49 protein-coding genes and 2 pseudogenes are annotated in these 50479 nt (G+C 41.4%); 26 read left to right on the forward strand and 25 right to left on the reverse strand.

Going from position 1 to position 50479, the window contains the following annotated elements:
• Positions 1 to 129: 129 nt before the first annotated feature.
• The 3 genes from MN869_RS09160 to MN869_RS09170 are packed head-to-tail and all read right to left on the reverse strand — an operon-like array spanning position 130 to position 3033.
• Entirely contained in the window at positions 130 to 858 is a 729-nt protein-coding gene (locus MN869_RS09160; RefSeq protein WP_241304855.1) for a hypothetical protein, read from the reverse strand.
• 2 nt (positions 859 to 860) lie between these two features.
• Positions 861 to 1742, reverse strand: coding sequence for a DUF6502 family protein (locus tag MN869_RS09165; protein ID WP_241304856.1), 882 nt, complete (start codon positions 1740 to 1742; stop codon positions 861 to 863).
• A 49-nt stretch (positions 1743 to 1791) separates the two neighbouring features.
• Positions 1792 to 3033: a cupin-like domain-containing protein gene (locus MN869_RS09170; protein ID WP_243307241.1), complete on the reverse strand. Its 1242-nt coding sequence runs from the start codon at positions 3031 to 3033 to the stop codon at positions 1792 to 1794.
• Positions 3034 to 3168: 135 nt separating this feature from the next.
• Here MN869_RS09170 and MN869_RS09175 point away from each other — a divergent pair, with 135 nt between their 5' ends.
• Positions 3169 to 4740, forward strand: coding sequence for a PT dipeptide repeat lipoprotein (locus MN869_RS09175; protein WP_241304858.1), 1572 nt, complete (start codon positions 3169 to 3171; stop codon positions 4738 to 4740).
• Positions 4741 to 4799: 59 nt separating this feature from the next.
• On the opposite strand, the gene MN869_RS09180 is transcribed toward MN869_RS09175, so the two are convergent.
• The 3 genes from MN869_RS09180 to MN869_RS09190 form a co-directional block, all read right to left on the reverse strand.
• Positions 4800 to 5735, reverse strand: a complete 936-nt coding sequence (locus MN869_RS09180) for a lauroyl acyltransferase (protein WP_241304860.1) — start codon at positions 5733 to 5735, stop codon at positions 4800 to 4802.
• A gap of 186 nt (positions 5736 to 5921) precedes the next feature.
• The gene (locus MN869_RS09185) at positions 5922 to 6806 is read right to left on the reverse strand and encodes a LysR family transcriptional regulator (protein WP_004802518.1); all 885 of its coding nucleotides are present in this window, start codon (positions 6804 to 6806) and stop codon (positions 5922 to 5924) included.
• 186 nt (positions 6807 to 6992) lie between these two features.
• On the reverse strand, positions 6993 to 8168 hold the full coding sequence (locus MN869_RS09190) for a hypothetical protein (RefSeq protein WP_241304862.1): 1176 nt from the start codon (positions 8166 to 8168) through the stop codon (positions 6993 to 6995).
• Between the two features lie 228 nt (positions 8169 to 8396).
• Here MN869_RS09190 and fae point away from each other — a divergent pair, with 228 nt between their 5' ends.
• The 4 genes from fae to MN869_RS09210 all read left to right on the forward strand — a co-directional run bounded on the left by fae (position 8397) and on the right by MN869_RS09210 (position 12883).
• Complete coding sequence (gene fae / locus MN869_RS09195; protein WP_241287009.1) at positions 8397 to 8912, forward strand: formaldehyde-activating enzyme; 516 nt, start codon at positions 8397 to 8399, stop codon at positions 8910 to 8912.
• Positions 8913 to 8923: 11 nt separating this feature from the next.
• A complete protein-coding gene (locus MN869_RS09200; protein ID WP_005200296.1) occupies positions 8924 to 9952 on the forward strand; it encodes an aldo/keto reductase in 1029 nt (342 codons plus the stop codon).
• 4 nt (positions 9953 to 9956) lie between these two features.
• On the forward strand, positions 9957 to 11396 hold the full coding sequence (locus MN869_RS09205; protein ID WP_241287010.1) for an NAD-dependent succinate-semialdehyde dehydrogenase: 1440 nt from the start codon (positions 9957 to 9959) through the stop codon (positions 11394 to 11396).
• A gap of 125 nt (positions 11397 to 11521) precedes the next feature.
• Entirely contained in the window at positions 11522 to 12883 is a 1362-nt protein-coding gene (locus MN869_RS09210; protein WP_171550451.1) for an MFS transporter, read from the forward strand.
• A gap of 96 nt (positions 12884 to 12979) precedes the next feature.
• On the opposite strand, the gene MN869_RS09215 is transcribed toward MN869_RS09210, so the two are convergent.
• Positions 12980 to 14872, reverse strand: coding sequence for an ATP-binding cassette domain-containing protein (locus MN869_RS09215; RefSeq protein WP_241304865.1), 1893 nt, complete (start codon positions 14870 to 14872; stop codon positions 12980 to 12982).
• 32 nt (positions 14873 to 14904) lie between these two features.
• Here MN869_RS09215 and MN869_RS09220 point away from each other — a divergent pair, with 32 nt between their 5' ends.
• A complete protein-coding gene (locus MN869_RS09220) occupies positions 14905 to 15150 on the forward strand; it encodes a SlyX family protein (protein WP_004656007.1) in 246 nt (81 codons plus the stop codon).
• A 58-nt stretch (positions 15151 to 15208) separates the two neighbouring features.
• On the opposite strand, the gene MN869_RS09225 is transcribed toward MN869_RS09220, so the two are convergent.
• Positions 15209 to 16219 carry a zinc-binding alcohol dehydrogenase family protein gene (locus tag MN869_RS09225; protein ID WP_241304866.1) on the reverse strand — a complete coding sequence of 337 codons (1011 nt, stop codon included), beginning with the start codon at positions 16217 to 16219 and terminating at the stop codon, positions 15209 to 15211.
• 99 nt (positions 16220 to 16318) lie between these two features.
• Between MN869_RS09225 and MN869_RS09230 the strand changes: the two genes are divergently transcribed.
• The 8 genes and pseudogenes from MN869_RS09230 (at position 16319) to MN869_RS09265 (ending at position 24337) form a co-directional block, all read left to right on the forward strand.
• Positions 16319 to 16681 carry a helix-turn-helix domain-containing protein gene (locus MN869_RS09230; RefSeq protein WP_005315203.1) on the forward strand — a complete coding sequence of 121 codons (363 nt, stop codon included), beginning with the start codon at positions 16319 to 16321 and terminating at the stop codon, positions 16679 to 16681.
• Positions 16682 to 16840: 159 nt separating this feature from the next.
• Positions 16841 to 17290, forward strand: coding sequence for a hypothetical protein (locus MN869_RS09235; protein WP_004802536.1), 450 nt, complete (start codon positions 16841 to 16843; stop codon positions 17288 to 17290).
• Between the two features lie 33 nt (positions 17291 to 17323).
• Entirely contained in the window at positions 17324 to 19963 is a 2640-nt protein-coding gene (gene topA / locus MN869_RS09240; RefSeq protein ID WP_241287013.1) for a type I DNA topoisomerase, read from the forward strand.
• A gap of 89 nt (positions 19964 to 20052) precedes the next feature.
• Positions 20053 to 20811: a hypothetical protein gene (locus tag MN869_RS09245; RefSeq protein WP_241287014.1), complete on the forward strand. Its 759-nt coding sequence runs from the start codon at positions 20053 to 20055 to the stop codon at positions 20809 to 20811.
• A gap of 179 nt (positions 20812 to 20990) precedes the next feature.
• Positions 20991 to 21563, forward strand: a complete 573-nt coding sequence (locus MN869_RS09250) for a DUF308 domain-containing protein (RefSeq protein WP_032864881.1) — start codon at positions 20991 to 20993, stop codon at positions 21561 to 21563.
• Between the two features lie 118 nt (positions 21564 to 21681).
• Positions 21682 to 23661 carry an ATP-dependent helicase gene (locus MN869_RS09255; RefSeq protein ID WP_241304867.1) on the forward strand — a complete coding sequence of 660 codons (1980 nt, stop codon included), beginning with the start codon at positions 21682 to 21684 and terminating at the stop codon, positions 23659 to 23661.
• A 64-nt stretch (positions 23662 to 23725) separates the two neighbouring features.
• A complete protein-coding gene (locus tag MN869_RS09260; RefSeq protein WP_004802550.1) occupies positions 23726 to 23971 on the forward strand; it encodes an RNA-binding protein in 246 nt (81 codons plus the stop codon).
• A gap of 6 nt (positions 23972 to 23977) precedes the next feature.
• Positions 23978 to 24337: pseudogene (locus tag MN869_RS09265) on the forward strand (ASCH domain-containing protein).
• Positions 24338 to 24348: 11 nt separating this feature from the next.
• Here the strand turns inward: MN869_RS09265 and MN869_RS09270 are convergent.
• Positions 24349 to 24693: an EF-hand domain-containing protein gene (locus MN869_RS09270; RefSeq protein WP_241287016.1), complete on the reverse strand. Its 345-nt coding sequence runs from the start codon at positions 24691 to 24693 to the stop codon at positions 24349 to 24351.
• A 182-nt stretch (positions 24694 to 24875) separates the two neighbouring features.
• On the opposite strand from MN869_RS09270, the gene MN869_RS09275 reads away from it, so the two are divergent.
• Together MN869_RS09275 and MN869_RS09280 are read left to right on the forward strand one after the other, a co-directional pair.
• Entirely contained in the window at positions 24876 to 25379 is a 504-nt protein-coding gene (locus tag MN869_RS09275) for a DUF6586 family protein (protein WP_005192240.1), read from the forward strand.
• 103 nt (positions 25380 to 25482) lie between these two features.
• Positions 25483 to 25761, forward strand: coding sequence for a hypothetical protein (locus tag MN869_RS09280; protein WP_004802556.1), 279 nt, complete (start codon positions 25483 to 25485; stop codon positions 25759 to 25761).
• Between the two features lie 53 nt (positions 25762 to 25814).
• Here MN869_RS09280 and MN869_RS09285 read toward each other — a convergent pair whose 3' ends face one another.
• From MN869_RS09285 to MN869_RS09300, 4 genes are all read right to left on the reverse strand, one after another.
• Complete coding sequence (locus MN869_RS09285) at positions 25815 to 27530, reverse strand: cation:proton antiporter (RefSeq protein WP_033133273.1); 1716 nt, start codon at positions 27528 to 27530, stop codon at positions 25815 to 25817.
• Between the two features lie 225 nt (positions 27531 to 27755).
• Positions 27756 to 27911 (reverse strand): 50S ribosomal protein L33, encoded by a 156-nt coding sequence (gene rpmG / locus MN869_RS09290; RefSeq protein ID WP_003654787.1) that lies wholly within the window; start codon positions 27909 to 27911, stop codon positions 27756 to 27758.
• 12 nt (positions 27912 to 27923) lie between these two features.
• Positions 27924 to 28160, reverse strand: a complete 237-nt coding sequence (gene rpmB, locus MN869_RS09295) for a 50S ribosomal protein L28 (protein WP_004649871.1) — start codon at positions 28158 to 28160, stop codon at positions 27924 to 27926.
• Positions 28161 to 28328: 168 nt separating this feature from the next.
• On the reverse strand, positions 28329 to 29783 hold the full coding sequence (locus MN869_RS09300) for a coniferyl aldehyde dehydrogenase (protein ID WP_004802561.1): 1455 nt from the start codon (positions 29781 to 29783) through the stop codon (positions 28329 to 28331).
• 121 nt (positions 29784 to 29904) lie between these two features.
• Between MN869_RS09300 and MN869_RS09305 the strand changes: the two genes are divergently transcribed.
• The 5 genes from MN869_RS09305 to MN869_RS09325 all read left to right on the forward strand — a co-directional run bounded on the left by MN869_RS09305 (position 29905) and on the right by MN869_RS09325 (position 33582).
• Positions 29905 to 30603 carry a TetR/AcrR family transcriptional regulator gene (locus tag MN869_RS09305; RefSeq protein WP_004655980.1) on the forward strand — a complete coding sequence of 233 codons (699 nt, stop codon included), beginning with the start codon at positions 29905 to 29907 and terminating at the stop codon, positions 30601 to 30603.
• A gap of 88 nt (positions 30604 to 30691) precedes the next feature.
• Positions 30692 to 31555, forward strand: a complete 864-nt coding sequence (gene purU / locus MN869_RS09310; RefSeq protein ID WP_004802565.1) for a formyltetrahydrofolate deformylase — start codon at positions 30692 to 30694, stop codon at positions 31553 to 31555.
• Between the two features lie 208 nt (positions 31556 to 31763).
• Complete coding sequence (locus tag MN869_RS09315) at positions 31764 to 32513, forward strand: energy transducer TonB (protein ID WP_241304869.1); 750 nt, start codon at positions 31764 to 31766, stop codon at positions 32511 to 32513.
• A 42-nt stretch (positions 32514 to 32555) separates the two neighbouring features.
• Complete coding sequence (locus MN869_RS09320) at positions 32556 to 33176, forward strand: MotA/TolQ/ExbB proton channel family protein (protein WP_004655971.1); 621 nt, start codon at positions 32556 to 32558, stop codon at positions 33174 to 33176.
• 1 nt (position 33177) lies between these two features.
• Positions 33178 to 33582 (forward strand): biopolymer transporter ExbD, encoded by a 405-nt coding sequence (locus MN869_RS09325; RefSeq protein ID WP_004802569.1) that lies wholly within the window; start codon positions 33178 to 33180, stop codon positions 33580 to 33582.
• A gap of 53 nt (positions 33583 to 33635) precedes the next feature.
• On the opposite strand, the gene msrA is transcribed toward MN869_RS09325, so the two are convergent.
• From msrA to thyA, 5 genes are all read right to left on the reverse strand, one after another.
• On the reverse strand, positions 33636 to 34160 hold the full coding sequence (gene msrA, locus MN869_RS09330) for a peptide-methionine (S)-S-oxide reductase MsrA (protein WP_241287017.1): 525 nt from the start codon (positions 34158 to 34160) through the stop codon (positions 33636 to 33638).
• Positions 34161 to 34266: 106 nt separating this feature from the next.
• On the reverse strand, positions 34267 to 34743 hold the full coding sequence (locus tag MN869_RS09335) for an META domain-containing protein (protein WP_241287018.1): 477 nt from the start codon (positions 34741 to 34743) through the stop codon (positions 34267 to 34269).
• Between the two features lie 125 nt (positions 34744 to 34868).
• Positions 34869 to 35924 carry a DUF4105 domain-containing protein gene (locus MN869_RS09340; protein ID WP_241287019.1) on the reverse strand — a complete coding sequence of 352 codons (1056 nt, stop codon included), beginning with the start codon at positions 35922 to 35924 and terminating at the stop codon, positions 34869 to 34871.
• 18 nt (positions 35925 to 35942) lie between these two features.
• Positions 35943 to 36452 (reverse strand): dihydrofolate reductase, encoded by a 510-nt coding sequence (locus MN869_RS09345; RefSeq protein ID WP_005200258.1) that lies wholly within the window; start codon positions 36450 to 36452, stop codon positions 35943 to 35945.
• A gap of 25 nt (positions 36453 to 36477) precedes the next feature.
• The gene (gene thyA / locus MN869_RS09350; protein WP_241304871.1) at positions 36478 to 37320 is read right to left on the reverse strand and encodes a thymidylate synthase; all 843 of its coding nucleotides are present in this window, start codon (positions 37318 to 37320) and stop codon (positions 36478 to 36480) included.
• Between the two features lie 172 nt (positions 37321 to 37492).
• On the opposite strand from thyA, the gene MN869_RS09355 reads away from it, so the two are divergent.
• Entirely contained in the window at positions 37493 to 38317 is an 825-nt protein-coding gene (locus MN869_RS09355; protein ID WP_241287022.1) for a DUF1963 domain-containing protein, read from the forward strand.
• 50 nt (positions 38318 to 38367) lie between these two features.
• Here MN869_RS09355 and MN869_RS09360 read toward each other — a convergent pair whose 3' ends face one another.
• The 3 genes from MN869_RS09360 to MN869_RS09370 all read right to left on the reverse strand — a co-directional run bounded on the left by MN869_RS09360 (position 38368) and on the right by MN869_RS09370 (position 40613).
• A complete protein-coding gene (locus MN869_RS09360) occupies positions 38368 to 38943 on the reverse strand; it encodes a xanthine phosphoribosyltransferase (RefSeq protein ID WP_004655958.1) in 576 nt (191 codons plus the stop codon).
• 88 nt (positions 38944 to 39031) lie between these two features.
• Positions 39032 to 39736, reverse strand: coding sequence for a DUF3108 domain-containing protein (locus MN869_RS09365; RefSeq protein WP_004802577.1), 705 nt, complete (start codon positions 39734 to 39736; stop codon positions 39032 to 39034).
• 196 nt (positions 39737 to 39932) lie between these two features.
• Positions 39933 to 40613 (reverse strand): hypothetical protein, encoded by a 681-nt coding sequence (locus tag MN869_RS09370; protein ID WP_004802578.1) that lies wholly within the window; start codon positions 40611 to 40613, stop codon positions 39933 to 39935.
• Positions 40614 to 40854: 241 nt separating this feature from the next.
• Here MN869_RS09370 and MN869_RS09375 point away from each other — a divergent pair, with 241 nt between their 5' ends.
• Positions 40855 to 41742: a TonB family protein gene (locus MN869_RS09375; RefSeq protein ID WP_004802579.1), complete on the forward strand. Its 888-nt coding sequence runs from the start codon at positions 40855 to 40857 to the stop codon at positions 41740 to 41742.
• A gap of 287 nt (positions 41743 to 42029) precedes the next feature.
• Positions 42030 to 44180 carry a TonB-dependent siderophore receptor gene (locus MN869_RS09380; protein WP_241304872.1) on the forward strand — a complete coding sequence of 717 codons (2151 nt, stop codon included), beginning with the start codon at positions 42030 to 42032 and terminating at the stop codon, positions 44178 to 44180.
• 71 nt (positions 44181 to 44251) lie between these two features.
• Here MN869_RS09380 and MN869_RS09385 read toward each other — a convergent pair whose 3' ends face one another.
• The 4 genes from MN869_RS09385 to miaB all read right to left on the reverse strand — a co-directional run bounded on the left by MN869_RS09385 (position 44252) and on the right by miaB (position 47683).
• The gene (locus MN869_RS09385; protein ID WP_005200249.1) at positions 44252 to 44551 is read right to left on the reverse strand and encodes an antibiotic biosynthesis monooxygenase; all 300 of its coding nucleotides are present in this window, start codon (positions 44549 to 44551) and stop codon (positions 44252 to 44254) included.
• Between the two features lie 11 nt (positions 44552 to 44562).
• Positions 44563 to 45048: an rRNA maturation RNase YbeY gene (ybeY, locus tag MN869_RS09390; protein ID WP_241304873.1), complete on the reverse strand. Its 486-nt coding sequence runs from the start codon at positions 45046 to 45048 to the stop codon at positions 44563 to 44565.
• Between the two features lie 67 nt (positions 45049 to 45115).
• A complete protein-coding gene (locus tag MN869_RS09395) occupies positions 45116 to 46192 on the reverse strand; it encodes a PhoH family protein (RefSeq protein WP_004655946.1) in 1077 nt (358 codons plus the stop codon).
• Positions 46193 to 46231: 39 nt separating this feature from the next.
• The gene (gene miaB, locus MN869_RS09400) at positions 46232 to 47683 is read right to left on the reverse strand and encodes a tRNA (N6-isopentenyl adenosine(37)-C2)-methylthiotransferase MiaB (RefSeq protein WP_004802583.1); all 1452 of its coding nucleotides are present in this window, start codon (positions 47681 to 47683) and stop codon (positions 46232 to 46234) included.
• Between the two features lie 300 nt (positions 47684 to 47983).
• Between miaB and MN869_RS09405 the strand changes: the two genes are divergently transcribed.
• Positions 47984 to 49891, forward strand: coding sequence for a lytic transglycosylase domain-containing protein (locus MN869_RS09405; RefSeq protein ID WP_171061094.1), 1908 nt, complete (start codon positions 47984 to 47986; stop codon positions 49889 to 49891).
• A gap of 45 nt (positions 49892 to 49936) precedes the next feature.
• Positions 49937 to 50395: pseudogene (locus MN869_RS09410) on the forward strand (ribonuclease I); the annotation flags it as partial.
• Positions 50396 to 50479 lie beyond the last annotated feature (84 nt).

Here is a 50479-nt window from a genome sequence, read left to right on the forward strand (position 1 = left end):
GTCATCATGGATATGATGCATGCGATGGACGCAGGATAATAAAAGTAGTTTGAAAGCACAACCTCATTTGCCCGAGTTTTGCAGGATGCAGAACTCGGGTTTTAATTTTTTAGCCCGATTGTATACAGCTTATTGTTGTGGCTTTCTGCCAGAGGGTGGTTCGCTTTGTTCTGGTTTTGATGGTGGTAATTTTTCGCCCGATTTAGGGATCAGCTGTTGGGTGACTGGAAGATGAATGTCTAAGGTTGGGCAACTGCTCCAATGGGTTTGGGCATCGGGAAAATTAGATGTGTATTGGGTTGGGTAACGAACTAATAAAATGTCATCACCTTGTGGAATTTTAAAGTCAAACTCATAGGTTTTAACTTCATAAGGTTGTAAAACCTGCACAGTATATTGCTCTGCCGAACATCTTAAATATTGATCGGGAAGGAAATGTAATTTCCCTGACATTGCCCAAAATTCTACTTGATGACATTGAGGAATTTTTTCAAATATATAATTCGGCGTTGTATTTTTAATATTGATTTGAACGGTTTGTGAAGGACTACTTTGCTGAGCTCCAGCTATCTGAGGATACTTAGTCCCAGCATCAATGAAATATATACTACGTTGTATTCCAGTACATTCATCATTTACGGCATCAGGGAAGGTAACAAAATAATCATATTGATCTTCCTCCTCATCATCTTTACCTTTATCGCCAGTGACAGGTGGATTTCCTCCACCAGGTAATGGTTTTTGTGTACCAGAGCCACTGCCACCTAGACTCACATTGGCAACAGAAAAGTTTTCTCCACAGGCGGTTAAGACAACCACTGAAATGAAAGAAACTGTCGCGAGCAATAAGCTTCTCATTGTTATTTATCCTTAAAAATATAAGGCACTTGTAGTTTTATCTGAGTATCGTACTGGTAGACACCAAAGCGAAATTGATAATGAGCATCATCTTTTTCTTGGTCTTGATCACAATGCTGAATCGCGGCATTTAAAAGTTGTTTTGCCATGTCTTGCCAAAGTGTAATACTCAACTGTCGAAGTGCCTCAACAGATTGTGCTGTTAATTTTTCGGCATGTACAGCTTGTTCAAGATGGGTAAAGGGTTTCTCACTGATAAAGTTATCAATCCCTGCAGCCAAATGGTCACTGAGATTGGCAGAAAACAGGGCTTTACTTTCCTGCATTTGGTTATCTGGGGTAAAGCTATGTTGTTGTAATACGACCTCTTGATCGATTTGCACAACTACACCTAAACGCTGTAATTCAAACAAAATCGAGCGCGGATGTTTTTCTGTTGAAATATGTTTAACCAAGGCTTCAAAACTATTTTCCTCACCAGAAACAGGAATTTGATGGGGGAGATCAAGGGCAATCCAGCGGGCAATGACGCGGGCAGGAACACTAATGGCAAAATTAGGAGCCTCATTGGTGACTTGATTGGCTTGCTGTCGAAAAGCGCTGACATCTTTACGATGCAGTCCCGATAATAAACTGACTGCTGAATCGGTTTTATTCTGTTTGATTCGTTCTAATTCAACCAAGGCTTGTTCATAAAAAATGGGTTTTAGCGCAGCCACGAAATCGGTATAGCCAACACCTGAATGGATTAACCAACGTGCGATATGCTGCATCATGGGGTAAATGCTATCCAACGTGGTTTCTGCATCTTGCGGAATCACGCCTTGTACATTCAATTCAGATGACGCTGTGTTGATGATGACTTGGTCTGTTGGTTTTACCATTAGAACACCTTAAGAACGGATTCGGTTAAGTCATTGGCTGACACAATTTTTAATGCCCGCTTAGTGAAGGAAAGGATTCAGCGCCTGCATTGTCGATATTGAAATGAGTAAAGGAAACACTCATAGAAATGTCTAAACTTTCGACACAATGCCACCAGCCTAGCGGAATGAATAAGGCCTCGCCCTCATTCAGGATACATTCGATTTTGCTGCTATGAGCAAAATCTGGAAATGATTTCACTATATCAGGACGATGGGGATCGGCAATTTTACTAAATACGGCGACATCATTATAGAGATGTGGCGTTTGCATTGCAGGAATCAGGGTGACTTTTTTCCGCCCATAAATTTGTACTAAAAAGTTATTGGTCAAATCATGATGTAAGGGAGTAAAGGCACCTTTAGGACCAAACCAGATGAAGCTACGATCATACACTTGGGCGTGATCCGTATAGCCATGAAAATGATCAATATCTTGAAACAATGCAGCCAGACTGGATTGGCTAGCTTTGGCATTGTTCGCTGTCATATAAAAATTATTGGAATGCGGGGTTTGTTCGATTAAATCAACAAAATCACTCATCCGCATTTTGGTTTTATGTTGAATCGAGTTACGTTCAAATAAAGGGTCTTGTTCACGATTGAACTGAACTTCAATTTCTTGTGTACCGACAGCCTGTTTGAAATATTGTGGTGACCATTTGTGTAAAGCAGGCCAATGCTGAATAGCATCAGTCAAAATCACAGGTAAGTTCCGGCTGTAATACTGTTGGATAAAATCTGCAAAATCAGGTTTTGAAATTCGCTTAATCTGCTGATATTCAGGATTTAAACGGGCAAAACGATCTAAAGTATGCAGCAGCCAATTACGTTTTTTGAGCAGGAAGTGCTGCTCTTCGGCGATTTGAAAATAAGGATGTTGCTTTAACTGTACCCATTCGAATGCAATATCGTTTTCATTCAATCCTTGCTTCATCAATGACTGATAAATCTCAGCTTTGCTTAAACCATCCAGTAGCATCTGAGCCAACCATTTTTTTTGTTCTGGTGTAAATGTACTGCTGAGTTGGGTTTGTTTTGTGGCTGCTGCCTGTTCAAGTTCTCGGTAGTGTTGCTCTTCAGCGTATATCGGAGCAGAAAAATCTTTATTTAGGTCAATTAAACCTTCACGCAACAGAATATTGGCTAAATCAATGGGAGCACAACCGCGCTCTAAATTTTCCTCTAACCATGCCTGCCATTCGTTCGGTAAAGCACTGAATTGTCTTGCTAAGTTTTCTTGAGCATCCATACCTTCGAACCATCAATAAGAAATGATTTTACCTTTCGTTATTAATTTACGCATAAACATATTTGCACTCAAGCATAAAAGTGTTAAATTTTCACATACACAAATATGTGAAAAAATCACACAGAGGGTGATGCAATGAAAAATATATGGACTCAACTAGCACTTAGCGTAACTTGCGCAATCTTGGTGGGCTGTGGATCTGATAATGATTCAGATTCAACACCGACCCCAACGCCTACACCAACCCCAACACCGACCCCAACCCCAACACCGACCCCGACTCCAACGCCTACCCCGACCCCAACACCTACCCCGACTCCAACACCCACTCCGACTCCTACACCAACGCCAGTCGTGGCTGATCGTTTTGTGGGTTCATGGTTGGGTGGATTCTGTCATAAGGGAGCACGAACCAATTTAACAGTACATAAAGCGTCCGAAAACAGCGTTCGCTTTACCATTGAAACCCGTCAATTTGAAAAAGAGGATTGTACTGGTGCAGTCATTAAAAATTACGATGTTGCATCGGATGATGCACTGATTAGCGAGATTGCAGCGACTGAAACCAGCGGTACAACCACGGCAAATCGAGTGAAATATAGTGATCGCTATCGACCAAATGGAATTGCTTCAGCTTATGCCTTTAAAGGTGATGGCATGTGTGCAGTGAGTGAAACAGTGAATATCAAAGATATTCAAACTTATATGGATTCAGTCGATCCATCTAAAGTTGTCACTTGTTATACCCGTACCAATGTCGAAGGCTATAGCTTATTAAAACCGACTGTGAGTAAAGCAACAGCAAGTTATCGTCTACTCGATAATCAAGCGTCTTGGGCCAATTTCTTGGCGCAAGCCAATGAGCAGGGGAGTCAAGGTTTTGCCTTAGCGGGCAGTTCTTTGGATGTGAAAAAAGCCAATAGCGATTTCCCTGAACCTAAAAACTTATATGTTAAAAATAATGCTTCAACCGATACCTATAGCTATAAAATTGCTGACATCACCACCAATGTGATTGCAAATAGATATGTGCTCAAATTAGCTGAAATGAAAAAACAAGGTCAGTCTGGCTTTATTTATAAGTCGTTCTTGAGAGAGGATCCAAGCAATACTTATAAATATTTATTTGTGAAAAATGATAAGAAACCCGCAACCTATACTTATGACAATCGTTTCTTAACCAATAAAACCAGAGCAAGTATTCTCGCTGCATTCAATGAGCTCGGCGCACAAGGTTGTAAATTAATCTTTGCGGGTGAAGACTTCACAACCAATGGCACTAAGGATGACATGTATTACATCCCAACTTGTGTTAACAGCAGTACCCATAATGGTACTTATAACTATCGTTATTTCGAAATGCCAAAAACAGAAGCTGGATTCTATGATGACAATCCAACCAAGCTTGATTTATTACTGAAACAACAAGCGGCTGAAGGTTATCACTTAATTGATAAAGACAATGCGATTGGGTTCTTTAATACCAAGGGTTATTTATTTGAACGTGATAGTGAAAGCACAGCCAATATTGAATCTAAAGTCTTTAAAGAAGATGCGATTTATAAATTGGACTTACCGAGCGAGATTCAAAACCGTTTACAAGATCAAGGTAACTTGGGTTGGTTCATTAATGTTAAATTGGGTTCGGTGTATAGCAATACCCCAACTTATTTTGATTTAAATGCCGGTGTGATTTTCCCGAACTAAATTGTTGTTATTGTTTTAGAAAAAGCCGCTTCATTCTTTAATGAGGCGGCTTTTTTAGCTTAATAAATTTTGTCGTAACCTTCAGCACGGGTTTTAAAACGACGGTGGAACCACATCCATTGCGTAGGTGCGATACGGAGTTGAGCTTCAATAATTTTATTCACGCGAATCGCATCATCGACTTCATCTTCGCTTGGCATATTGTCCACAACTGGCTCAATCAGTACTTTATATTTTGGATTGCGAACATCGCCATAACGATAGAAATATAAGGGGATTGCAACCGCTTTCGAAATTTTGAGTAAACGACGATGAGCAGTCACGGTTGCCGCTGGAACACCAAAGAAAGGAGCCATCACGCCTTGTTTTAAACCAAAATCTTGATCAGGACTATACCAGATTGCACCACCATCTTTGAGTCGACGGATCAAACCACGCATATCATCGTGATCGATTTGATGTTGATAAATGGTGGCACGACAGCGATAAATCAGCATATCCAACAGCGGATTGTTTTGTGGGCGATACACCACATCGGGTTCAAAATATTGAGAACAGATATAACCGCCTGCATCTAATAAGGTGCTGTGGGTGCCGAGTAATAACACGCCTTTACCTTGTGCTTTTGCATCGGTGATATGTTCTAAGCCTTCAATACTATGGCGGCCTTTAAACCATTTGGGGCAGTACCAAGCATTGAGGGTTTCAAATACACCAAGCATCATATCCACGAAAACTTGTTTGGCTTGTGCTTCAACCTCGGCAGGAGACCACTCTGGAAAACACAACTCTAAATTCCGAAGTGTGGTTTTACGTCGTGATTTGAGCACGCGCCAGCATAAAGCGGCTAGACCTTGTGCCAAGCGCCATTGAATAGCCCATGGGAGAATGGCCAATAGCATAAGAAAGAGAATGGCGATCCAAATTTTCCAGTATTTGGGTAATAGAAATTTCCATTGAAATTCGCCAGGGATATAAGACTGATTTTGACTCATAAACTTAGTAAAGAGAATAACGTTGAATTTCAGAGCAGTGTAACATGAAGTGAGTTTGGCAACTTTAAATGTAAAATAAAACTAAAGCTGTTTTAGTGTCTCTTGCGACACAAAAAGAACATCTATACGTTCATATATTGAAACAAGATACTGAAATAGGCCTTGCTAACATGCCCAGCAAAGAGATTAGGTTAATAAGGTTTCCAACCAAAATTTGAAGGTTTGAACTTTTGGAAGAGTCGCTTTGTTAAAGGGAATATCGATCCAATAACCATACTTGCTTTGGATATCAGTATCTATCATCGTTTTTAGTGTACCTATATTGAGTTCATTCCGAATCATAGGTTTATCGATAATCGCGATACCATAACCAGCAACAGCAGCTTGAATCACTTGTTCTGTTGTTGAAAATTCGATTGCACAATGTGAATCGCTTAAATCTATATAATGGTTTTGTTTTAACCAGATTTGCCATGTATCTAGTCTTTTACGGTTATATAACACATGGATAAGAGGATAGTCTTGAAGATTGGGAGCAAGTTCATCTTTAAATAGTTGTGGGCTGGCGACCATTACATAGTCTTCTTTTAATAATAAGCTGCTTTGACAATGGTGGGCCGGTGAGAGGCCAAATCGAATACGAATATCAGTATCTACAGCAACCTCAGTGTTTTCAGCATCTTGAGTATAGTTCACTGTAAATGAATAGTCTTTGTTGGTAAGCAAAAAGTTTTTTAAATTTGGGGAGAGAATTCGATTACACCATGTTGGTGGGGCCTCAATATTGAGTTTTGTGCGGATGTTTTTTGCTCTAAATTTGAGTGTGGATGCTTCAATTTGATCAAACACAATCTGCATATCATTTGCGAACTCGAGACCATGAGAGGTGAGTTCGATTCCTTTGGGTGATCTCAGAAAAAGCTGAACGCCTAAATATTCTTCTAGTAATTTGATTTGTCTGCTGACAGCCCCATGCGTCAGACAGAGAGATTGTGCTGCATGAGAGAAATTTAAATGCTTAACCACCTCTTCAAAGATGCGTAAAGCGTTCATGGGAGGTAATTGTCGCATCCATACGTCCTTTTATCATATCCTTGATATTTATAAGATGAAGATTAAAGCCATGTTTCCTGATTTAACGGGTAATCTTCATCACAATCCATTGTACTAAGTCTAGCATAGCGTATATTTTGGATGATGTGCTTTAACTATAAAAATAATTTTTATAATTTAAATAAGGAATATTCTATTGGTTGGTTAAAAATAATAAGCAAGTGAAATATATGTTTTTTGATTCCAGTTCTTATTTGATCCTTGTGCTAAACCATTTTGATCACCAAGGTAGGGATCATACTTTCCGATTAAATGTTCTGCTTGAATGGTAAAGTCTTTAATTTTAAATGCAATACCTGGAATAACTCTGTAACTATCAGTATTACTATGATTTTTTTTGATATAACCACTGATATTGAGATAAGGGCGAATGGATTGTGCATATTCAAAATGATGTGGAAATAAATAGCTAAACTCAGTTGAAAAAAAGTCTCCTTTCGTTGCTGAGTTATAAGAATAGTCAAATCCGCCCAAGCTAATATGATCAGGACTCAAGTGGTCTTTATTATCAATGTCTTGATGACCAAATAATAATTTGCTATTCCAGCTTTGATAATTAAAATCAGCAAAAATAGACCATACTTGACGTGATCCTATGCTGGAATAATTTTTGTTTTCGATGTCTGAGTACCAGACCGATGTACCAAGTTGATAGTTGAGGTCAGCATAGTTTGAAGAGTATGCATAACGGGCAATGATCATGTTTTTTTCTTGGGTATTGGTTCCATTCTCAACATAATCATCTGCATTGACCATATTAATACTGAAGCGCCGTGCATCTTTTGAATGCCCTCTAAAATTGCCGCCATCAATTGGATAGAAAGCTAAAGACAATTGATTTTTATTAGTTTTTAATTGATAGTTAATCCCAATATTGTGTACATCTTCAAGACCTATCACATTGGCAATGCCAAGAAAAAAGGTATTTCCCCAATAACGATCTAATCCAAATGGGACTGGGTTTAAACCTGCAATGATTTTATTGTTTGGATTGATTTTATAGCCAAGCCAAGCATCAGTTAACCAGCTTGCATCACCGATATGACCATAATATTCATATAGACGGTAATCTAGCCCGCCAATAAGCGTTGCAGACTCATAGTTGAGCGCTAAGATCGCATCACTAAAAGAAAATTTACTACTACTCGGGTTGGCGTCATGGTCATAGACATATTTACCTCGGATTGCACCACCCACATTTAATTGACCTAAACTTGAAGTTGGTTCGCCAAGTTTTATTCCAGAATAAATGGTTTGACTTATTACTAAACTACCTATGAAAAGTAGAGTTTTAATTGGTGCTGATTTTATTTTTAACATTATTCATCCTTGAAAATAAATTTAATTTTAATTCCCTTGTTTTTGGTTAATAAAACATATTTGAGGTTTTATTTATAATGAAAATTTAACAATTGCTATGAATTTAATTCACAGTAGTGTGAGTTTTTTTAATATTAGATTTTTTAATAGTACTGTGAATTAATTTGCATTTTATTTTTATTTAAAAAGAGGGATGGTAATCGCAGTTTATTCGATCAAGGAAAGTACATGGATAAGTTAACTGCTGCGGTTTATATCGGTGAGGGATTTGAAGGTGAGGGGGTCAATGCATCACATATCAATATTTTAATTGGTCCACGTGGTGGTCCTGTCGGACAGGCTTTTGCAAATAGTCTGTCTTCACCATCTCAAGGTCATTGTCCATTTATGGTGATTGCTCAACCCAATATCCCCGTGAAACCAATGACTTTGTATGTCAATAAAGCGGAAATTCAAGGGGATTTGCATGCAAATGCGACTTGGGGGGCATCACAAGCGGGTATTGCTAAGGCGATCAATGAAGCACTCTCGTCTGGGATATTTCCTCCTGAGGCTGAAAATGAGTGGGCCATTGTCACCGCGAATTGGGTTAATCCGAGTTGTAATGATTTGGATGAGGTGTATCACAATAATTACAACGCTTGTGTTCGGGCAATTCATGCAGCATTGAATTATTTACCGCTAAAGAATGATTTAGTCGCACTCAAACAAATCAAAAACCCATTTTATACCCCTAAACACTAAGGTTGAAGACCATGGAATATATCAATTTAGGAAATTCAGGTTTAAAAGTTTCGCGCCTATGTTTAGGCACCATGAATATGGGTTCATCTTCTTGGAAACCCTGGATTTTTAATGCTGAGCAAAGTGCTCCAATTATTAAATATGCACTGGATTCAGGGGTCAATTTTATTGACCTTGCTGATTTTTATTCGGCAGGAAAAGGCGAAGAAGTTGTTGGTGGAATTATTCATAAACTGGTCAATCGTGATGAGGTGGTCATCACCACAAAAGTTGGCTATGGAACAGGTGGAGGCATCAATCAAACAGGACATTCTAGAAAGAATATCCTCAGTAGTATCGATCAATCTTTAAAACGCATTGGTACGGATTATGTCGACATTTATATGCTGCACTTTTTTGATGTCGATAGCCCAGTAGATGAAACGCTTGCTGCAATGAATGAAATTATCAAGTCTGGAAAAGCACGTTATTTTGGTGTGTCTACCATGACCGTTGGGCAGTTGGCAAAAATTTTGATCTCATGTGAGCGCAATGGTTTTGTCAAACCAATCAATATGCAGTTGCAACTGAACTGTGCTTATCGGGAAGAAGAACGGGAAATGATTCCTTTCTGTATTGATCAAGGGATTGGCGTTTCAGTATTCAGCCCATTAGCCCGTGGCATTTTAAGTGGTGAAATGAGTTCAACCCGAAATACCACCGATTTCTTTACCCAGCAGATGTATAACGACGCTGTGAGTTTTGAAATTGTAAAATCGGTGAACAAAGTGGCCCAAAATAAAAATTTAACAATGGCACAGGTTGCACAGGCTTGGGTACTGCAGCGCCCTGGCATTCACAGTATGTTGGTCGGCGCTGATAATGTAGATCAATTTAAAACTGCAATTCAAGCCCTAGAGACCCAATTCAACGACGATGAATTATATGAAATTGATCGTAATTATACCCCTTGCGATCTGATTAATGATTATACCAGTGAGAAGCGTATTTCGCGCATTGCTCGTGAGGCTAAAGGCTGTTTTGTAGATGTAGGGGTGTAATAAGATGTTAAATTTAAAGAAAAATACTAGTTTTATCAATGGTCAGTGGTTGGCAGGTCAAGCCAATACTTATCCTGTTTTTAATCCAGCAAATGCGCAAGAAGTGAGTCAGGTTCTAAAATGCGGTGCTGAAGAAACAGAACATGCAATTGTGGCAGCTGATCATGCTTTAGAAACATGGAAAAAAACACTTGCCGCTGAGCGAACACAAGTCTTGAAACGCTGGGGTGAATTGATGCTGGAGTATCGGCAGCAATTGGCAGAGATTCTTGTGGAGGAACAAGGTAAGCCTTTAGCTGAGGCTTTAGGTGAGGTGGTCTATGCTGCCAGTTTCTTTGAGTGGTTTGCTGAGGAAGCGAAACGTAACTACGGCGATATTATCCCTACATTTAAAGCGCAAACAAAAATCATGGTCACCAAGGAGCCTGTTGGTGTCGTTGCCGCGATTACCCCTTGGAATTTTCCATTAGCAATGGTGACACGTAAAGTTGCCCCAGCCTTGGCTGCGGGCTGCACTATGATTTTAAAACCTTCGGAAGAAACACCTCTGTCAGCTTTTGCACTTGCAGTTCTGGCAGAGCAAGCGGGTGTGCCTGCAGGGGTATTTAATGTTGTTTCTGGGAATGCGCAGGAGATTGGCGCAACTTTACAGCACTCAGAGAAAGTGAAAAAAATCAGTTTTACGGGGTCTACTGCGACGGGCAAATTATTAATGCGTCAAGCTGCGGATACTTTAAAGAAAACCTCATTTGAACTTGGTGGAAATGCCCCTTTTATTGTGTTCGAAGATGCTGATTTAGAGGCGGCGGTTGAGGGTGCAATGGCATCAAAATATAGAAATACTGGGCAGACCTGTGTTTGTGTCAACCGATTTTATATTCATGAAAAGGTCTATGAATCATTTGTTGAACTTCTCACGGCAGAGGTTCAGAAACTCAAAGTTGGTCATGGTTTTGTAGAGGGTGTAACGCAAGGGCCATTAATTAATCAGGCTGCGATGGCAAAAGTGCAGCGTCACATTGATGATGCCTTAGCAAAGGGTGGTTCAATTGTGACGGGTGGTAAAGCGCATCAGTTGGGTGGGCTCTTTTATGAACCTACGATCATTAAGCATGCCAATGACAAAATGCTAGTCGCGCATGAGGAAACCTTTGGGCCTGTCGCAGCATGTTTTTCCTTCGCTTCGGATCAGGAAGCGATTGCACTGGCAAACAACACCCAATATGGGCTGTCTGCATATTTCTATACCAAAGATCTAAAGAGAACGTGGTGGGTTGCAGATCAATTGCAAGTCGGAATGGTGGGAATCAATGAGGGTATTATTTCGACGGCAGTAGCACCTTTTGGTGGCGTGAAAGAGTCCGGTTTTGGTCGTGAAGGGTCGAAATATGGCTTAGACGAGTATCAAAACATTAAGTACATCTTGCTCGGTGGCCTTGCTTAATTGACGGACGAGGATAGATCTCAAAGGAACTGATCTGAGGTCTATCGATGAGGTGTCGTCATTACTTTTTTAAGTTTTTTGGATAGAAGAAATATTCAATTTTACTCCATGGAATGGGAGCGTATATGAATACCGTAAATATTGATAATGTGCCATTGAACAAATTTCATTTCAAAATAACGGCTTTGACTTTCGGTGCACATTTAACTGATGGTTATATCATTGGTTTGATTGGGATGGTTTTCACTTTAATTACTCCTCTGATGCAGCTGGATTCCTTTTGGCAGGGTGCAATCGGAAGTGCTGTTCTGATAGGTCTATTTGTAGGAAGTTTATTTTTTGGATTTATTTCAGATAAATTAGGTCGACAGAAGATCTTTTGTATTAGCTTCATTTTGGTCCTGATTGGTTCGATTGCCCAGTTCTATGCTTCTACACCTTTAGAACTGTTTCTCTGCCGCGTACTCATGGGAATTGGGCTGGGAGGGGACTATACCGTCGGGCATGCATTGTTGGCGGAGTTTTTACCTAAACAAAGTCGAGGTGCAATTTTAGGCTCATTTAGTGTGGTGTGGACATTTGGTTATGTACTGGCAACGTTCATTGCCAAGTTCGTGATTGATTTAGATCTTGGGCCTGATACATGGCGTTATTTACTCGCCTCAACAGCAATCCCTGCGGCAATTATTTTAATTGCACGAATTGGAACACCAGAATCCCCACGGTGGTTGATGCAACATGGACGTAAAGATGAGGCTCGGGCGATTGTTCAAAAATATTTTGGAGCAAATGTAACGATTGAGAGTGAAACAGATCAGTTGGCACAGCAAAATAATTTTTCCAGTATTAAATTATTGTTTAGTCAAAAATACCTGAAACGGACTTTGTTCAACTGCATCTTTTTCACCTGTATTGTGATGCCGTATTTTGCAATTTATACCTTTTTGCCGATGATTCTAGAATTGATGAAGTTATCCAATGATTTCACTACAGAAACCATCTTAAATTTGATGCTGCTACTCGGCGCAGTAATCGGTATTTACTGTACTTATAAATTTTCCCGTCGCGGTTTCTTAATCTATTCCTTCGTATTGCTCTCGGTCAGCTTACTGTTGATTACCATATTGCCTGAAACATTGAACTGGGCATTGGTACTCTTGTTTGCCGCATTTACGATGATTTTATCTGCAGTCAGTAATTTAGTTGGTGTTTTCCCCGCAGAAAGTTTTCCGACTGAGGTTCGTTCTAGTGGTATTGGGATCGCCACAGCAGTGAGCCGATTTGGTTCTGCAGCAAGTACTTTTATTCTTCCAATCAGTCTGTTACAGATCGGGATGACTGCCACGATGTTATTACTGGTATGTATTCTGGTTTTTGGAACCATTATTTCGATTTTATGGGCCCCAGAAACTAAAAATCTATCTTTGGTCGAGGCATCTGAAGTTGATGAAATAAAGGCTTATGCGGCTTCAAAAGAGCTACCATAAGTACAGTCTATCTGATTAGATTTTTGAAGTGGCTTCAGATGATATTAAAAAGAAAAAGGCTCCATCAGGAGCCTTTAATCAATGCATGCGGAGCTTTTAGCCTTTAGACATATTTTCTAAAATGTCCCAGCGTTCCAATTTTTCTAGCAATACTTCTTCAATTTCAGCTAGGCGTTGGCTGGCTGCAGTTGCGGCATTGGCATCACTGACAAACCAAGAACCATCAGCTAATTTTTCTGATAATTCTGATTGTTCAGTTTCCAGTTTTTCAATCTCAGCAGGCAGTTGTTCAAGCTCTCGCTGGTCTTTATAACTGAGTTTTACCTTTTTAGGTGCTGCGGCCGCTTCTGCTTTGGCTTGCGCTTTTTTTACATCACTTTTCTGATCAACGACCTTTTGATCTGGGCGCTGTTCCAAATAGTCTTGATAGCCACCGATGTATTCATCAATGTTACCTTTGCCATCGAATACCCATGTCGACGTCACGACATTGTCCATAAAGGCACGGTCATGCGAGATCAACAGCAAAGTACCTTTATAGTCAGATAGCATTTCCTCAAGCAGCTCAAGTGTCACCATATCCAAGTCATTGGTTGGCTCATCCATCACGATTAAATTCGATGGTTTGAGCAATAATTTTGCCAATAAGATACGGTTTCTCTCACCACCAGATAGGGCTTTAACTGGGGTACGCGCACGTTCTGGTGAGAATAAAAAGTCTTGTAAATAACTATAGATATGACGACGGTTACCATTCACATCAACAAAATCAGAACCTTCTGAAACGTTGGCCATGACGGTTTTTTCAAGATCTAGGGCATTACGCAATTGGTCAAAATAAGCAACTTCGAGTTGAGTACCGGTTTTCACAGAACCACTGTGTTCAATCTCACCTAAAATCGCTTTAATCAAGGTGGTTTTACCCACACCGTTATCGCCAACTAAACCAATACGGTCACCACGTAGTACGATAGCAGAGAAATCTTTGATCAGTGGTTGTTGGCCATAGCTGACACTGAGATTTTCAATTTCAAATACCAGCTTACCAGAGCGATTGGCTTCTTGCGTTGCCATACTGACTTTGCCTTGTTGCGAACGACGTGCTTTAGATTGTTCTCGTAAGTCTTGCAACGCACGGACACGACCTTCGTTACGAGTACGGCGTGCTTTAATGCCTTGACGAATCCAAGCTTCTTCTTCAGCTAACTTTTTATCAAATAAAGCATTTTGTTTTTCTTCTGCTTCCATTTGTTGTGCTTTGAGATCGAGATAGCGAGAATAGTTACCTTCGTAGCTACGCAAAATACCACGATCAAGCTCAACAATACGGGTCGCAATGCTGTCAACAAATGAACGGTCATGCGAAATAAACAGCAGGGTCAGGTTATTTTGATCCAATAAAAACTTTTCTAACCATTCGATACTTTCAACATCTAAATGGTTGGTAGGTTCGTCCAGTAACAATACATCAGGTTGAGTGAGTAGAGCACGTGCCAATAACACACGACGTTTACGACCACCCGATAAATCCGCTAGATCTGCATTAGGATCAAGTCCCATTTTACTGAGAATCGAGTTGACCTTGTTTTCTAATGCCCAACCATCCAACTGATCCAGTTTGTGCTGTAGCATGCCCATGCGGTCGCAAGCTTCCATATCACCCAATACGCAGGCATCACTGGCTTCATGGTATTCTTTCAATACAATAGATGCTTCGCCTGCACCATCGGCAACAATGTCAGCAACTTTGCCTGAGTCCATTGGGACGTCTTGGGCTAACATTGAAACAGTTAAACCATTTTGAATTGAAACTTCACCGTTATCCGGTAACAAGCTTCCCTCAATCAGTTTTAATAAAGTAGACTTACCTTCTCCATTACGACCAATTAAACAGACTCGCTCGCCACGTTCTAGGTTGAAGTTCGCGCCGTCGAGTAAGGCAGGTCCGCCAAATGCGAGATGGACATCCCTTAAAGTAATATAGGCCATAATGTTTCCTAAAAGTTCAGATGAGGTCTGAAATGACTAAACCACAAAATTTTGATAATCACGCGTCATTCTCCGCACCCATTGAAGATTTGCAAGTCCGAATTGCATTTTTAGATGATTTAGTTGAACAATTGAATCAGCAACTCGCAATTCAAACGCAGGAAATTGCTGATTTAAAAAAACAAATGCAATTTTTATATCGTCGGGTTGAATCTTCAGATTTATCGGAAGGAATTGCAGCTTTTGATCCGATAAATGATAAACCACCGCATTATTAATAAATCTTGCAGCAATGCTGAGTGGCATGACTGCAAGATCTAGGTTGCATAATTGCATTTAGAAACCATGCAGGACAATTTTTCCTTTGGTCGTGCCACTTTCGATTTGTTGATGTACATGTTTTAGGTTTTCGGCATTGATTGGCGAAAGTACCTGACTCACTGTGGTTTTAATTTTTCCCTCATCAACTAAGCTTGCAACTTGATTCAAAAGTTGGCTCTGTTGGATCATATCTTCAGTCTGGTACATAGAGCGCGTGAACATAAACTCCCAGTGAACCGAAACAGACTTTGATTTAAAGAGCTTAATGTCGAGTTGCTCAGGGTCATCAATTAAACCGAAATGGCCTTGTGCTGCGATCAGTTCTGCAATATCAGCGAGATGCTGATCGGTTTGCGTGGTTGAAAATACATATAAAGGGGCATTTAAGCCGAGTTGCTGAATTTGTGGGGCTAAAGCTTGGCGATGGTCTAGGATATAATCAGCACCCAACTGTTTTACCCATTCAGACGTTTCTGGTCGAGATGCAGTACTGATGACGGTTAGATTGGTTAATTGTTTGAGCAATTGAATGGTGATTGAACCCACTCCACCAGCACCGCCAATGACAAGGATCGAAGTATTTTCAGCCGCTGCTCGAGGAACTTGTAATCGATCAAACAGCATTTCCCATGCGGTAATGGCGGTTAAAGGTAGTGCTGCTGCTTCGCTAGCATCGAGTGACTTAGGTTTATGTCCGACAATACGCTCGTCAACCAATTGTAATTCACTATTGCTGCCTTGTCGGTTGAGTGCACCTGCATACCAGACGTGGTCACCAATTTTGAACTGAGTGACGTGTTCGCCAATCGCCTCAACGATACCCACTGCATCCCAGCCCAGAATTTTCCATTGCTGATCTTCTGCACTTTTATTGTTCCGAATTTTGGTATCGACTGGATTGACAGAAACAGCTTGCACACGAACGAGTAAATCATGTCCATGTGCAATAGGTGAGTCGATCTCAATGTCTACAAGCGCATCTTCTAAAGTAATTGCACCTGCCTTTTGATATGCCACAGCTTTCATGGTTTTGCTTCCACTTGATTGGAATCTCAGCATAACTTAAGCTTGATTTTAGTGACTACAGACAAATAACGCTCATAGTGTCAAAAAGGATACTGTAAAATGGCAAAAATGCGGCATTCGAGTTTTGATTGTTCTCCAGGCTGTTCCGTCGAAGCCGCCATCAGTTTGATTGATGGAAAATGGAAATGTGTCATTCTCTGGCATTTATTTAATGAAGGTACCTTACGATTTAATGAAATTCGTAAGCGCGTACCGAGTATTACCCAGAGAATGCTGACCAATCAGCTACGCGAATTAGAACAAGATGGCATTCTGCATCGAGAGGTCTATCCGCAAGTTCCTCCAAAAGTTGAATATTGTTTAACTGATTTAGGTCGTAGTCTGGAACAGATTATTGTTGCATTAAAGAATTGGGGTGATGTACATCTTGATCAATTCGGAAAATTAACCCTGATCGAATAAAGTAAGCGCGTTAAAAGCATTGGGTATTTAGGCTTTTGATCGTCTGAAAAAGGGATGCTTTAAAGGGTGCAGTTGAATACAAGATTATTTTTTACGTTGAAACTTGCCTTTTTGATTCAACTTATGTAACGCTAATAAAAGAAAGTTTTGGGCTACTTTATGAGTAATATTGGAATTTGGATCACGGTTGCGATTGTACTGTTTGTACTTGGCTCGATTTTTGGCTTGCGTGTCAGTCCACGAGAAAAGGCATTGGGTATGATGCGTGATCAGGCGCGCAAAATGGGATTGCATCCGCGTTTAATCGTTGCGCCAGAATGGACCAAGATTCCAATGGCATCGGAAAAACGTGCCAGTATGGTGGCTTATTATAGTGTGCTGATTCCAGATGCTCGCTTAGCGTTAATGCGTGCACGGGTGGTGGATGGCAAGCTTCAGGTTGTGCAAGGGGATCAGAAATTTAATGATTTAACCATTGCATTAAAAGGAGTTTATGCTATTGATATGCAGGCAAACTGTGTCGGACTGTATTGGGATGAAGAAACTGACCTAAGAGCCACACAGCTTGAACAGATAAAAGCTTATTTACATGATTTAGCACAGCGCTAACTCTCTGATTGATCATAGGAAAAACGATTTATTATGGCGAATACTCCACGCTCTGCTTCAGAAAGCACAGCAGCTTCCGCATCTGCTGCAAAGAAACGTGCCTTAGTGATTGTGGAGTCGCCTGCAAAAGCGAAAACAATTAATAAATATTTGGGTTCACAATATGTGGTGAAGTCATCGGTGGGTCATGTGCGTGACTTACCGACAGGAGGCGGGGCGAAATCCACAGAAAAGAAGCCGGTAACCCGTGCCAAACTCACAGATCAACAGAAAGCTGAAAAAGCTCAGTCTGCACTGATTAATCGTATGGGTGTCGATCCAGAACATGATTGGATTGCCCATTATGAAGTACTTCCAGGCAAAGAACATGTGGTTGCCGAACTAAAAAAACTCGCCAAAGATGCTGATGCAATCTATCTCGCAACGGATTTGGATAGAGAAGGGGAAGCCATTGCTTGGCATTTAAGAGAAGTGATTGGTGGCGATGACAGTCGTTATCACCGTGTGGTGTTTAACGAAATTACCAAGAATGCCATTCAGGAAGCCTTTAAACAGCCGACACGCCTCGATTTAAACCGTGTTAATGCTCAACAGGCACGTCGTTTCCTCGACCGTGTGGTGGGCTTTATGGTGTCGCCATTGCTCTGGGAAAAGATTGCCCGTGGTCTATCGGCAGGACGTGTACAGTCAGTTGCTGTGAAACTGGTGGTTGAACGCGAACGTGAAATCCGTGCCTTTATTCCAGAGGAATACTGGCAAGTGTTTGCGGATACCATTTCCAAGAAAGATGACATTCGTCTCGAAGCGGTTAAGCAGGCAGGCAAAACCCTTAAACTGAAAAATAAAGCCGAAACTGATGCGCTATTGAGCGTATTAAAAGACGCTGAATATAAAGTTGCGTTACGCGAAGATAAGCCAACCAAAGTTAATCCAAGTGCACCGTATATCACCTCAACCTTACAACAAGCAGCCAGCACACGTTTAGGTTTCTCTGTAAAGAAAACCATGATGTTGGCGCAGCGTTTGTATGAGGGTGGTTTTATTACCTATATGCGTACCGACTCAACCTTCTTGAGCGATGACGCAGTGAATATGGTGCGTAATCATATTCAGCAAAACTTTGGTGATAAATATTTACCAGCCAAACCAAACCGTTATGGCAATAAAGCGGGGGCACAAGAAGCCCACGAAGCGATTCGTCCATCTGATGTTGCTTTGACGGGGGATAAGCTGGCTGGGGTTGAGCGTGATGCGCAGCGTTTATATGATTTGATTTGGCGTCAGTTTGTGGCTTGTCAAATGACGCCAGCAGAATACTTATCGTCAACCTTGACTGTTGAAGCGTCAAATGTTGAGTTAAAGGCGAAAGGCCGTACCTTGGTATTTGATGGCTTTACCCGTGTGCGCGGTGCCAATAAATCGGACGATGATATTTTATTGCCTGCGGTGAAAGTGGGTGAAGTACTTAAGTTAGAAAAACTTGACCCGAGTCAGCATTTTACCAAACCGCCTGCACGCTTTACCGAAGCGTCTTTGGTGAAAGAATTAGAGAAGAAAGGCATTGGTCGTCCATCGACCTATGCTGCAATTATTTCAACTATTCAAGAACGTGGTTATGTAAAACTGGAAAACCGTCGTCTCTTTGCCGAGAAGATGGGTGAGATCGTTACCGACCGCCTAGATGAAAGTTTTAATAACCTGATGAATTATGCTTTTACCGCTGATTTAGAAGGTCAATTAGACCGTGTTGCAATGGGTGAGCGTAACTGGAAAGAGTTACTGGATACCTTCTACGGTGATTTCAAGAAACGTTTGACCAATGCGCAGGGTGAAAGCGGCATGCGCCGTAATCAGCCAGTCGAAGTTGCCGATGTCTCTTGCCCTGAATGTTCGCGTCCAATGCAAGTTCGTACAGGAACAACAGGTGTATTCTTGGGATGTTCAGGTTATAACCTGCCACCGAAAGAGCGTTGTAAAGGCACACTCAACTTAACACCAGTTGAGTCTTTGGCGGCATTGTCGGATGATGATGGTGCTGAAACTGCTGATTTGATGTCGAAACATCGTTGTCCTAAGTGCGGTACCGCAATGGACAGCTATGTGGTCGATGGTGGTCGTAAATTGCATGTCTGTGGTAATAACCCAGATTGCGATGGCTACGAAGTTGAAGAAGGTGAGTTCAAGATCAAGGGCTATGATGGTCCGACCATTCCATGTGATAAATGTGATGGCGAAATGCAGTTGAAAACAGGTCGCTTTGGCCCATATTTCGCCTGCTCAAGCTGTGACAATACCCGCAAAGTCTTAAAGAATGGTCAGCCTGCGCCACCGCGTGTCGATCCGATTAAAATGGAGCATATCCGTTCAGCCAAACATGATGATTTCTTCGTGTTACGTGATGGTGCAGCAGGTCTATTCTTGGCTGCAAGCAAATTCCCGAAAATCCGTGAAACGCGTGCGCCGAAAGTGGCTGAATTACGCAGTGTTGCCGAGCAGCTTGATCCGAAATACCAGTTCTTGTTAGAAGCGCCAGATGTCGATCCTGAAGGCAATCCAACGGTGGTGAAATTCAGCCGTAAGAGCCAAGCACAATATGTGGGTTCTGAAACTGCTGAAGGCAAGCAAACCAAGTGGAGTCTGGTGTTCCAAGATGGGAAATGGGTAGAAGCCTAATTATTTAAGTGTTAAGAAAATGCTGGCGATTGCTGGCATTTTTATTGAATAAAGAAAAATAACAATGATTTTGGATGGGGATGGAATGCATGTGGAAAAATATTCGAGTTGCTTGTTTACTGTTGGTGTTATTGATTGTCGCAGTCAATGCGTATCGGGATCAGAATCAGGATTGGAATCGGCCGATTCATGTGTTGCTGCATCCGATTAATGCTGATGGCCTCGCCAGTACCCAGCAATATATTCAGGGTTTACAGCAAGATGACTTTACTGAGGTTAAACAATATTTAGAAAAAAACAGCCAGCACTATCGAGGGCAAAGTAGTGATTTCATCATCCAGATTGGACGCGAATTACAACAAACCCCGCCGAAAATGACTGAGCAAGCGAATATTCTGGATAATATTCTATGGAGTCTCAAGTTCCGATTCTATGCATGGCAGCAGCATGAGTCGATTGATGGTTCACCAAGCTTAACGTTATATCTGAATTATTATGATCCAAAACTGAGTCGGGAACTCAAGCACTCGACTGCACTGGAACGTGGGCGAATTGGCTTAGTTAATCTATTTGCCTCAGCTAAACAGACACAGCAAAACAATGTGGTATTGGTACATGAGTTATTACATGGTTTTGGCGCGACCGATAAATATAACTTAGCCAATGGTGAACCTATTTTTCCGATTGGCTATGCACAGGCAGATAAACAGCCGCTCTATCCACAAACTGAAGCTGAAATAATGGGTGGACGGATTCCACTGTCCGAACACAAAAGTAAAATGCCAAACGATTTAGAACAAACCGTGATCAGTGTGCTGACCGCCCAAGAAATAGGCTGGATCAAATAAATTGTGGATAAGTTCAGACTTATCCATATCTTTAAAAAAATAATGACACAACTTAAAAAGATCAAAGAAAACATCCATTTTCTGACATTCCGTCATTAATTTTCAACATGCCTTATACAGAACTCAGTGAAAAACGCGATCAATATAGAGATATAACATTGATGATAAAAGAGTAAATAATGATGAAAACAGTGGGTAACGATCTAATTCGCAATCAGCTACATGCTGATCGTAAATGGTATCTACTCTTAGGCGTATTGTTAGTCGTTTTTGGCTTAGTTCTTTTGGCTGCCTTACCATTTGCTACATTATCTGCGGTATTGTTATTTGGTGTGCTGATGATGTTGGGTGGTATTTTGCACTTTGTTGCTGCATTTATGGTGTTTAAAGGCGGCACACGCTGGTTATGGGCCTTGTTTGGTGTGCTGTATCTGGCAGCAGGTTACTTTGCGTTTACCACACCCGTGATTACCGCGGTGGTACTCACCAGTTTCTTGGCGGTTGCCTTAATTATTGCAGGGATTATCCGTACCGTGAACGCCTTTATCCTTAGACCAATTTCAGGCTGGGGATGGGTGCTGTTTTCAGGCATATTAACCCTATTAACCGGGATTCTGATCTTGTCATCACCTGATTCACCGTTCTGGGTATTGGGGATGTTCCTTGCGATTGATATTTTATTCCAAGGGATTAATTACCTGACTTTTGCTGGTGCAATTAAGCAGTTACCACATAGCTCAACCACGGTTTAAACGATCAAGTTAAAACTAAGAGCATGTAATACACATGCTCTTTTTGTTTTTGTAGTCGGAAACATTTCAATGGCTTGAGTCTGCTAAAATAGCATTTCGTTTTTAATTGACCGATTGTATGACGCTTGCCAAGCTAATTGATGAACTGAATCCACAACAAAAACAAGCAGCCACAACGACAGCACAAAATTGTCTGGTCTTGGCTGGAGCAGGTTGTGGTAAAACCAAAACCATCGTGGCAAGAGCAGCATATTTAATTGATCAAGGTTTAGCTGCACAACAAATTCAGATTCTAACTTTTACCCGACGTTCAGCAAGTGAAATCGTGACACGTGTTGAACAACATATGGGCGCACAGGCCAAAGGTTTACGTGCATCAACCTTTCATACTTTTTGTATGTATCTATTGCGCCGTAATCCACGGGCTTTTGGGCTGACCCAGTTCAGTATTATTGATCGAGATGATCAGTTGCTGATGTTCCGCTTATTGCGTGGTAAAGATAAGGGCAATGTCTTGCCGAAGGCTGCAGAATTGTGCGATCTGTATTCTTATGCGCGGAATACTAAAACCAAATTGTCAGATGCATTGGTTGAGCAGTTACCCCAAGCGGTTGAGTATAAAGCTCAAATTGCTGAATTGATGAAAGCCTATGAGCAACGCAAGCAAGAACGTAATTTTCTAGATTATGATGACATCCTATCTATTGTTGCTGTGCATTTGCAAAGTTCACCAGAGTTAGTGAAGTGGGTCACTGGTTTCTGCTCTGCCTTATTAGTTGATGAAATGCAGGATACTAATCCACTGCAATGGGCTTTGCTTCAGCCTTTAGTTGGCAAGGTAAAACTGTTTTGCGTAGGGGATGATGCACAATCCATTTATGGCTTTCGTGGCGCAGATTTTGAAAATATTCATCATTTTAAAGAACGTGTATCCGATGCAGAAGTGCTGACTTTGGAAATGAATTATCGTTCGACCCAAGGTATTTTGGATTTATCCAATTGGCTGCTGGAGCAGAGCCAAATTGAATATGACAAGCATCTACAGGCTTATCGGGGCAAAGGGTTAAAGCCACAACTGCATATCTTGAGTAATGAGTTTGAGGAAGCCAATTGGATTATTCAGGACTTGAATCGTCGTCATATGCAAGGTGCGGCTTGGGCAGAACATATGGTGTTGCTGCGCTCAGGTTTTAGTGGGCGTTATTTGGAAGGTGCTTTAATTGCAGCCAATATCCCTTATCGTTTTGTTGGTGGGGTAAAACTGCTTGAGTCTGCACATGTTAAAGATGTATTGAGCTTACTTCGGGTCAGCGTAAACCCACAAGATGATTTAGCCTGGATGCGTTTCCTGACGCTTTGGGATGGCGTGGGCGATGTGGGTGCCAGTAAATTGGCGCAAGAATTGATTCAACTGCCTGATATTGAAGCCCGTTGCCAACGTTTAGAGTGGCATGGCAAAGTACCACAACAGGCGATTTTAATTTTGATGCAGCTTGATGTATTGCAGCAGCATGTTGAAGCTTGTATTGGCCTCGCACTAGATGCGCTAAATGAACAGCTGGAAAATAATTATAAAACTAAAGATTGGTCACGTCGTGTTAAAGACTTTGATTTGGTCAAGCAATTGGCACGTAAACACAGTGCTCTTGGGGAGTTCTTAGAGGAATATGTACTTGATCCAATTTCTATCTCCGAAATTGATAAAACGCCTGACCAAGACTTAGTGACGCTGATTACCATCCATTCAGCTAAGGGTGCTGAACAAAAAGTTTGTTATGTCCCACATGTTTCTCCGAATCAATATCCTCATGCACGTGCACAAGGCGATTTTGATGATGTGGAGGAGGAGCGTCGTGTGCTGTATGTGGCCTTAACCCGTGCAGAAGATGAATTGATTTTGACCAAACAGAATTTAAATTTATGGTCACAAGATCAATATGATGAGCTAGGAAGAAAAATAGAAAGTTACTTCCTCAATGATTTACCTCAACATTTAGTCGATGTTCAGATTCATCGAGATATTCCACGTGGCTATGGTCAAAGCAATCGTTCTCGTACGGCTGCAATCAATTTAGGTTTTGGGATTGATTTCGATTAAACTAGGCAGATTCAATTTCTTTTGATTCATTGATTCTACAATGAATCATCTTTTAGGTTTTAGCATGAAAATTTTAGTTCGTAATTTAGACCGTAATGTGACTGATGCGGAAATTCTCGACTTATTCAAAGCATATGGAAAAGTTGAGTCTTGTGTCGTGGTCAAAGACGAAGCAACGGGGAAATCGAAAGGTTTTGGTTTTGTTGAAATGCCAAATCCACGTGAAGCGATTAAAGCAATTAAAGGTTTAAATACCTTGAAAGTAAAAAGCCAAGGCATTCGTGTCAAAGCTGCGGATGATAAAGCTTAATTAGCAATGTTAAAGCATACGGCTTTATCAATTGTTGCACCAAATGCTGAGCGAATAGCGAAGAAAATTAAAACTCTTGAAGTTCGCTCATGGTAACCTGAAATGTTGCCACTGGAAGATTTGATGATTGTAGAGAATCAAAACTTTCTTTTGAATGATGGGGATGAAGAGTTTGGTTTTGCAGTTGCACTGGTAGATATTGAATCCGTGCATCCATGGCGATCTGATGAAGTTGATGCAGCTTGTGCGACGTATTGGGCTGAAGGATATTTTGCTTGGGTTATTGGCAATATTCGTCCGATTGATCCACCGATTCAAGTCATGGCCAAGCGAAAACTCTATCTGCTTGAGTTGGACATTGGATAGCTTATCTACCGTTATTTCCCCCAAGTTGAACCCCAGCCCTGACAAGGGTTCGAAAAATATTGATAGATATTGATCATTTCTTGCTGGTCGATCAGACCATTGTGATTAAGGTCTAAAGCTTTAAAGATCTTTATTCTTTTGGAGTCGACTGTAAGGACCTGTTTTTGCCAAGCAACGGGTTGGCCTTGTAACTGGATCAGTTTTTTCCATTCATTTAGATCAATCATTTGATCATGGTTGAGATCATAATCTGTATAGAGCTTTTCCCAGTCTAATCCTGCGGGCTCACAGCTATAGGTAGTTGGGATGACCACACAGCATATTAAGCTCAGTATGGCTTGTTGAATATGACGCATGGGTAGGCTCAAAAGATATTGATTTTATCATTAAAGCATTTAATCTTAGGTAGGGTCTATTGATATTTCAGCTGTACCCCTGAGCAAGAGTAAAGCACTGCTTTGATCGCAGCGTAATCAGCTCGTAAGGTGTAATCTCAATAGTCCCTAAACCAAGCGAAAGGATCTTGAAGGAAAATATTATGTCCCGTGTTGCTCGTTATCATGCAGATCGTACCAATCAAAAACTGTATTTTGCTCGTCTTGCATGTCAACAAGCGGAGCAAACTGAGCATATTCAGCAGGCACAGGCTTATCGCGAAGCTGCGGTTTTCCATTTGCATGGTGCACTTTTAGCGTTCTTGCAGGAACTGGTGCGTTATTACCGTCTCAATGATTTACAGCCGACCTTTAAATCGATTGAAGAGCATATGGCAGATAAAGGGCAGGTTTCACCTGAGGTTCTAGTTTTGCAGCAATTGGCTAAAGATGGTTTTGTGGCAGAATTAAAGCGTGCGTACCGTATGTGTCAATATGCACCTGAGCCAACAGCACCTGAACCTGAAAATGAGACGTCCTCAAACCTGATCATCAAGGTCACCCAAAGCCCACAGGCTTGGTTGCCCGATGCCAAAATTTTACGTGAGTGGCATCGTGAATTGAGTCATTTAATTGATGGTTTCCGTAATGAAATGGTTGAGTTCTAAGTCGAATGTTTAAAGCGACTTGAAATCTATGCCAACAGTACTTATATAAATAAGACGTGAGCGCAAAATACTTTGCCACCATGTTGAAGCATGGAGAAAATTTATGTCAATGCAACAGTTAAAAGAATTATTTGGTAATCAAGAAGCAGTTCTTGAGTTGGTCCAACTCGAGGGTGGTGAGCTGGCTTTGCGCAATGCGGGTTCTGAAAATGAGCCTTTAGTTAAGATACAGTTTAGTGATGAGGTCAAAGCCATACTTGGCGATCAAACAGCAACTGTCGCACAGCATATGATTCAAGCGGCTTTGTTTGGTCTGTTAGAAAAGCAGATGAATGAGTGGCAGGCTGAAGTCGTCGATGAGCAACCTCAACACTTGAGTTAATCTCAAAAATAAAAAAGCGTACTTTAAGTACGCTTTTTTATTTTTGAACATATTTAGTGGGCTTCGGATTGATGCGCCAGTTCGATTTGACTGAGAATATGATGGCTCATATTTTTTGCCATTTCTTCTTTGGCGTAGAATACTTCACCAATATTTTCTTCACGTATCACCACAGCTTCTTCTTTACTCTCTGCGCAAATAAGGACCTGAATTTCAGGATTTAGCTGTTTTGAAATGTCCACGATACGATGAATATCTAAAATATCCATTGGTGAAATGACTAACAAACGGGCATGTTGAATATGTGCCTGAATCAATACATTGGGTTCAGTCGCTTCACCACTGACCGCCGCAATGCCTTGGCTACGTAGTTTTTCAACAATTTCACGATTTTCTTCAGCAATCACCACTTTGATGTTTTGCTCCATCAGGTTTTCACTGATACGACGGCCGACACCACCATAGCCAATAATCACCACCTGATCGCGTAGATAAGCTTGATCAACCTCGTCGGGCAACATGGCCAGTGGGTCACCACTACGTTCTAATAAACGTGCTAAATGCGAGCGTTCACGAATCCAGCGCTGTACAGGTTCAATTGCAGAGAACACAAATGAGTTCAGGGTAATCGAGAACAATGCACCAGCAAGAATCAGGTTTTGCGCATCAGGCGTCAATAAACCTAATGATAAACCAAGTGTCGCCAAGATAAAGGAGAACTCACCGATTTGCGCCAAACTTGCGCCTACGGTTAAGGCGGTATTGATTGGGTAGCGGAAGAACAATACCAGCGCCATAGCCGCTAGGGTCTTGCCCACCATGATAATCGCAACGACAGCTAAAATACGTAACGGCTCTTCTACCAGAATGCTCGGATCAAACAGCATGCCGACTGAAACAAAGAACAAAATCGCGAAAATTTCACGTAATGGCAATGTTTCCTCTTCTGCACGGTGGCTAAAGTCGGACTCTTTTACCACCATGCCCGCAAAGAATGCGCCAAGTGCCATGGATACGCCAAATACCGCGTAAGAACCGTATGCAATCGAAACCGCAGCTGCAACAACAGTGAGTGTAAACAGCTCACGAGAACCTAAACGTGCCACGAATTGCATGATCATGGGTACAAGTCGCTTACCAATAATCAGCATGAAGGCGATAAAGCCTGTCACTTTGAGTAGGGTAATGCCAATCGTGATCCAGATGCTTTGTGATGTATCTGTTCCAGGTAGTGCCTGTCCACCGAGTAATACTGCTGTTGCGGGTAGAAGGACCAAGGCTAAAACCATCACGAGGTCTTCAACCAAGAGCCAGCCAACAGCAATTTTTCCATTCACTGAGTCCAGTAAGCCGCGATCACCCAATGCCTTGAGTAGAACAACGGTACTGGCACAAGACAAGCTTAAGCCGAAGATCAGTGCAGAGCCAAAGCTCCAGCCCCAAAACATAGAGACTGCGATCCCAAGTAAGGTTGCCACTGCAATCTGTAAAATTGCGCCAGGCACAGCAATACGACGTACTTGCAGTAAATCTTTGAGGGAGAAATGCATCCCGACACCGAACATGAGGAACATTACCCCCAGTTCAGCCAGCTGATTGGCGAGCTGCATGTCACCGACCACGCCAGGCGTATTGGGACTAATAATAATGCCTGCAACTAAATAACCAATCAAAGGAGGGAGACGTAGACGTGCTGCGATATAGCCAAAAATAAGGGCCATACCAAAACCAACAGCAAGTAATATAATTAAATCAACATCATGTGGCATTGCGGTTCCTTAATCGTTGCGGTTAAGGGAAAAATAAATGAGCATAAAACATGCCAAGAAAACAGCGAATAAAGTGTAACAACTAAAATCGAATTTGTTGATGACAATTTTTTTATTTATCAAAAAAAATCATGTAAACCATAATTTCCTTTCTTTTTGATTATGACCATTTTTTAGGCCAAAAAAAACGACTTCAAGAGAAGTCGTTTTTTTAAAGAGCTAAAATTATTTAATTTTAGCTTCTTTGAAGATTACGTGTTGACGGATTTTTGGATCAAATTTTTTGATTTCCATTTTTTCCGGCATAGTACGTTTGTTCTTAGTAGTGGTATAGAAATAACCAGTACCAGCTGTAGAAACGAGGCGAATCTTATCACGCATTGTTCAGACTCCTTAGATCTTTTGACCTTGAGCACGGAGATCAGCAACAACTTTCTCAATACCCAATTTATCAATAATACGCATACCTTTAGTAGTTAGACGAAGACGTACAAAACGCTTTTCGCTTTCTAACCAAAAACGGTGGTGGTGCAGGTTCGGCTCGAACCGGCGTTTGGTTTTGTTGTTTGCGTGCGATACGTTGTTACCAACGATAGGACGCTTGCCGGTAACTTGGCAAACCTTAGACATGGTGAACTCCATTGCTAGTTTATATAGCACTGTTTCGTGCAACTAGCCATTCAAGTAAACGGATGAAATCATTCAAGGGGCGTTTTATACCAAAAATACGATTAAAAGACAAGCGAATTTGGTAAAAACAAGGCATGAACTGGTGTGATAGCTCATGCCTTAACCAGCTTAACGAAATAGTGTTTTTAAAAGCAGTTTGTGCGTTGCTTTATTATAAGGTGGTAGGATGAATTTTAAACTGTAAAGTTTAGGGCTCACTGGGTTGGACATCATTGAACGTTCATGTGAGAAGCTAAAGAAGCCTTCTTTACCATGGTATTTGCCCATACCTGATGCACCAATGCCACCAAATGGCAGATCATCCTGCGCCACGTGGGTAAGAACTTGGTTGATACCAAAATGCCCTGAATGAGTACGTCCTGCGACATAATCAGCACGTGCAGTATCGATATCGAAGTAATAGAAAGCCAGTGGACGTGGACGACTATTAATGAACTGAAGCGCATCGTCGATATGGTCGTATTCTAAAATAGGCAGAATTGGACCAAAGATCTCATTCTTCATAATTTCCATTTCAGTGGTCACGCCCGTTAATAAGGTTGGCGCAATTTTACGAACTTCAGTTAAAGACTCATTCTTGGCATTTAGTTCAACAATCGTTGCACCTTGGTCACGAGCATCCTCTAAGTAACCTTGTAGACGATTATATTGCTTGTCATTCACAATAGAGGTGTAGTCGTTATTGTCACGCAAGCTTGGGTACATTGTGGTCACAAAGTCATTGTAGTGTTTGGTGAACTCAGCTGTTTTGCCTTTAGGTAGGAACATATAGTCTGGTGCAACACAGGTTTGACCTGCATTCCATAGCTTACCTACCGCAATACGTTGTGCCACGTCGCGAATATTCATGGCTGAATGAACCAGTGCAGGCGATTTTCCGCCAAGCTCTAAAATCACTGGAACAAGATTCTCTGCTGCCGCTGCCATGACTGTTTTACCGACAGAGGTTGAGCCTGTGAAAATCATTTTATCAAAAGCGAGATGACTGAATGCATCTGAAATAACGCCACCACCATTCACGACAGCAACCAACTCTTGTGGGAATGCTTCAGAAAGGGCATTTTCAAGTACATAACCAAAATTTGAAGAAGCACTCGAAATTTTGATCATGGTATGGTTACCAGCAGCCAAAGCACAGATCAATGGGCCGACTGAGAGTAATAAAGGGTAGTTCCATGGTGCAATCACCCCGATTACACCCAGCGGTTGATATTCTACCCAGCCTTTTGCTGGTTGGTGTAACATGCTGATATGGCGTTTAGATGGTTTCATCCATTCAGTTAAGTTTTTGCTGTAGTATTTGATATGTTCTAGACAAGTCAGAACTTCGCCAATTTTGGTTTCCATAATGGCACGGTTGCCATAATCTTGACTAATTGCGTTAGCAAATTGATCTTGATACTTTATCAAGATGTTTTTAAGTCGAGCTAAGCGTTCAATACGTTCTTTGGCGCTTGGCACAGGATGGCGTTGGTAAGCTGCTTTTTGCTGCTCAAGCAAATCATGTAGCCGTTTCACATCAACATGAGGTGTCATAGCGGTTGTTTTTGTTTGACTGTTCATAGGAGTGGACCAAAAGAAAGCTTATTATTTTTTAATTTTTAGAGTAAATACTCTAAAGTGTCAAGTCGCTTTATAGGTTTGTTTTATAACCTATTGATTATGTTATAGATGGTTAAAATCAATGTCGCACGCTAAACCGAATAAAACAAAAGATCGAATTCTGCAAATCAGTTTGCAGTTGTTTAATGAGCGTGGAGAGCGTTCGGTCACAACCAACCACATCGCGGCTGAACTCGGGATTAGCCCAGGCAACTTGTATTATCATTTCCGTAACAAGCAGGAAATTATTAAAGAACTGGCACAGCAATATCAGGCAGAAACCTTGGAAATGTTGGCCTTGCCAACGGATCGTCCATTGAATGCCAATGATAAAATTAGCTATTTTCAAGTGCTTAGTAATCAGTTGTGGGCCTATCGTTTTATTCATCGCGATGTTTATCATTTGGTTGAAAATAATGAAGACTTCCGAAAAATCTATCCACGTTTTGCTGGGCAGGTGATGCAGCAAGGGCAAAAAATCTATCGTGCCTTCGTGGATGCAGGTTTGATGAAGATGACCGATTCAGAAATTGAAGCTTTGATCATCAACTTATGGATTGTGCTGACTAACTGGACCAACTTCTTATATATGTCCGGTCATATCAGCGATAACAATCGTCTGGAAGAAAAGTGGGTTTGGCAAGCATTGCGACAAATGGTGTTCTTAGAAGGCCCATATTTAATGGGTGAAAGTCGCCAAACCTATGAACAGTTACTGAAATCACTTGGACCATCGGACTTGTTCGCGAGTTTGTCTAATCTTAAAAATGATGATGAATAGATCGTCAGCAGCTATTTAGTCAATAGCAAAAAAGGGTTAGAATGCTCGGCTTGATTTTAATTTGATTCGAATAAGTGATATTAACCAAATGAACACGACTACAGCCCACACAGCGCGATTACTGATTACTTGTGAAGACAAGCCGGGGATCGTGCAAGCCGTATCGAGCTTTTTGTATCATCAGGGAGCAAACATTACCGCACTTGATCAGTACGCAACAGAAGCTCAAGGCGGGCGTTATTTCATGCGTGTTGAGTTTGAGATTGATCATTTGCAATCTCGTAAAGAAGCGTTGATGCAGACCTTTGCTGCCAATGTTGCTGAACGTTATGAGATGCAATGGAAGCTTACTTTTGTTGGTGAGTTGAAAAAGGTTGGTATTCTAGTTTCTAAAGTAGACCATGCTTTATTGGAATTGTTATGGCGCCATGCACGTGGTTCATTACCATGTGAAATTACCCAAGTCATCTCAAACCATCCAGATTTACGTGAATCGGTTGAAAACTTTGGTATCCCATTCCATGTTGTACCCGTCAATAAAGACAATAAAGTTGAAGCGTATGCTCAAATTGATGAAATGATGCAGGGCAATGATCTATTGATCTTGGCGCGTTATATGCAGATTTTGAGTGAAGATTTTGTTGCTAAGTGGGAAATGAAGATCATCAACATTCATCATTCTTTCCTACCTGCTTTCGTGGGTGCAAATCCATACAAGCAAGCCTATGAGAAAGGGGTGAAGCTGATTGGTGCAACTGCGCATTACGTGACAGCTGATCTTGATCAAGGCCCAATCATTGAGCAAGATGTTGAGCGTGTGAGCCACGATTATAACGTTGAGCAATTGCGTGAGTTGGGTGAAGATGTTGAACGTAATGTCTTGGCACGCGCAGTTAAATGGCACTTGGAAGACCGTATTATTGTAGATGGCAATAAGACCGTGGTTTTCTAATAAATTGCTAGGTTACAGTATGTAAAGAGAACATGCCGAAAGGCATGTTTTTTTATGTCTATTTTTCAATGGTTAGTGAATATACAATAAAAAAACAGTTGCAAATGAAAACACTTCTCATTTATTATTACGGCACTTTCATTGTTCTATCCGATGAGTGAAATCGTTTTTTTGAAAGCGTCACCATCTATTAGGTACTTAGATTCTTATGAGTCAATCTCCTGCTACATTCAACACGCCACACCCGATGAAAAAGAAAATCATCGCTGCCTTAGTTGCAGTTGTGATTGGACATGTAGGAGTTCTGTGGGCGGTGAGCCACATGAAAACGATTGAGTTAAGACCAATCGAGAAAGAACCGCTTAAGGTGAAGTTCGTTAAGATTAAAGAACCACCTAAACCTGAACCACCGAAACCAAAAGAACAGCCAAAACCTGAACCTAAAAAAGAAGTGAAGGAAGTTAAGGTCGTTGAAAAACCTTTGCCTCCACCGAAAAAGATTGAAAAGGTTCAACAGGTCAAAGAAGCACCAAAACCTGTTCTTCAAAAAACTGAACAAAAGATTGAACCTAAAGTTGAGACCAAAGTCGTTACCACAGTCACTGAAAAAGTAGTGGAAAAACTACAACCCGTTCAGGAAGTAACGAAACCTCAACCTGCTGCTGATCCATCACCAAAACGTGTATCGATTGGTGGTTCAGGGGTTCAATGGAGTCGTTCACCGAAATTATCTGTTACAGCAAAAGATTTAGATAACCAAACACGCTCAGTGATGGTACTGATTGAAGCTGATGAGAAAGGTAAAATTACCAATGCACGTATTACACGTAGTAGTGGTATACCAAATCTCGATGAAAAAGTTTTACGTGCTGTAAGAAGTGCGAAATTTAAACCGTATATGGAAAATGGTGTTGCTTACCCGATTCGAGCAGAGCAGCCGTTTGATCTTAGTCCTTAATAAATTTGAGTCCTTGCGACAGATTAAATCAGGAGTTCGTATATGAACTTTTCAGTTTATTGGCAACATGCAGATGCAGTAAGTAAAACACTGTATTTCATCCTTTTAGCAATGTCGATTGCGACGTGGACTATTTTCATTCTGCGCCTATTAGGAACACGCCAATTAAAACAACAAGCTTATACTCAACTTGTTCAAGCTTTGGCTACGCTTAAATCAAAGTTACAGCCTTTATCGTTTGAACAACGTAAAGCTGTCGCTGAGCAAGCATTGCTTCGCCAAATCTCTGCGGAAAAATCTCAAGCAGAAAAAGGTGTATCAGTTCTTGGAACAATTGCTTCACTGGCACCGTTTGTAGGTTTATTCGGTACAGTATGGGGGATTTTCCACGCACTTGTGGCAGTGGGTAAAAGTGGTCAAGCTGGTTTAGCTCAGGTTGCAACCCCAGTAGGTGAGGCGCTGATCATGACCGGTCTTGGTCTTGCAGTGGCGATTCCAGCGGTGATGGCGTATAACATCTGTGTACGTTTCAATCGTGGCTTGGCGCATGATTTACAAGATCAAGCACATAGCTTGTTAATCGATACCATGTTGCAGCAAGAAACAGCGGCAAAAACAGAAACTAAAGCGACTCAACAAAGTTTAGTTGGAGGTCAAGCTTAAAATGGGCTTTCAATTGGGTGAAGACCACGACAGTGGCATGAATGAGATGAATCTCATTCCTCTGATCGACATTATGTTGGTATTGATGATTATCTTTTTAGTCACAGCAACGGTTGCTAACCCATCAATTCCATTAAGTTTACCAAAAACCACTGCTGAAATTGTAGATCCACCACCAAAAGCGATCACCATTAGTATTAATGACAAAGGTGAAGTGGCTTGGGATGCGCAGATTATTAGCTTAGAAGAGCTAGAGAAGCGTTTCCAAGAGGCGGGGCAGGCTGCGACCAAACCGACTGTGCAGTTACGTGCAGATAAAGAATCAAAATACGACACGGTTGCGCAAGTGATGTCGCGTGCCAGTGAAGCAGGTTTAAGTGATATTGCGTTCGTCAGTGAAAACTAAGACAGCACGCGATACCAAGAAAAAAGCAACTCATTGAGTTGCTTTTTTTGTGCCTAGGCATCTTTGAGTAGATCAAGGTATTTGGCGCGCAATTTAGATAGCTTAGGCGGAATGCTAAAGTTGCAGTAGCCTTGCGAGGGATTACGTGCAAAGAAGTTCTGATGATACTCTTCTGCAGGGTAGAACGTCGGTGCTGGGCTGAGCTCAGTCACAATATTCAGACCCTCATCTTCCAGATCATGAATAATCTGTTCGGCTTGCTGCTTTTGTTCATCATTAAAATAATAAATAACAGAGCGATATTGCGTGCCAATATCATTACCTTGACGATTGAGTGTTGTTGGATCGTGTGTGGTAAAAAATACATTTAACAATTGCGTATAGCTGATCTGTTGCTCATCAAAATCAATCAGCACAACTTCAGCATGTTGAGTCGTACCTTGGCAGACCTGTTCATAGGTTGGGTTTTGGCTAATCCCGCCCGCATAACCACTCACCACTTTTTCTACACCTTTAAGCTGTAGAAATACCGCTTCTACACACCAAAAACATCCACCACCAACGAGCGCTTGTTGCATGAGACTCCCCAATTTTTAATTTTAAGAATGCTACTAAAGTAAACGAAGTGTTGAAAAAGTAAAAGCCCGTGTTCGAAACGAGCTTTTACTTTTTTACGATAACGAATTATGGCAACGGTTGAATCACGGTGACAAAGCTAACCAGAACCTTGCCTGACGCACCCATGAATTTAAGCTCATGGCCTTTCAGCTCGTAATTGGTTGTGCTTGCCAAAGCATTGCTATATTGGCGTGAAAGCGCGCTATTATCTTTGCCGATACAGGCCATCATGGTCGAAGCAATCGGACCTAAGCGTAAGATCGTACCTTGGCTTTCAAAGCTGCCTTGAATCTGGTTACAACCATCTGCACCGAAGAAGCGTTTGCCTTTCGCATCAAATTGAATCGCAGGGCGCTTGCCAGAAAGATCATTGCTTTTAATCTCTACACCATTGATATGGGTAGCAATCCAGTTACGGCCATAGAGATTGATGTTTTCTTTCTGAGATGCATTGGGAGAGGTTTGGAGAGATTCTGTGGTTGAACAACCGGTCACTGCTACGGCAATTGCCAAAGTACATGTTGTTAAAAAAGGCTTTAACATAAAATTTAAGTCCAAATCATTGTGTTTCTATGCTCGGTATTAGAATAAAACAACATGGAGTGGAGCAGGATATTGCGTATCCTTTTGTAAATGTTCAGGTGTTTTTAATAAAATGAGTGGGAAAATCACTCAGTTTTGGGAAGGCCTGTACGAATGACATCCGAAAAATATTCACTGCTCTGATTGGGCTGTTGTTCATATTGTTCTGCACGTGGATTGATATGTGCCAAGCGATACCATTCTTTCATGCTGTAGTTTTGATTGAGCGCTTTCAGGTCGTAGAGGTAATTGGGTAAATAACCTGAGGCCAATAAACGGTAATCTTTGGGTAAGCGCTGCGGATTAATTGCTTGAACCATGTCAAAGACCAGCGTGGTGCAGTTACTGGTCAGAGTGTTGTACCATTTGGCTTCTGCACGCAGTTCATCTGCTTTGTGCAGATATTCAATAAACAGGGCTTTGCGTTCAGCTGCGGGCATTCTGATCGGGAATAAATAGACTTGTTCATGGCGAACATTACTGCGCGTATAGATCAGATCTTTTTCATCGGAAGCGACTAAACTGAGTTCGTATTTACGGAAAAAGCCGCCAATCGCAGAAAAGTCTTCGCCTTTTTCTTTGCGGATTTCAATAGAGAATACCAATGGTTTTTGATCAGAAAAATCGAAACTGACCAGTGTATGGGCAATCTGTGGGCCCATCCAGTAGGAGGTAATGACATTGATGCCCGTAATTTTATTCAGGTCAATAGTGCGATCTTCCCAATGAATGGCATAGCTGCCATCGGTATGCCAGTCAAAATTTCGCACATTATGCAGCTTTACAAGATCACCATTCTTTTCATAGCTCAGCTGTTCTGCAACCTCAGGATTCCAATCCCGATCTTGTCTTGCCTCTAAGGAAAAATACCAGACCAAAGCGCAAGCAAATGCAACACAATAAATAATGATATCGGTGCGACGACTCACCAGATGACCACTGACATAGACGCCAATCAAGCTGAGGGCAAATAAGACCCATAGCGCAATGACGGCACGACTGAAAAAAGTACCTAAGGGTTGCTGAATCCATAAAGCAAGACAGAGCCAGACACTTGAAAGGATCACGCACAAGGTAAACAGACTGTGTAAAAGCCCAATGCCTAAAGCGATGAAAAACTCACGTGATCCAAAATTGTGCATGGCAAGCGCGATCCATTTTTATTTTTGGTAGGTCGCAAACTCAAAAGTAACCCCTGATTTCTCATCAGTATGCTGTTCCGAGTTTACTTTGCGAAAGTCATCTGAGATTTTTGGGTAATGTGCATCACCTTGAACATCGAGATCAACATGCGTTAATTCTAAACGATCCGCAATAGCGAGCGTTTGGGTAAAAATCTCTCCACCCCCAATAATAAATAAGGATGCTTTTTCAGCGTGTTGTGCATCTGTAAGTGCAGCATTGAGTGCATCTTCGATACTATGCGCGACTTTAACCCCGTCAAAATGCCATTCAGGGTCACGGGTAATCACCCAATTGACACGATTCGGTAGACTACGCCCCATAGATTCAAGGGTTTTACGCCCCATAATCACCACACCCCCTTGGGTAATGGCTTTAAAGTGCTTTAGGTCAGCAGAGATATGCCACGGCAAAGCATTGCCTTTACCGATACAGTGATTTTTATCCATTGCAACTACGTGGACAACTTCAGTGCCTTGCCATGCCATTTTATATTCTCTCTAACTAATCGATTTAAACTGCGACAGGTGCTTTAATTGCTGGGTGTGATTCATACCCTACAATTTCAATATCTTCAAATTTAAAATCGAAAATATCGGTAATCTCAGGATTGAGCTTTAATTGACACAACGGTAGCGGCTCACGGCTCAGCTGTAATTGTGCCTGTTCAAAGTGATTGGCATATAAATGCGTATCGCCACCTGTCCAGACAAAGTCGCCGACACCTAAACCACAGACCTGAGCAATCATATGGGTCAGTAGGGCATAGCTGGCAATATTAAACGGGACACCTAAAAACACATCGGCACTGCGTTGATATAACTGGCATGATAATTTGTTGTCTTGTACGAAAAATTGGAACAGGGTATGGCAAGGCGGTAATGCGACTTTGCCTGCTTCATTTGGGTTCCAGCCTGAGACAATCAAACGACGTGAATTTGGATAGGTTTTAATTTCATTGACCAACCATTTAATCTGATCAAAGCCATCCTGCTGGTAGCTGCCATCTGCATTTTGGGTCGCGCCAAAGTTACGCCATTGGTGGCCATAAACAGGGCCAAGTTCACCTTCTAGACGACCAAAACGTGCAGTCTGTTCTGCAGTTGCCCATTCATCCCAAATTGAAACTTTATTATCTTTGAGATATTGAACATTGGTATCACCTTTCAGGAACCAAAGCAGTTCAATGACGATGGAACGGAAGTGGACTTTCTTGGTGGTGAGCAGTGGAAAGCCCTTAGAAAGATCAAAGCGCATCTGATGACCAAATACTGAACGTGTACCTGTGCCTGTGCGGTCACCTTTGTCGCCGCCATTGTCAAGGATATGTTGTAAAAGGTCTAAGTAAGTGCGCATCGTGATTCCTAATCGCAAATTTTTATCGGGCTCATCTTATCAGAATTTATGTGATAAATAATGGGTCAATTGTGCGTCATTAACTGTCGTAGTGCAGACTTTATTCTCTATTTAAATTTAGCTGCTTGTTTTATATTAAGTTCTATAAATAAGTACATGGACAAGCAACAAAATGAATTTTAAACCAGAGACTTTGCCGAACAATTTGCAGCCATACCTAGAAAAAATCACGGCGACTATTTTGCCAACCGTCACCATGCAACTGACACCCAGTGATGAATTAACTTTATGGCAAAGTAAGATAGGGGGGCATCCTTACTTACCGCTGGATGCGACTTATCCAGTCGATTCGAATGGCAATCCATTGACTTTATTGGCGCAGTTAAATTTTGCTGAAATCCCGAATTTAGCTCATTTTCCAGACCAAGGAATTTTACAGTTTTATATTGCAGCCGATGATTTGTATGGAATGAATTTCGACGACCAACAACAGCAATCTGGTTTTAAAGTGTTGTACTTCGAGCAGGTCATTGAAGATGCTTCACAATTAAAACAAGACTTCTCTGAAGTTCAGCTGAGTGAAGATGATTATTTGCCATTTACGGGGCAATACGCGATTGAATTTAGCCTGACTTCTCAGCCCATTAGCCTCGGTGATTTTGCCTTTGCACCAAAGATTTTAGGCGTCGATGAACTGTATGATTTTGAAGATCAATTTGAAGGTGGGGATTTCGAGGATGATTTTATCGAGCCTTATGATGAATTGGCCTCTGCAAGTGGACATCGTTTAGGCGGTTATCCTTATTTTACCCAAACTGACCCACGTCAATATAATGAAAAAGTTCAAGATTATGTGCTGCTTTTTCAGCTCGATACTGATGATGCGGAAAACGAGATTATGTGGGGCGATTCAGGTGTGGGAAATTTCTTTATTCATCCAGAAGATCTAAAGAAACGAGACTTTTCCAAAGTGCTATATAACTGGGATTGTTGTTAAATAAAAAAAGCGGATGAGTGTTCATCCGCTTTTTGTATCAGTGCTGAATCTTATTCAGTAACAAAAGTAACTTTGCCATCTTCCAAAGATTTAACACGCGCTAACGATTCAACGCGGTAGCCTTTTTCAAGCAATACATCGCGGCCCGGTTGGAATGATTTTTCAATCACAATACCCACCCCAACCACTTCAGCTTTGGCTTGATGAATTAAGTCAATTAGACCTAAGGCAGCTTGACCATTGGCCAAAAAGTCATCAATTACAAGTGCTTTGTCACTTGAACTAATGTGCTTGTTTGAAATCGCAATGGTACTTTCAGTCTGTTTGGTAAACGAGAACACTTTAGAACGGTAAAGGTCGTCTTTCAATGTTAATGACTGGTATTTGCGCGCAAAAATAACAGGAACGCCAAGTTCTAAACCTGCCATGATTGCAGGTGCAATACCTGAGGCTTCGATGGTAATAATTTTAGTAATACCTGCATCTTTAAAGCGAGCGGCAAACTCTTTACCAATCAACTGCATCAACACAGGATCGATTTGGTGGTTTAAGAAAGCATCAACTTTCAAAACCTGATCAGATAGAACGATACCTTCATTTAAGATTTTCTGTTCTAAAGCGTACACGGGAGAATCCTCTAAACGGATGCTTGTTCAAGCAAAGGCATATTTTAAAAAGCATCGAAAAAAATGCAAGCCAAAATTGACCAGATGCTTAGTTTGTTTTACCCGAATAGCCTGTTAATAGCAGACCATATGATGATTTTCCATCATTATGTGCCATTTTGACAGGAAGGTAATCGAGTTTTGGGGCTAACCAGAACACGGTATTACGCTCTGGTTTATCGTGCTGCATCACCACTTTGATGGTACTGAAAGTGCCATAAGGGGTTTTGATATTCTCAGTGCCTTGTTTCACAAACCGACGTTCATCGATGGCTTTCGCATCTGCAATCAGATACTTGGTTTTCAATGAATTGCTCTTCAAATCTTCACGGATTTGCAGTTCAGCATTGAGTTCATCCAAAGCACCTGCTTGCCATGCAAATGAGCGAGCCGTGTCATCTTTTTTGGTATTCACAACTTTACTATTGGGATTGAAGTTAATGCTCATCGTGTTGTTGTGAATTAAGATTTTACTGCTGCGACTAAATTTCTGCGAGTTGATTTTATTATCGGCAAAACTAAATTGACTGGTTTCAGATGCAGAAGCAATACCACCCGCTTTGGCACTGAATTGATAGGTCCAGTTATTACCTTGTTGAGAAAGAGTACGTGTTGCTGAACCGAGGTTTTTATTGTTGTAGCTGAATTGATAGCTGGCTTGGAAAGGCGCCATTGCCAAGGCATGACTAGAGATGCTTGCACTGAAAATGGCAGCCGAAGTAAGACCCAGTACTTTCAATAATTTCTTTGTCATAACACTATATCCTTTGAGCAATGCTGAATTGAATCGCTCATTTATCATTACGATTTAAAGATATTATGCCTGTAGATTATGAAGAAAAGATCAGGTTTTTTACTAAGCGCTTGTTAATTTTTCGTATAAATCATGAAGATGTATGTTTTGGGTAGCATCGCATGACAAGCAACATGCTACCCCAGTTTAAAGCTGTTTATTTTTTACGGTCTTTTTGCTGAATCGGGGTCACTTCGCTGTCGTTGAGATCATCTTCGTCAAAGTCATCTTCATTGGAAGGCGATAAAATTGCAGCAAGATTCACATTGCCCCAAACAATCAACTCCGCAGGACGGACGCGTGCACGATTGACATGTACTTTACTCAAAGTTTCGATAATGCTGGCTTTTTTACCTAACCAACGATTTAAATCGAGATACAGTAAATCATCTTGAACTTTCACCACTTCAAAATGTTCTAAGATTTTGCCAAGTGGATCTTCTTCACGGAATTTCTGGTAATACCAGATTGCCACATAAAAGCCCCATTTTTGAAAGATGTTTTTGAATTTGGCTTCAATCACTTGGGTATTGCTGATTTGTTCAAAAACCATCAGTTGCACATTTTGATTCATTTCCATTTGAATCAACTTTAAATCAACCGATAAAGTGGTATGGAGGCCTTTGACATCGAGGGTGGTGTATAAGCGTAACCAACCGTCATACAGATCAGCATGCAGGTCTTGCATAATGCCCACATTTTCGGTGACATAACGTTCCATCGTGGCATTCACAAAAACTTGTGAAAGTGAAAACTCTCTTTCTTCTTCGATGAATTCTTCTGCTTTTTGGTAAACTTTACGTAGACGTTTAACTACAGATGAAATTAGCGTTTGCATAAAAGTTGTTCCAGAAAGTGAATTGATAAGTAAAGCAATGCCACAATCTTTGTATTCACTAAAAAATAAAAATAAATTTCTGACTTGCAGTGTAGCAAAATTAATTGCTACATTTTCATAAAATGATGGTATGGAAACACTGTAACTATAAGTGGATCACATTTTTGTAAAATTTTGAATATTGGTTTGGTTTTTATACGGTTATGCCGTTGGGGATGGGACATTTTGTCGCTTGAATACCATGTGGAATAAAATAAATTTTCGTTCAGAACTGTCCCCTTATTGGTGGCAAGATCCAATTTTTGTTGGGGCAGTGGCTTTGGCGATGCTTTTGCATGGGGCGGTGTTGGCGATTCAATTTACCATGCCATCACCCTCTGACACTTCCACCAAAGAAATTGCCGTCACCGTTCGTCCAAGTACTGAAAAAGTTAAAGATGCAGACTTTTTGGCGCAAGCTGATCAAAAAGGTTCGGGCGATTTCCGTGAAGCACATCGGATGTCGAGCGATATGCCTGCACCGATGCAAGCCGATGCAACTACAGGTGAAAAAGAGTTAGAAAGTCTGGAGAAAATACAGCAAAAACGAGAGTTAAAATTCGAAGAAAAAGTGCTCATGACGGTTTTGAGTTGGCAAAAGCAAGCCGAGCAGAGCGAACGTAAAAAGACCTTGGATGATCTACAAAGTCAGTTTCAAGCCAAAGCTGCCATGGTCGCGAGCTTAGAAGCGCAATATTTACAACGACAACAAAATTTTAGCCGTAAACAACGCATTAAAACCGTTGATGGCATTCAGGCCAAACAAGATGCATCTGCTGCTTACCTAGATAAATTTCGCCAAAAAGTCGAGTTATATGGGAACCGCTATTATCCTGATCAAGCCAAACAACAACGCTTGGCGGGTGAAGTGCGCCTCATGGTGATTCTCAATGCAGAAGGGGGAATTCGAGCGATTCGCTTAATTGAAAGTTCTGGGCATGCGATTTTAGACGAAGCTGCTAAAGCATCGGTTCGCCGTGGTGCACCATTTGGACCCTTTGATGCCACGATGAAAAAAGAAATCTCTGAGTTGCGCATCATTCGGACTTGGCGTTTTGATCCAGTTGATGCTGAATTTGAAGTGCACTAATTAAGGTGTACTTCTTATTGGGAAATAATGATAGACAAACTACAAACTAAATATTTATAAAAATCATTTAATTATTTTTTAAAAAACTTAAATATATTTTTAAATTCAATAAAAACAGTTAACTAAATTTATTGCTTAAAACTTGAATTGATAATAAAAACAATTATCATTTGCAATGTGTTTTTAGTTAACTCTCCTTTTGAAAATGAATGCATCCTTCTTAAAATTTATCGGGGGAATGAGATGCATGTTTTCAAGACCGTTCCCTTGCAATAAGGACATATTTCATGCATCAACCTCCAACTTTAAACCTGTTTAAAGCCCGCCCACTGGTCTTGGCAATGGCTGCGATCTTGTTACCTACATTGGTATTTGCAGAAGACGAAGCGAACGAAAATGCAAAATTGCCAACGATTACAGTCAAAGCAGAAGAAGGGGCTTTGGCTGTAACGGAAGGAAAGAAAAGTTATACCGCTAAAAGTACCAATACATCGACCAAACTTAATTTATCGCTTCGAGAAACACCACAATCGGTCAAAGTTCTCACCCGTGAGTATTTGGATGATGCCAATATTACATCGTTTCAGGACATGTTAAATAACGTCACAGGCGTGACTGTGAATCAGTGGGATGAACGTCAGTACCCAACAGCACGTGGTTTTGATGTCGACTATTATCTGTTTGATGGTGTTCCAAGCAATGTGGGGATGGAAGCCAATGATCCTGATTTAACCATGTATGATCGGGTTGAACTGGTGAAAGGCGCAAATGGTTTGATGACAGGTGCTGGTAATCCTGCAATTGCAATTAACATGATTCGAAAACATGCCAATGCGAAAGAGTTGACAGGGAATGTCAGCACTTCTTTGGGTTCATGGAATGCATGGTCAAGTTCAGCAGATATTTCCACACCATTAAATGCCGATGGCAGTGTCCGTGGTCGTGTCGTCGTGAAGCATGAGGATACGGATTCGTATATGGACCGCTACGAAAAAACCAATAATGTAGTCTATGCGGTTGTGGATGCAGATATTACGGATAAGACTTACCTTTCAGTCGGTGCGGGGTATCAGAATCTAGAGCGAGATGGCGTTCGTTGGGGCGGATTGCCCGCATTTTACACCGATGGTACCCGAACTGATTTCGATCGTTCTAAATCGGTGAGTTCGGATTGGACCTACTGGAATACCGATACCACCACGGCTTTTGCGACATTGAAACAGAATCTATTTAACGATATCAATTTGAATGTGAACTATGCTTATCGAGAAGTAAAACAAGACACGGCTTTGCTTTATTCATGGGGCAAGCTGGATAAAGCAACCAATACACTCGACTCTTTCATGACCTGGTCTGATGCTACTAAGACCAAAGAAAATAATATTGATACCTATCTCTCAGCACCTTTTATGCTGGGTGGTTTAAAGCAGGAAGTTGTTGCAGGTTTTATGTATAACCAAAGCAAGAAAGATAAGTGGTACTCAGGAACGCCTCCGATTGCCTCAGGTGCTGTGCTCGATTTTGATCATCCAAATATTCCATTAATTGGTGCCATTCAGAATAATAACTTGTATCAACCTCCAAATAAAACCACACAAACAGGTGCTTATCTTGCAGGCAAGTTCAGCTTCTTGGAGCCATTGAAGTTAATTACAGGGGTACGTTTATCAAACTGGAAATATGAAAGTGACAATGGTGAAGGCAATCGGGAATTTAATAATGAAGTTACACCATATGCAGGCTTAGTTTTTGATTTTCTGGATCAATACTCTTGGTATGCCAGTTATACCAGTATCTTTAAGCCTGAAGATAAACGAGATGCGAATCGCCAATATCTTGATCCAAGAGAAGGGAAAAGCTATGAAACTGGCTTAAAAGGTGAGTTTTTAGATGGTAAGTTGAATGCGGCCTTATCGGTATTTAAAACCCAGCAGGATAATGTTGCAGAAGAGATAGTTGGTGTTTTTGTACCTGATACCAATGGTAACCCAACCACTGAGAAAGCCTACCGCAGTGTAGATGGCGTTGAAAGCAAAGGGGTTGAGTTTGAACTAGATGGGGAAATTAAAGACAACTGGAATCTGAGTTTTGGTGTTGCACATTTCAATGCCAAAGATGCCAAAGGTGATGAAGTTCAAACCATGTCGTCAAGAACCAGTGCCAATCTTTTTACCAAATATACGCTGGATAAGTGGAGTGTTGGTGGTGGGCTAAACTATAAGAGCAAATTTTATACTGGAGAAGGTAGTCAACGTATTAGCCAAGATGCATATGCTTTAGCAAACTTAATGGTGGGTTATGATATTGATTCAAATATCAAAGCACAGATTAATTTGAATAATGTATTTGATAAAAAATATTATTCAGGCATCGGGAATAACAGCATGGTCTATGGATCACCTCGTAACGTGACTTTGACGCTACGCTACCAATTCTAATTCTCTTGAGAAATAAAAAACGGCTGAATGCAGCCGTTTTTTATTGAGTATGTGGATAAGTTTGCGCTTATTCACAAGCCATTTTGACTCGAATAAGCACGTTCAACGGTACAGATTTCCACACTAAAATCCTGATACCATTTTTCTTTACCCAAGCGCTGAGCAACCAGATGTTCTGCATCGCGTTGCCAAAGTTTAATATCTTCAAGACTGTTCCAGTAAGACAGTGCTATTTCAAAACCATTTTCACTACACGCTTCAAATTTGACGCAATTAAATTGGCTCAAGGCTTTATTTCTCAGCTTCTGTGCCATTTCAGAGTAAGTTACATCAAGTTGTTTGATCGTGGCTTTAAAGATAACGATATACATAGGACCTTGGATTAGCTTTCATCGGCTTTGTAAGGATTGGCGATGCCCAATTTTTTTAGAATCTCAATTTCTAAGGCTTCCATTTCTTCGGCTTCAGTTTCATTGGTTTCATGATCGAAGCCCAGCAAATGTAAAACGCCGTGAACCAGTAAATGGGTGAAATGATCGCTTGGCGTCTTTTGCTGTTCTGCCGCTTCTTGTAAAACCACAGGAATACAAATCACCAAGTCACCTAAAGGCTCTGCATCGAGTAAGCTGAGCATTTCCTCAGGAATATCACTTGGGAACGACAGCACATTGGTCGGTTTGTCTTTTTCGCGGTATTGCAGATTGAGTTCATGGCTTTCAGCCAGATCAACACAGGCAATTCCAATTTCACAATTGGCATCAAAACCGACATGGCGCAGTGCAGTTTCGATATTTTTTTTGATTTGACCACGTTTGAGTGGCAATTCCGCAGCTTGAAAGTCTTGTTGAAGACTTAAATTGATTTTCAAAATAGATCCTTAAAATCGTCCCCTTAAGATGCGACTAAAGCATCTTAAGGGGAGTGGGGGGATTTTTCTAAATGTGTTGCGCATCTGCTGCAGAATCATTTTCTGCAATCAGTGCTTCTTGTTTGGCTTTGCGTTCGGCACGAGCTTCAGCAGACAGGCGTTGCTGTTCACTGTCCCAACCTTCGTAAGCTTCAACAATTTTTTGTACCAATTGATGGCGAACCACATCACGTGAATGGAAACGGGTGATATGAATCTCATGGACATTTTCCAGTACACGTAATGCTTGTGCTAAACCGGACTGCTGCCCACGCGGTAAGTCAACCTGTGTAACGTCACCTGTAATCACGGCACGTGAACCAAAACCTAAACGGGTCAAGAACATCTTCATCTGTTCAGGTGTGGTGTTTTGTGCTTCATCTAAAATGACGAATGAGTGGTTCAAGGTACGTCCGCGCATATAGGCCAGCGGAGCAACTTCAATCACTTGGCGTTCAATCAATTTAGCCACTTTTTCAAAGCCCAGCATTTCATATAGGGCATCGTAAAGTGGGCGTAAGTAGGGATCGATTTTTTGGGTGAGGTCACCGGGTAAGAAACCGAGCTTTTCACCGGCTTCAACCGCAGGACGAACCAGCAAGATTCGCTGAATTTCATTGCGTTCCAGCATATCAACCGCGGCAGCAACCGCCAGATAGGTTTTACCGGTCCCTGCTGGGCCAATACCGAAGGAAATATCACTTTGTAAAATACGTTGTACATAGCGTTTTTGATTGGCGCCACGTGGGTTAATTCGCCCTTTGCGGGTCTGTAACCAAACACTATCGAGGCCTGTATGTTCTTGATCTGAATCATCCATCAGTTCACGATCGGTCTGTGAACCTTGGATCATCAAATGAATGACATCGGCGCTGATTTGCGAGGAAATTTCTGATTCTTGATAGAGCCGTTGCAGTAGTGCTTCGGCTCTTTCGACCGCTTCTATATCACCATCGAGATAAAAGGCATCACCACGGTGAGTAATTTTGACATCTAAACGTTGTTCGATTTGTTTTAAATGCCCGTTATACGCACCGAGCATGCTTTTCAAACGTTCCAATTGAATTTCAGGGAACGTTACTGTACGTCGAATCGCTGCAGTCAAGATAAACCCTTTTTGTTGCTTTGTAGGAATACCCTTACATTACGCCACGTCAGGTTCAAGATTCAAGAGTTCTCCGTAAACTAAATTCAAAGTTTTAATTTCCGTGATCTCAATCTCTGCGAAACGGCCAATCCACGCGGCATCACCGATAAAAGTAACCAAACGTGTATTGTCCGCTGTACCAATTAAAACATTCGGATCTTTATCAGAAACCTTCTCAATTAATACACGTTCAATCTTACCGAGCATGGCATCCGTTTTATCAATACTCGAACGTTTAATCACTTCTTGTACTTGAGCCAAACGGTCTTTTTTCACTTGCTCAGGGGTACTGTCTGGTAAATCAGAAGCTGGTGTACCTGGACGCTTCGAATAGACAAAACTATAAGAGTGATCGAAATCTAGATCTTTAATGAACTGTAGGGTTTCAGCAAAGTGCGCATCTGTTTCGCCTGGGAAACCGATGATGAAGTCGCTGGATAAATGCATATCTGGACGTACTTTACGTAACTTGGCAATTTTATCGATGTAGACATCAATCGTATGGTTACGTTTCATGGCTTGCAATACATCGTTTGAACCACTTTGTACTGGTAGGTGCAAGTGCGAAACCATTTGCGGTAAATCACGGTAGCATTGAATTAAATCTTCTGAGAATTCAAGCGGGTGAGAGGTGGTGTAGCGTAGACGACCAATCCCTGGAATTTCTGCCACTAAGCGCAACAATTCTGGGAAGGTACAAATTTCACCTTCAAAGGTTTCACCGCGATAACCATTGACGTTTTGACCAAGTAAGCTGATCTCACGTACACCTTTTTCAGCCAAGCCAGCGATTTCTGCCAACACATCATCCAACGGGCGAGACACTTCTTCGCCACGGGTATAAGGGACCACACAGAATGAACAGTATTTCGAGCAACCTTCCATGATGGAAACGAATGCTTTGAAGCCTTCCACACGCGGTTCAGGCAAAAAGTCGAACTTTTCGATATCTGGGAAAGAAATATCAACCAATTTGATTTTTTCTTTCTTTGGTTTTTCAATTTGAGCGTGATGCTGATCTAGCATTTGTGGCAAACGGTGCAGCGTTTGTGGACCAAAGATCATATCCACATAAGGTGCGCGTTTTTGAATGTTGTCACCTTCTTGTGATGCAACACAACCACCCACACCAATGATGAGATCTGGGTTTTGTTCTTTCAGTTTGCGCCAGCGACCTAGACCACTAAATACCTTCTCTTGTGCTTTTTCACGGATCGAGCAGGTATTCATCAGCAGAATGTCTGCTTCGTTTGGATTGTCAGTGAGCACATAGCCATGTGAATCACCTAACAAATCTGCCATACGATGACTGTCATACTCATTCATCTGACACCCTTGAGTTTCAATAAACAATTTCTTGATTGAAACATCAGCGGTGTGCATTGGCTGGGTAACAGTGTTTTCTGAAGCAGCTTTTACAGCACTGGGAATGAATGTTTGAACCGTCATGCAGGCTCCTAAACAAGGTGGATTTAAATAAACGGCGGATTATAGCAGCATTTTAAACGGAACGCAGAGAATAAAAAACTGACAAAAATGGACAGTTTATGAATAAAATTGCGCGAATTTTAATGAATATGAATCAGTAATTTACATAACACAACAATAGTGGAAGGCCAGACTTATTACACTATAATAGCAGCGCAAAATTGGGCATAGATATTGATGAAGATGAAAAAGCAGCGTGATTTTAGAACAACCGTAACTCCAAAATTGAATAACAAGAAGAGCTTCCGTTGTTTTATTGCAATGGGAGGAATGATCGCATGCTCATCTGTCTATGCTCTAGATGAACAATTTAATGATGCGTTGCGCGCTGCCAATGCAGGCAATTCTGCTTTGCTCGATCAATATCAATCTGACATGCAAAATGATGCTTTGGGTTATTATCCAGAATATTGGAAACTGAACACCAATCTAGGCTTTCAGCCTGCATCTTCGATTATTAGCTTTGCACAACGCTATCCACAATCAGCGATGGCGGAAAAACTCTCTGCCGATTACGTGGAAGAAAAAGTCAAACTCGGAAGCTTTGCCGATGCCAAGCCTGTACTGAGTTATGTCACCAATCCAGATCAAGAAGAAAGTTGCGCCGTTGCACAAGTCCGTGCAAAAACAGGTGATAGTCTGGTTTTTGCAGAATATAAAGACATTTGGTTAGCAACCAATTCTCAGCCTGAATCATGTAATGGTTTGGGGCGTTTGATGCTGTCTAGCCCATTGATGACTGCACAAGACCGTCAACAACGTTTATGGGGGCAATTACGTGCAGGCCAATCTGGTCCCGCGATTGCCACTGCTCAAACCATGGGCTTGAATCTTTCTTTAGCGCAGTTTAATCAAATTCAAGCCAATCCATTGGGTTATTTGTGGAGTGCACCGAAGTCGAATGATGCCGATTATGCCTATTTAATCTTTGCCTTGGGACGTGTTGCGGATAGCGACTTAACCAATGCTTTGGGCAATGTGCAGCGTGCTGTTCAAGATGTGCCACAACCCGTACAACAATATTTATATCGCACCATTGGTTATGTTGGCGGTACTACCGTAATGAAAAATGGCTTTAATCGTGAAGTGTTAAATGCCTATGACCAAAGTTATGGTTATCCATTTAGCCCTGAAGAAGCTGAAATTTATGCCCGTCAGGCGATTCGTTTCGGGGCGTGGGAAAGTTTGATTCGTGCGATTGATGCGATGTCGGTGACACAAAAGCAGGAAGACCGTTGGCAGTATTGGTTGGCACGTGCATCGGAGCAGCGTTCAGATGGTGGTTCTAAACAAGCGGCACAGCAGATTTATCGCAAATTGGCACAAGCTGGCGATGACTACCACAACTTGTTGGCGAAAGATCGCCTCGGTGAACGTTATAACCATCAGCCTTATAATGAGCAGCCAAGCACTCAGGATATTCAACGCCTGAATCAAAATATTCATTTTAGACGTGCCTTTGCATTAAGAGATGTCAATGCGCCTGCCAATTATACCAATCGTGAGTGGAACTGGGCGGTTCGCCAAGCCTATTTACAACACGACGATGGTCTGCTTTTAGCTGCAGCGAAACGTGCGCATGATGTCGGTTGGTATGATCGTGCAATTTATGCAGCGGATCGTACCACGTCTCGCCATAATGATACTTATCGTTACGCGACACCGCATCGTAGCAATGTAACCAGTCATAGTTACAATGCAGGTATTGATCCAGCATGGGCCTATGGTTTAATGCGCCAAGAGAGTCGTTTTGTAACCTCCGCACGTTCCCATGTTGGGGCAGGTGGTTTAATGCAGATTATGCCAAACACGGCAAAATTGATCGCAAGACAAATGGGTGAAACTTATAATCCTGCGGCATTGAGTGAAATGAACACCAATATTCGATACGGGACCTATTATCTTTCAATGATTCAAAGTCAGTTGAGTGGTAATGCGGTATTGGCAACAGCAGGTTATAACGCGGGCCCAAATCGTGCACGCCGTTGGCAGCCTGATGCTCAGAATATGGCAGCAGATCAATATACTGAAACGATTCCATTATTGGAAACACGTGACTATGTTAAACATGTCATGACCAACGCTACACATTATGGTGTGGTATTAGGGCAGGGATCGCAATCGTTAGAAAAACGAATGAGTACGATTCCTGTACGTAGTGGGCCTTAAGACACACCAAGATGTTTAAGTGAAACAATGAAGTTTTTGCATTTGATGAAACCAATCGAATTACTCAAAGGGCAATTGATGAGATTGCTACAGGCCTTGGCTTGTTATTTGATCTTCTCTTTCAGTGCTCCATTACATGCTGCGAGTAATCAAGACGTTGCAGGCTATGTCATGCATGTCCAAATGACACCTGCTGCTTGCTCTTTTGATTCATCAAGACAAAAACAACGTAAATGTCTGGAAGGTTATTCTCTTACGATAGCAAGTTTATTGCCTGAAGTGCCGCTCAACCGAGATTGCTCAACAAAAACATCTGCCAAACTATCGCCATTACAAGCCAAGGTGGTGGCGCGTGTCATGCCTGATGAAAATGCCCGTGTGCAGTTATGGCAGGATGTGGGTGGATGTATGCCGATGAATGCCAGTCAATATTTTAGAACCATTATTAACTTTGCTGAGCGTTTAAAAATCCCTGCGGATTTGACCAGCCCGAATACCATTGAAGGGCTTTGTTGCACAAATAGACGAAAGATAGAGTTGTTCTAATCTTCAGATATTTATGCAACAGCCACCGTTTTAGCTGTACCA

The sequence above is a fragment of the Acinetobacter sp. NIPH1876 genome (assembly GCF_022808535.1).
Classification (GTDB): domain Bacteria; phylum Pseudomonadota; class Gammaproteobacteria; order Pseudomonadales; family Moraxellaceae; genus Acinetobacter; species Acinetobacter higginsii.

Excerpts from the sequence above, each read along its gene's own strand:
- MN869_RS09160 (WP_241304855.1), bottom strand. The coding sequence starts at position 858 with ATGAGAAGCTTATTGCTCGCGACAGTTTCTTTCATTTCAGTGGTTGTC.
- MN869_RS09165 (WP_241304856.1), bottom strand. The coding sequence starts at position 1,742 with ATGGTAAAACCAACAGACCAAGTCATCATCAACACAGCGTCATCTGAA.
- MN869_RS09170 (WP_243307241.1), bottom strand. The coding sequence starts at position 3,033 with ATGGATGCTCAAGAAAACTTAGCAAGACAATTCAGTGCTTTACCGAAC.
- MN869_RS09175 (WP_241304858.1), top strand. The coding sequence starts at position 3,169 with ATGAAAAATATATGGACTCAACTAGCACTTAGCGTAACTTGCGCAATC.
- MN869_RS09180 (WP_241304860.1), bottom strand. The coding sequence starts at position 5,735 with ATGAGTCAAAATCAGTCTTATATCCCTGGCGAATTTCAATGGAAATTT.
- MN869_RS09185 (WP_004802518.1), bottom strand. The coding sequence starts at position 6,806 with ATGCGACAATTACCTCCCATGAACGCTTTACGCATCTTTGAAGAGGTG.
- MN869_RS09190 (WP_241304862.1), bottom strand. The coding sequence starts at position 8,168 with ATGTTAAAAATAAAATCAGCACCAATTAAAACTCTACTTTTCATAGGT.
- fae (WP_241287009.1), top strand. The coding sequence starts at position 8,397 with ATGGATAAGTTAACTGCTGCGGTTTATATCGGTGAGGGATTTGAAGGT.
- MN869_RS09200 (WP_005200296.1), top strand. The coding sequence starts at position 8,924 with ATGGAATATATCAATTTAGGAAATTCAGGTTTAAAAGTTTCGCGCCTA.
- MN869_RS09205 (WP_241287010.1), top strand. The coding sequence starts at position 9,957 with ATGTTAAATTTAAAGAAAAATACTAGTTTTATCAATGGTCAGTGGTTG.
- MN869_RS09210 (WP_171550451.1), top strand. The coding sequence starts at position 11,522 with ATGAATACCGTAAATATTGATAATGTGCCATTGAACAAATTTCATTTC.
- MN869_RS09215 (WP_241304865.1), bottom strand. The coding sequence starts at position 14,872 with ATGGCCTATATTACTTTAAGGGATGTCCATCTCGCATTTGGCGGACCT.
- MN869_RS09220 (WP_004656007.1), top strand. The coding sequence starts at position 14,905 with ATGACTAAACCACAAAATTTTGATAATCACGCGTCATTCTCCGCACCC.
- MN869_RS09225 (WP_241304866.1), bottom strand. The coding sequence starts at position 16,219 with ATGAAAGCTGTGGCATATCAAAAGGCAGGTGCAATTACTTTAGAAGAT.
- MN869_RS09230 (WP_005315203.1), top strand. The coding sequence starts at position 16,319 with ATGGCAAAAATGCGGCATTCGAGTTTTGATTGTTCTCCAGGCTGTTCC.
- MN869_RS09235 (WP_004802536.1), top strand. The coding sequence starts at position 16,841 with ATGAGTAATATTGGAATTTGGATCACGGTTGCGATTGTACTGTTTGTA.
- topA (WP_241287013.1), top strand. The coding sequence starts at position 17,324 with ATGGCGAATACTCCACGCTCTGCTTCAGAAAGCACAGCAGCTTCCGCA.
- MN869_RS09245 (WP_241287014.1), top strand. The coding sequence starts at position 20,053 with ATGTGGAAAAATATTCGAGTTGCTTGTTTACTGTTGGTGTTATTGATT.
- MN869_RS09250 (WP_032864881.1), top strand. The coding sequence starts at position 20,991 with ATGATGAAAACAGTGGGTAACGATCTAATTCGCAATCAGCTACATGCT.
- MN869_RS09255 (WP_241304867.1), top strand. The coding sequence starts at position 21,682 with ATGACGCTTGCCAAGCTAATTGATGAACTGAATCCACAACAAAAACAA.
- MN869_RS09260 (WP_004802550.1), top strand. The coding sequence starts at position 23,726 with ATGAAAATTTTAGTTCGTAATTTAGACCGTAATGTGACTGATGCGGAA.
- MN869_RS09270 (WP_241287016.1), bottom strand. The coding sequence starts at position 24,693 with ATGCGTCATATTCAACAAGCCATACTGAGCTTAATATGCTGTGTGGTC.
- MN869_RS09275 (WP_005192240.1), top strand. The coding sequence starts at position 24,876 with ATGTCCCGTGTTGCTCGTTATCATGCAGATCGTACCAATCAAAAACTG.
- MN869_RS09280 (WP_004802556.1), top strand. The coding sequence starts at position 25,483 with ATGTCAATGCAACAGTTAAAAGAATTATTTGGTAATCAAGAAGCAGTT.
- MN869_RS09285 (WP_033133273.1), bottom strand. The coding sequence starts at position 27,530 with ATGCCACATGATGTTGATTTAATTATATTACTTGCTGTTGGTTTTGGT.
- rpmG (WP_003654787.1), bottom strand. The coding sequence starts at position 27,911 with ATGCGTGATAAGATTCGCCTCGTTTCTACAGCTGGTACTGGTTATTTC.
- rpmB (WP_004649871.1), bottom strand. The coding sequence starts at position 28,160 with ATGTCTAAGGTTTGCCAAGTTACCGGCAAGCGTCCTATCGTTGGTAAC.
- MN869_RS09300 (WP_004802561.1), bottom strand. The coding sequence starts at position 29,783 with ATGAACAGTCAAACAAAAACAACCGCTATGACACCTCATGTTGATGTG.
- MN869_RS09305 (WP_004655980.1), top strand. The coding sequence starts at position 29,905 with ATGTCGCACGCTAAACCGAATAAAACAAAAGATCGAATTCTGCAAATC.
- purU (WP_004802565.1), top strand. The coding sequence starts at position 30,692 with ATGAACACGACTACAGCCCACACAGCGCGATTACTGATTACTTGTGAA.
- MN869_RS09315 (WP_241304869.1), top strand. The coding sequence starts at position 31,764 with ATGAGTCAATCTCCTGCTACATTCAACACGCCACACCCGATGAAAAAG.
- MN869_RS09320 (WP_004655971.1), top strand. The coding sequence starts at position 32,556 with ATGAACTTTTCAGTTTATTGGCAACATGCAGATGCAGTAAGTAAAACA.
- MN869_RS09325 (WP_004802569.1), top strand. The coding sequence starts at position 33,178 with ATGGGCTTTCAATTGGGTGAAGACCACGACAGTGGCATGAATGAGATG.
- msrA (WP_241287017.1), bottom strand. The coding sequence starts at position 34,160 with ATGCAACAAGCGCTCGTTGGTGGTGGATGTTTTTGGTGTGTAGAAGCG.
- MN869_RS09335 (WP_241287018.1), bottom strand. The coding sequence starts at position 34,743 with ATGTTAAAGCCTTTTTTAACAACATGTACTTTGGCAATTGCCGTAGCA.
- MN869_RS09340 (WP_241287019.1), bottom strand. The coding sequence starts at position 35,924 with ATGCACAATTTTGGATCACGTGAGTTTTTCATCGCTTTAGGCATTGGG.
- MN869_RS09345 (WP_005200258.1), bottom strand. The coding sequence starts at position 36,452 with ATGGCATGGCAAGGCACTGAAGTTGTCCACGTAGTTGCAATGGATAAA.
- thyA (WP_241304871.1), bottom strand. The coding sequence starts at position 37,320 with ATGCGCACTTACTTAGACCTTTTACAACATATCCTTGACAATGGCGGC.
- MN869_RS09355 (WP_241287022.1), top strand. The coding sequence starts at position 37,493 with ATGAATTTTAAACCAGAGACTTTGCCGAACAATTTGCAGCCATACCTA.
- MN869_RS09365 (WP_004802577.1), bottom strand. The coding sequence starts at position 39,736 with ATGACAAAGAAATTATTGAAAGTACTGGGTCTTACTTCGGCTGCCATT.
- MN869_RS09370 (WP_004802578.1), bottom strand. The coding sequence starts at position 40,613 with ATGCAAACGCTAATTTCATCTGTAGTTAAACGTCTACGTAAAGTTTAC.
- MN869_RS09375 (WP_004802579.1), top strand. The coding sequence starts at position 40,855 with ATGTGGAATAAAATAAATTTTCGTTCAGAACTGTCCCCTTATTGGTGG.
- MN869_RS09380 (WP_241304872.1), top strand. The coding sequence starts at position 42,030 with ATGCATCAACCTCCAACTTTAAACCTGTTTAAAGCCCGCCCACTGGTC.
- MN869_RS09385 (WP_005200249.1), bottom strand. The coding sequence starts at position 44,551 with ATGTATATCGTTATCTTTAAAGCCACGATCAAACAACTTGATGTAACT.
- miaB (WP_004802583.1), bottom strand. The coding sequence starts at position 47,683 with ATGACGGTTCAAACATTCATTCCCAGTGCTGTAAAAGCTGCTTCAGAA.
- MN869_RS09405 (WP_171061094.1), top strand. The coding sequence starts at position 47,984 with ATGGGAGGAATGATCGCATGCTCATCTGTCTATGCTCTAGATGAACAA.